The following is a 57,671-nucleotide window of genomic DNA, read 5'->3' on the forward strand; positions in this document are numbered from 1 at the left end:
CACGCTTGATGGTCTTTTTGTCTGCACCGGGCTCAATGCCCAGTACGTCCCAGGGATTGTTTGTCACTTTATTCACCTAACTCTTTTAAAAATTGGGTAATGTCCTGATAGGTTTGCTCAATACGTTGGCTGTCCTGGCTTGCGAGTGCCGCTTCCCAGACGCTGATGAGCTCGGCTACCTGCTCTCGGTACTGAGCACGGCTTTGCTCGTAAATGCGCTCCAGTTTGGCCATCAGCAGGCGGTTATGCTGCTGATCTCTGGGGTGTACTTTGAGCTTTTGCATTTTCTCTTTCAGCTGGGCTTTTTCTTTGTCTGACAGCATCGAAGAAGACTGTTCAAAGGTCTGGCTGATGGTGTGCTGGGTTTGCTCCACCGTAATGTCTACATCCAGCAGGCCGCTGATATCGTAAGTAAAGCGCACGCGCACCATTTTGTCGTCGATGCTGTCGGATTTGGGCAGTGGCACATCGATTTCACCCAGCTTAATGTTGTTTTTCACATAGCGGCTTTCACCCTGATAAATGGTCATCAGCAGGCGTTTTTGCGCTTTATGAATAGGATAAAATAGCTCCTCTTTACTGCACGGCAATACGGTATTGCGCTCAATGATGGGGGTAAAATAGTTGCCAACCTTACCATCGCTGTCGTGCTCATTGTGGGTGCCGGTCCCCAGGCTAAACGCCGAGACGTCGGTCAGTACCACGTCATCCAGAGCTTCATTTTTGTCTACCAGACCCGCCTGTATGCCGGCGCCCATCGCCACCACCCGATCCGGGTCGAGCTGAGTGGTCGGAAAGCATTTGAGTGCTTTGATAAGGCATTGTTTATAGATGTTCATGCGCGATGCACCACCGACCATCACAATGTGATCAATGTCTGAGGGGCTCAGTCCGGCATCATTAAATGCCCGCTCAATGGGCGTGAGTAAGCGGTTGAGCAGTGGCTGGCAGATCTCGCGCATCTTCTCTTCGCTCAGCTCATAGCGCAGAGTTTGCTCGGCCAGCTCTATTTCAAAATGCGGTTGTTTTTCGCCGCTTAAGCGGCATTTGCACTCGTCAATCAGTCGGGTCAGGTTTTGCTGCTGATGCTCATTGAGCTGCTGCGGTTGCAGCTGGTGCTGACGCAGAAAATCCGAGATCAGCAAGCTGGTAAAGTCTTCGCCGCCCAGGTGGTTGTCGCCTGCCGAAGCTTTGACTTCCATCACCCTGTCGAAGTATTCCAAAATGGTCACATCAAACGTCCCGCCGCCCAAATCCAGGATCAGGTAATGGGTGTCGTCTTCTTGTGATTGCAGGCCATAGGCCAGCGCCGCCGCGGTGGGTTCGTTGATCAGGCGCAGCACTTCCAATCCGGCCAGCTCTGCGGCCAGTTTCGTGGCCTTACGCTGATAGTCGTTGAAGTAGGCCGGTACGCTGATCACGGCTTGTGTAACGGGTTGCGCTAGCTGCGCTTCGGCATCCGCTTTAAGCGATTTCAGTACCAGGGAGGATAACTCGGCGGCGCTATAGTGTTGCTTACCCAGAGTCACGGTGCGTTGGGTACCCATATAACGTTTAAACAAGGCGGTGGTGTGTAGTGGATGCGAGATCAGCCGCTCTTTAGCCGCTTTGCCTACTAATACCTCGCCGCTGTTGTCAATCCCAACCACCGACGGGGTCAGAGCGTCGCCCAGCGAATTGGGAATTAACACACTTTGTTCACCATCCCAGTAACTGATTGCGCTATTGGTTGTGCCTAAGTCGATACCTACCGTGATCATCACTACTTCCTGAGTTTGTAAATCCAGCGCATAGTGTATTGGCTTTGGGTAAGTGAGTAAATCACTGCAATAGTTTTTGCGTTTGTTTTCTTTATGAGCGATGGTAGATGAAAAAATATGCCAGGCGCGCGAGCGTCTAGCCTGTGCACCTGCAAAGTTTAGGTGTATGAATGACGCCATCCTGGCCAGACCATGAATGCGCGTGTTATCCGTATTTGTATTAGAGGTATTTCAGTTATGTTTCCACAAGCGCCCGGTGCCGTGGTGATGATCCGGCCACACCACTTTTTGCCCAATGAAGAAACCCGCGCCGACAACAGTTTTCAGTCGCAGGCACAGCAGTTCGATGGCGGGGTTAGCCAGCTGGCCTACGAGCAGGTCACGCGGGCGGCCGAGCAGCTGGAGCAGGCTGGTGTGCGGGTGCACTTGTTCGAAGACTTAGGCACAGATACACCCGACTCGGTGTTTCCAAACAACTGGTTTTCCACCCATGCGGGTGGGCAAATCGCCATCTATCCCATGTATGCGAAAAACCGCCGCCGTGAGCGACGCACAGATATTATTGAGTTGTTAAAGCGCGAGTATCGAGTGCAGGATGTGATTGATTACTCTGGCCTGGAATATGACAACCTGTTCTTGGAAGGTACCGGCGCTATGGTGCTGGATCATATTGAGCGGGTAGCCTACACCGCCCGCTCAAAACGTACAGATTCCCACGTGCTGGAGCGGTTCTGTAGCCATTTTAATTTTGAGCCTATGGTGTTCGAGGCGCTCAGTGAGGGTGGCGTGCCGGTCTATCACACCAATGTGCTGCTGTGTGTGGGCAGTGACTATGCGTTAGGCGGGTTCGATATGATAGTTGACCCGGCGCGGCGCGCAGAAATCAAACACCGCTTGCAGCTGGCTGGTAAAAAACTAATCGCTTTGAGCGAAGCCCAGATCAACGCTTTTTGCGGTAACGCACTGGAACTGAGCGCAAGTGCAGGGCGGGTGCTGGCGTTGTCGCAAACAGCGTATGACGCGCTAACGGCTGAGCAAATCGCGGTGCTGGAGTCCTGTGTCACTTTGCTGCCGCTGGAGGTTTCTGCCATTGAGCTGGCGGGGGGCTCGGTACGTTGTATGCTGGCGGGTGTTCACTTGTCCCGGCGCTAACGCAAGCGGCTGAATAAACATAATAAACATAACAACAATAACAACAATAACAACAGGCAGGTGACTATGATGGCATTTATCGTTGACCCGATTAACAATCTTTTGTGGGGGCAGGGTCAGATCCTCATTTACCTGCTGCTGATCGCCGGATGCTGGTTTTCCTGGCGACTGAAATGGGTGCAGTTTCGTCATTTTGGTCATATGTTCAGTGTGATGAAAGGCAGCATGAGCGGCGACAGCTCGGGGATCAGCTCTTTTGCCGCATTATGCACCGGCCTGTCAGCGCGAGTCGGCACAGGTAACCTGGCGGGGGTGGCGATGGCCATTTCGCTGGGTGGCAGCGGTGCGGTGTTCTGGATGTGGGTGATTGCTCTGCTGGGTATGGCAACCGGCTTTGCCGAGAGTGTGCTCGGTCAGCTCTATAAAGTGCGCGATGAACATCGCGAATTTCGCGGCGGCCCGGCGTATTATATCCGCGCGGGGCTTGGCAAACCTAAACTGGCCGTGGTGTTTGCACTGTGTTTATTCCTCGGTTACGGCTTTAGTTTCAGTGCCATGCAGGCCAATACCATTGCCGAAGCGCTGAATAATACCTTTGCCATAAATCCGCTCTACACAGGCCTGGTGGTCGCCGTGCTGGCAGGCTCAATAGTGTATGGCGGCCTGCGCAGTATTGCGCGTTTTGCCGAGCTGATCGTGCCCTTTATGGGCCTGGCGTTTGTGGCAACCGCACTGTTGATTCTGGTTCTCAATATTACCCAGGTGCCAGCCATGTTGCTGGATATTTTCCAGTCCGCATTTGGCCTCACAGAAGCCGGTGCCGGCGCTTTGGGGGCCGCCATTAAAAATGGCATTCAGCGCGGTTTGTATTCCAACGAAGCGGGTGCGGGCAGCGTGCCCCATGCGGCAGCCGGCGCAACGCCGGTGCCCAATCACCCGGTGGCGCAGGGTTATGTGCAAATGCTGGGAGTTTTTATCGATACCCTGGTGCTGTGCAGTTGTACCGCCGTGGTAGTACTGCTGTCCGGGCTACCAGTCAGCGGTGAAATGGCCGGTATCAGCCTGACCCAGAATGCCATGCAGGCACATTTTGGTGAAGCGGGCGACTATCTGATAGCCGCCGCCATCACCTTGTTTGCTTTTACCTCTGTGGTTGCCAACTACGCGTATGCAGAAAGCAACCTGCACTTATTCAAGCTGGACAACCAAGCCGGACGCCTCGGCTACACGGCTGTTTATCTGGCCATGGTGTTATGGGGCGCCAGCGCCACCTTGCAGCAAGTCTGGAGCCTGGCCGACATGGCCCTGGGCCTGATGACCCTGGTGAACATCTACGCCATCATCCAACTCACCCCGACAATTATGAACCTGACAAAAGACTATCAGCGCCAGCAAAAATCAGCGAAAAAAATCCATTTCGACCCAAGCAAAGTCAACTATCAAGGCTACTTACACAAAGATGTTTGGGTGAGCCAAAAAAGAGATTAATTATCTCTTTTTTGGCGAACGCGAGACATGGACGTCGAGTCGGAGGCCCCCCACAAGGATGTGTGTCCACTCGTACCATAATAAAGACCGAAGCTACGCTTCGCAGCTTGCTGAACGCTCACCCATGGACGGGTGAGCCGGAAGCCCTCCACAAGGAGGTGTGTCCACTCGTACCAGAGATTAAGTATCTCTTTTTTGGCGAACTGTGGTGTAAAGTCAAGCTTTAGCTTGGTCTTTGCGCAAGGTGAAATGAGTCATTTTAGAGATCCAGGCTCTGATCACTTTGGTCACCGGAAGCCCCCACATGGATGTGTGCCCACTCGTAGCATAATAAAGACCGAAGCAACGCTTCGCAGTTATCGTGTAAAGTCAAGCTTTAGCTTGGTCTTTGCGCAAGGTGAAATGAGTCATTTTAGAGATCCAGGCTCTGGTCACTTTGGTCACCGGAAGCCCCCCACAAGGATGTGTGCTCACTCGTAGCTTAGTCAAGACCGAAGCAACGCTTCGCAGCTATCGTGTAAAGTCAAGCTTTAGCTTGGTCTTTACGCAAGGTGAAAAAGTATTACCGGCACTGGGCCGGTATCTCCGTTATACAGCAGTTTAGCCTGGCGTTTGGTTGCAGTAGCCGAGCTTATGCGGCCACGGCCACGCTTTGGAACTACTGTGCAGTGCGTTTCTCAGTCATATTAAAACTGATACTCTACTGAAACGGAAGCCACATCCAAATCCGGTTCAATGTTGTTTTCCAGCTCATAGCGCACGTATTCCAGACGCAGGTTGACGTTGTCGCTGACATGAAACGCTGCACCAGCACCATATAGCCAGTCGCCTCCTTCGAGCTCAGAGGTTACTCGGCCAATGGCTGGGATGTCGGTATAGAGTTCAGCATCCCACTCCAGCCAGCCACCTTTGGCGTACACAGAAAAGTATTCATTAACAGGAGCCGATAAGAGGGTAGACAAAGAGACGCCGTCTATTTCTGCGCTGCTGTCTATGTCACTGGCTTCATCAAAGTTTTCGTATGCCAGTTCAAAGCTCCAGTATGGATTGATTTTCGTACCTACATAGGCTTTGAGCATGGAGGCATCTTCGTCAAACGACGTGTCATTTTCTCTGTCTTCCCACTGAAAAGAGTATTGGCCATAACCCAGGCCGGTGTAGATCCTGTAGCTGTCCGGATCGAATGTGGTCTCTGCTTGTGCCATCGTTGCAGTCATACCACACAGTGCAAGTAACGTCGTTGCAATAGAAAAGCGTTTCATAATTGCTCCTTCTTTAGTCAATCTGTTTGTTCAATAGCGTTAAAGCGGGTTGATCTGCAAAGACTGTTACGCGTCTTTATCCAGCGTCAGGTGAGACTGGACCGATTTTACATCGTCGGCATTTTTGGCAATTTGCACAGCAAGCTGGCGCTCGGCGTCGGTATCTACATCCCCTGAGAGGGTCACGACACCGCGCTCGACATCAACGTCAATATCGGTGCCATCGATGTCAGAGTCAAATAAAAAGCGTGACTTGATCACTGTGGCAATTTTGGCATCGGTAAAGGTGCTGGTTTCTGCCTGGTGTTGGCTTGACGTCTTATCATCAGACATATCGACAACCGTTAGTTCATTCTCTACGTTTTTAACTCCGTCGATGCCCAGCACCAGCTCTTGAGCAAGTTTTTTGTCAACGGCATGTTCAACTTCACCGGTCAAAATAACCGTGCCATTTTTCACATCTGTGTTGATGTCGAAGTTGTTTAGCTCACCGTTAAATAACAGGGTGGCTTCTGCTTTTCCGTCAATCCAGGCATCACTGGCTTCTTTTTCCCAGTTATTGTCAGCGGCAATAGCAGAACTGGCCATTAAAGAGGTGGTTAGCAAAGAGATAAACAGTGTCTTTTTCATATTTCGACTCCTTAAAAATTAGATTCGATATAGATAGAGCAATATGTTTGCCAATTTTAAGATGTTGATTTTTATGGGTTATATTTTTTGGGCTATAAAAGAGTGAAAAATTTTTATGTAAGATATCAATGACTTTGTAATTTTTACTCTCTTCTATAGAAAAAGTCCGAAACTTCAAGGTTCATCACCAGATACACAGCAACCCACTAAACCACCCGGCTTTTTGCCTCGTACTGTTACAGAGTAAAAACGCAAGATAAGAGTACATAATGCAGTTAACGAGTGATGAGCAGTCGAGAGTCATTGAGATGGCCTGGGAAGACAGGACGCCGTTTGAAGCCATTGAGCAGCAATTTGGATTAAACGAATCAGCGCTTGTCCGACTAATGCGTACTCACCTGAAGCGTGCCTGCTTTCGATTGTGGCGCAAGCGGGTGAGTGGTCGGGCAACCAAGCACGGTAAGTTAAGACCGGCTGAAATTTCGAGGGGTTATTGCCCGACACAATATAAGCATCGCTAAGCAGAGCGCATAATTTAAGCGGGCTGGCTATCAGGAGTGGCAACCGGGCGTCTGCGAATATAAAAGGCACTCAGGATGCTCAGTAGTAGCAACACAGCCGTTAAAACGATTGCCCACGGAATGTCCGTGTGCGGTGAACTTTGCACCTGATAGCTGGCATTAAAGCTCAGGCCCAAAGGCGCCTGGGCAGTGTAAGTGTATTTTTCGCCATTTCGGGTGCCAAACTCTGCAACCTGAATAGACAGCTTGGTCTCACTGGTATTGGCTGGTGCACTGAAGTACAGCCGGGCAAGGCGCCCGCTACCGGCAGCACTTTGTGCCGGTGCGACCTGGCTTGCAATATACTGGATCTGGCCTGTTTGCGGATCCGCCTGGTTACGCAGGGTGTACAGAAGTTTTTCATCGAGAAAATTACCCTGTTCCAGTTGTGTGCCCTTGGTTTTAGCATCCTGATCAATAAAGGTTACAGACTTGGCGTCGTAGTTTAGGGTCAGCTGTACGCCGTACACTTCAGGCAGGTTGTCCACTATCACATCCACATAAAATTCGCTGCCGGTTTTGATTTTCGGGTTTGAGGTCTCAAGGTAAATACGCCCTTGCTCTGCAAAGGCACTCAGGCTGAACAGCAACGCGGTGATACACACTATGTAATTCATTTTTTACTCCATAAACTTAATGGCAGGGGTCAGGGAAAAACCCTGACCCCTGTATAGTTCGTTACCAGCTTTGTGGTCCCTGTTTACCAAAGTTAGCGCCCAGTAAGGTGAGGTCTTGCAGATTGATTGCGCCGTCGCGGTTAAAGTCGGCGGCCATCACGTAGCCGTTTTGTTCGCCTTCTACGGAGCGATACGCGCCCAGCAGTAAGGTCAGGTCGGCAATGTCGATACGGTTATCGTTGTTACTATCACCGCCAATCAGATTAATCTGACCAAAGTCGATGTCAGCCTGACCCGAGGTCAGATCCACGCGCTTTTCGGCAGTCAGGTAACCCGGTGCACTTAGGGTCATAGTGACTTCTCCCAGGCCAACGCGAACCGAAAAACTGCCATCCGGATTGATAGTGACGAGCTGCCCGTTAATATAAAGCGTGATATGCGCAAAGTCGCCTGAAATCCCCAGGCTGGCGATATTGCCAGTCAAGGTGACCGATTCTTCGATGGTGAACGCATAATTGGTATTGCCTTGCAGTAAGTAATTACCCTGCTGGTCAGTCATTTGGGCTTGCAGAGTAAGATTGACGGTACCAGGTTGCTCAGTGATCAGGGTGACAGCAGCAAATTCGCCTTCACCCGATTTGGCTGTGGCCGGGGCCATCAGCGCCAGTGCGCCATCCCACTGGTTATTGTTAATGCCCATGGGTACAGACAAGCGCTCGTCCGAAGGCAGGAATTCGCCATATTCCCCCCCGGAGACTCGGGCTTTGGAGGTGTTATTTAGACTGACAATGGCATCCAGGCCGTAAATGCCTGCGCCACTGACCGTTAGTGGTAAGGTCACCGTGTCACCTTCCAGAACTGTGGTTTGTGGAAGTGACAGCGTCATAGTATTGGTTGGGGCAGTGGCGATTGTATGCTCAAACTTTTGAGCATACACATTGTAGTCACCTGTCGCGCTGGAGCCTGCCCAGCTGATAACAAACTCATTTGCATTGGTGTGTTTTATAGATGGATTGCGCTGTTCGTATTCGGTATTTGTATTGACTAAAAACTCTTCGCCATTGGGACTGTCGTCACTGTTAAAAGCCTGCGCATAAATACCGGTGCCGCTTCCATCTTGATTACGACTTTGCCATGTCACTACATAACTGCCATTTTCGCCCGCACTGATAGCAGGAGCTGTCTGGTTTCCACCGCTAAAAGTACTCACTTTAAAAGGCGCTCCGGCAATTAAGCCATTAATATCTAGTCTGCGAGCGTAAATACCATTGTTGCTCCAGGTGACTATTATCTCGCCATTGCTGAGCCGACTTATGGCCGGGGATGTGTGTGTTGTGCCATTTTCATCATTGATAAAGTACTTGTTACCTATTTTGGTTCCGTTGGCGCTATACCGTCGGGCATCAATATTGTTACTGCCGTCAGACGCCACAATAACAAAGCCGCCGTTTGCCAATTCCGTAATATCGGCACCTGAATACCCTACCTTCATTTTTGGGCTGAGCGCCGTCCCGCTGGTGTCAAAAACTTGAGATACAGTGGCGTAACTTGGAATATTGTAGTCATGCTCGGTCCAGCTCAATGCAAAGCCACCATTGTTAACAGGTGTAATTGAATTGATGCCTAAATTGGCGCTCTCACTGTTGTTGCTATACAGAGTAATCTCACCTCCCATTAATCTGCCATTGCGGTCGAAGCGTTGCGCCCGCAGGGTGTGACTTTTAGGAGAGTCAGTTTGTTTCACCCATGTAATGATGAAGCTACCATCATTTAAAGTTGTTGCCCCCGGGCTATGCCGATTTCCAGTGTAGCCTTCGTGGGCGCGATACTCTGTGTCAATGGGGGTGCCGGATGCCGTAAATCGTCGCAAATAGACATTGCCCTCACCAGCCTCGTTGTAAGTGACATAGGTTACAAAGAATTGGCCATCGCTCAGTTGGTTAACTGAACTTGAACGTTGGGATAAGGCCGTATAAGCGTTGACTAAAAATTCATTTCCTGCCTTTACTGGGGTTTGAGCAAAACTGAGTGCTGGCAAGCTGCACAGTGCGATAGAAAGCGCCGTACGGGCAAAGCGCTTACTTCGTTTGAGTGCTGTAATGTTGGCCTTTGAGCGCGCGAAAGAGCGCTGTAATACAGTTATCATCGTCGTGTCCTTGAATTGAGTAAGTATTATCTTGATTTCACATCTCATAGAAATGCGCTCATACGGTATAGAAACGATGATCTGGATAGAATAGGGGATTTACCCTATATCGGCACTTTTGCACATGTTGTGTTTGCCGAATTACAGTGATATGCCTTCCTCAATCGCAAACCGCACGAGCTGGGCAGTTTTATTGAATCCGAGCTTCTTCATAACCCGGGTGCGGTGTGCATCGACGGTTTTAGCTGAAATGTACAGGGCTTCGCCTATTTGCTTATTGGTCTGGCCTAAGGCTATATGGCGGATTATTTCCTTTTCTCGATTGGTTAAGTCGAAGTCAGTTTTGTTGTTACGATAGCTTTGTAGCTCAGATTGATTATCAGCGCTGATATATTGCCTGCCAGCGTGTACAGTTTGAATGGCCTTGATAAGCGAATTAAACGCATCACTTTTGAGTAAATAGCCCTGTGCCCCGGCTTCGAATGCAGTGTCTATGACTTTAATGTTGTTGTGCATCGTCAGTAAAATCACCCGGGTTTTAAGGCTACGTGCTTTGATGCGATGGCACACGCTAAGCCCGCATATTTCGCCCATGGTGATATCGAGTATAGCAATATCTGGCTCATAGCTGAGAATGTGCTGCCAGGCCTGTTCACCGGAGTCAACATCGGCAATGATGGTGCCAACGTTAGCTGCCTGGATCAGGGCAAGCAGTCCCTGCCTGACGATATGATGGTCATCCGCGATGAGGAGATTCATGGTTACTTTTTGTTTTAGGTTATTTCTTATATTTCAACATATTAGTTCTTCATTTTGAAACTTTATCGGTAATTGTTGAGTTTGATGGCAAAAATCAGTGGTAATAAAAAGCCGCCCAATGGCGGCTTTTTAACTGTGGGTGTTCGTAAATACTTAGAAATCCATCTGAAGCGTTAACGACACCTGACGAGATTTGCCAAGGTACATCTGGCCGTAACTGGTGAATGGGTTACCCTGGTTATCGGCATCTTTAAAGTAAGTGCTGATATAGTCTTTATCGAACAGATTCTTCACATCCAGGCGTACGGTGTAGTTATCCCAGTTGTAGCCCAGCTGAGTATTCACAATCGTATGTTGATCATTGATTGGATCTGAATTAACGGCATACTTTTCTTTTGTTAAAGATGCAGCCGGGTCCAGGTAGGCAATACTTGAGTCGGTATACTTTGCGTTGACATTCACATAGAAGCCGTTGTCAAAGGTGTAATTAGTCGCCAGGTTCGCCGTTAGCTCAGGCGCATCTTCAAATGCACGTCCAGTCAGGTGGCCGAAGTCGGTAAATTCGGATTCTGCCAGTCCCACGCCTGCGGTCACAGACCAGTTATTACTTGGGTAGTAGAAGACTTCGGTCTCAAACCCTTTCACTTCCGATTCTGCGGCATTGATGGTTTCTGTGTCATAAGGTGATGATGAGTAACGTTTAATAACTTGTTGATCTTGCCATTTCAGTAAGAACGCATTGGCATTCACCACCAATTTGCCATCCAGCCATACAGAGCGTAAAGACAACTCATAGTTGTTGGTATATTCAGGGTCATAGCTGAAAATATTTGAGCGTGCGACGTTAAATCCTACACCACCAGAGCGATAGCCTTTTTGGTAGATAAAGCTGGTCGACATATTCTGGCTAAAGTGATACGTCGCGCCTAATTTAGGTAACCAGGCACTGAAGTCTTCTTTGGTTGCCGGCTCTACTCCGGAAGCGGCTTCTGCAAAGCCGTGCAGATAGGCATTGATGCCACTAATAACTGGTGCGATTTGTGCTGGAGCCTGAGTCGGATCTGGCATTGGGTTATTGATCTTGTAGGCATTGTTGGCGCTATTGGTTTGTTCTTCGGTGTCGTAGCGCAGCCCGGCCAGCAGGTCAATTTGGTCTGTGACAGACCAGGTCAGGTCGCCATAAATCGCTGCGGTTTTGATCTTTTGAGTCAGGCCATAATTGAGCTCAAGATTAATCGGGTCAATATCAGGGTAGAACGGGGCGACTGCTGCCGCTGTTTGTGCCGCCATCTCAGCAGGCAGGCCTTGTTGCATCAACAGACCTGTTACCGCTGTAACCAGATCGGGTGCTCTGACTGCTTGCTGCAGAGTCATCAGGCGCTGACCTTGTGCTTTGTCATCTACGTCAACTTGTGAAGCATAGACTCCAAATGCGGCCTGAATTGTATCAGACTCGTAGGTTACTCTGAATTCCTGACTGAAGGTCTCATCGATACGGTGGTCATAGTTGTCTTTGACAAGCTGAGTGGGCTGCATATCGCCATCCCAGTTGTAGCGATAGTCCGATTCGTTGTAGGTCGTCACTGAGTGTAGCGACGTTGTGTCGTTAAGATCCCAGCTTACTTCCAGGTTATAAATATCGGTTTTAGTTTCTTCCCAGATGGGAGAATTGAAATCAACCTGACGGTCAAAAGGGGTGCCGCCGAAGTCATACAGGGCGAACTGAGCACCGAAACGGTTATCGTTGTGGGTATAGGTAAACAAAACGTCGACATCATCGTTTGGCTCAAATAACAGCTTTGCGCGCAATGTTTCGCTGTTTTCAAAATTGGCTGTATCACCCCGGGTGAGGTTATCTATGTCACCATCAGTCTGTTTGTCTTCGTAACTGACTCTGAACGCCAGCATGTCTTCTACCAGCCCCATACCACCGGCAAAGGCATACTCTTGCTGACCATGTTGACCTACCGTTGCTTTTAGTTTTGCACTTGGCTCATAAGTTGGGTCTTGTGATCGCATCATGATGGCACCTGCCAGCGCATTACGCCCTTGCAGGGTGGATTGGGGACCACGGAATACTTCAACCTGTGCCAGATCCCAGACGGACAAACCGCCACTTTTTACCATACGAAACGGTAATGGTGCACCATCGAGGTACATACTAGTTAAGAAGCTATTCCCCCCACCGGAAACCGAAAATGAATCGACGCCACGGATGCTGAAACCCTGGTTAAAGTCACCGGCTACGTTAGGCATCATTGCAAAGACATCGTTGATATTCTGCAAGTTATTCTTTTCCATATCTTTGCTGGTAACAACGGCAACACTGGTTGGGGTTTCCTGCAAAGTACGATCAATCTTCTGACCTTGTACCAGAATAACATCCAGTTCTTTTGCTTCATCTGCAATGGCTGAAGTTGCTGCTGTAGCGGCAGAGATCAGCGCCAATCCGACAGATTTAGCCAATATATTCAGTTTCATACGTCATGTTTCCAGAGAGTAAGAGAGTTATAAATAATTTTTCCTGGGAATAATACTGGATTATTCTAAAAATACAAATGATATCCACTATCATTTGCGTGTGTGGACCCAAATAGCCATTTTTGTTTATCTGGTCGATATCTCATCGATTGACGTGATATCCCGATGGGGTATAGGCTCAGTAAACACCTACAATGAGGAGCGTATATGTTTCCACTTGATGTTTTCCTGACTTATACCCTGGCTTGTCTGCTATTGGTGATCTCTCCGGGGCCAGACAATTTACTGGCGATAGCACGTGGTCTGAGTCAGGGGCAGTTCGCGGCAATTGTGTCCGGGCTATCTTCAGGTGCCGGGATCCTGTTTCATGTGCTGACTGCAACCTTTGGTCTGACTTTACTGATCCAAACCTCGGAGATTGCCTTTTATGCGGTTAAGTTGGTTGGGGCGGCGTACCTTATCTGGTTGGGTGTGAAAGTACTCAGAACCCGTCAGTTGTTTTCACTGACTAATACGCGGCCACAGCCTTTGTCCCGTATTTTCTCCACCGGCTTTTTATCTGCCGCGCTCAACCCTAAGCCGGGCATTTTTGTCCTGGCGTTTGTACCGCAGTTTGTGAACCCTGAGTTGGGATCCGTAACGGTTCAGATGCTGGGCTATGGTTTCTGGTTTGCCTTGCTAACTGCATCAGGATTCGCGTTGATGGGCATTTTCTCATCTCATTTATCGACGTGGTTACAACATAAGCCTCGTTTTGTGCTGGGCCTGAATGTGGGGGCCGGTGCAACATTCATTGCCTCGGGTCTGGCTGTGGCGCTGATGAAGCAAAGGCAGCCCACAGGGATTTAGGGTGCTATCTTAGCGTGTGCCTTTATTAGGGTTGCGTGGCACGTAACCTGAGGGCACCCCGCCTGAACCACCGACAAACTTTATGTGCTGGACTCGTAAATCACTCAGGGGATCGGTACTGAACGATTGCACAGTGCGTTGCGTTATTGTCATGTACATTGTGGCTGCTGGGTTTGGTTAACAGTAAATCACGAAAATGTTCGCATCAGATGGCTTTATGCCAGACAGGGCTTAGCCTGTCTGGCGAGACTGGCCTCGAGCCGGGCGGTGAGCGGCATCAGAACTACATCCCCTTAAAAACAGTCTTTCTCTAAATAAATCATAACCATAAAGTAACATGAGACGTATGAGTCTGGTGCGCATATTTGCTACTTTAGTTTTTTGTCGCATTTTATTTGAGCGCCAACGCACACTTATTGCACCAACCAGGGAAGTAACATACGGTTAATAAGTTTTTCGAAGTGTTATGTTGTAACACTCTGGGTAATCCAAAAATAAAAATAGGGAAAATATATGCATCAACTAAAACTTGGCCGCACTATGCGTATCGCATTGTTTGGTGCTGCCACTGTGCTCTGCAGCTTGCCTGGGCTGGCTGCCAAAGGTGATGAAGGGGTACTCTCTGCTGCCACATTTAAGGGGTTAGAGCTGAGAAATATAGGTCCCGGCTTTATGTCTGGCCGTATCGCAGATATCGCCATCGACCCCAGAGACACGAGTGTCTGGTATGTAGGGGTGGGCTCCGGCGGGGTATGGAAAACCAACAATGCCGGTGTCACCTGGCAACCCATTTTTGATGATCAGCCGGTTTATTCAATCGGTGCCGTAGTGCTGGATCCAAATAACAGCAATACCGTTTGGGTGGGCACGGGTGAAAACGTCGGCGGTCGTCACGTCAGCTTTGGTGATGGCATTTATGTCAGTCATGATGGCGGAGCAAACTGGACCAATATGGGCCTGAAGAACTCTGGCCATATCTCCGAGATCATTGTTCACCCAACCGACTCAAACACGCTGTGGGTGGCAGCTCAAGGCCCTTTATGGAGTAAAGGCGGTCAGCGTGGTCTGTACAAAACCACCGATGGCGGTAAAACCTGGGACAAGGTGCTGGGCGATAACGACTGGACTGGTGTGACCGACGTGGCCATCGATCCGCGCGATCCGAATGTATTGTATGCGGCGACCTGGCAGCGCCATCGTACCGTGGCCGCGTATTATGGCGGTGGTTCGGGTTCAGGTCTGCATAAATCGACCGACGGTGGTAAAACCTGGCAAAAGCTGGTGCAAGGGTTACCCCCGGGGGAAATGGGCAAGATTGGCCTGGAAGTTTCGCCAATCAATCCGGATGTGGTGTATGCCGCAATCGAACTCAACCGCCGCACAGGCGCGGTATATCGCTCGGCGGACCGCGGCGCATCCTGGGTGAAAGGGGCCGATGCTGTTGCTGGTGGTACCGGACCGCATTACTATCAGGAGCTCTACGCCAGCCCTCACCACTTTGACCATATCTATCTGGCCGGTGTGCGATTGCATGAGTCTAAAGATGGTGGCAAGTCTTTCAAAAGAATGGAAGAAAAAGACAAACATGGCGATAACCATGCGATGGAGTTTATCGCCGGTGATAAGAATTACATGATGGTCGGCTCTGATGGTGGCTTATACGAGAGTTTCGACAGTGGTGTGCACTGGCGCTATCACGAAAACTTGCCGGTCACTCAGTATTACAAGCTGGCACTGGATGACGACAAGCCGTTCTACAATATTTACGGTGGTACGCAGGATAATAATACTCAGGGTGGCCCGTCTCGCACGCTAAACAGCCATGGCATTCTGAACACCGACTGGAAAGTGGTGTTGTTTGGTGATGGTCACCAGCCAGCCACTGAGCCAGGTAATCCGGATATTGTGTATGCGCAGTGGCAACAGGGCAATCTGACCCGTTACGATCGCACCACAGGTGAAATCGTCTACATTAAGCCGCAGCCGGGCAAAGGCGAAAAGCCAGAGCGCTTTAACTGGGACGCGCCCATTCTGGTCAGCCCGCACAAACCGTCGCGCTTGTATTTTGCCTCGCACCGGGTGTGGCAGTCACAAGACCGTGGCGACAGCTGGACGCCAATTTCGGGCGATCTGACCAAAAACCGTGAGCGTATTCACCAGCCCATTATGGGGGGTAAACAAGGCTGGGACGGCGCCTGGGACATGTTCGCAATGTCACAATACAGCACCATTACTTCTTTATCGGAATCGCCACTGGTTGAGGGTTTGCTGTATGCCGGCACCGACGATGGCCATATTCAGATCACCGAAAATGGCGGTAAGTCCTGGCGTAAAGTGGATGTCAAACGCTTACCTAAAGTGCCGGATACGGCATTTATCAACGACATAAAAGCCGACTTGTTCGATCCTGATACCGTGTATATCGCGCTGGATAACCACAAATTCGGTGACTATAAGCCTTACTTACTGAAAAGTACCAACCGCGGTAAATCCTGGAAGTCGATCGCCAGCAACCTGCCGGACAAGCACTTGGTATGGCGTGTGGTACAAGATCATGTCGACCCGGATCTGTTATTCGCGGGTACTGAGTTTGGTCTGTTTTTCACCATTGATGGCGGTAAACGCTGGGTGGAGCTGACGGGTAACGTACCGACCATTTCGTTCCGCGATCTGGCCATTCAGCGCCGTGAAAACGACTTAGTGGGCGCCAGCTTTGGTCGCGGCTTCTTTGTACTGGATGATTATCGGGCGCTGCGTAACCTGTCTGAGGATAAGCTGGCGCAGGAGTCTCTGTTATTCCCAACCCGCGATGCACTGTGGTATATCGAGCGCAGTCCGCTGGGTGGCGGGGAAGTCGGCACGCAGGGTGGCAATAAGTACCGTGCACCGAACCCGGATTTTGGTGCCACTTTTACTTACTACCTTAAAGATGACATTAAGAGCCTGAAGGCGCAGCGTCAGGAAAAAGAAAAAGCCCTGAAAGAAGATGACAAGTCATTTGGTGTTCCATCGTGGGAGTCGCTGGAAGCCGAAGAGCGTCAGCAACAGCCTGTTGTCTGGTTCACTGTGCGTGATGCGCAGGGCAACGTGATCCGCAAATTGCAGGGTAAGGCCAACAAAGGCTTGCATCGCATCAACTGGGATTTGCGTTGGCCAGCACATCAGGCTATCGGCGTACAGGGCAATTACTTCTCGCCTAATCCTCAGGGGCCACTGGTGACACCGGGTACTTACAGTGTCAGCATGAGCAAAGAGGTCGACGGTCAGATAACGCAGTTACAGGCGTCGCAAACTTTTGAGGTGGTGCAGCTGAATCAGCGTAACGCGCTGAAGGAAATTGACGGCGAAAAAGTCGCGGCCTTCTGGAAAGAGCTGGCGGACGTCCAGCGCGTGGCCAGCGCAACTGGCCAGGCCCTGGGCAAAGCCGTGAAGCGTCTGGATATGCTGGAACAGTCACTGGATCGCACCTCCGTCGAACCGGGTGAATTTGACAGTCAGTTTGCGACTATCCGCAGCCAGTTGCTGGCACTGGACAGCCGCCTGAACGGTAATCCTGCTAAAAACCAGGTGGGTGCCTGGAATAACACGGCTACAGTGGGTGACCGTTTGTTCCACGCTTTGATTGGCACCAGCTACTCGACGTATGGCCCGACTCCGGCTATTCGTACCAGTGTGGATCTGGCAACACAAGAACTCAGAGCGATCCGCAATGAACTGCAGATCATTCTAAGCGAGACCATCCCTGCGTTTGAGCAGCAGTTACAAGCTAAAGGCGCCCCCTGGCTACCCGGTCAGTCATTGCCGCAGATCTAATCTGCCATTGATTATCATGGACTGAAAAAGGGCTCAATGGAGCCCTTTGTTTTAGCGAATAGGTGAATACCGCGGTATACAGGCGTTAATCGAATACGTTAAATTAATCTTTGCCAAAGTGATTGATGAAATGACGCAACCGTCAACTTAGTATAGTAAGAAGGGCTTACGGTTTTGGCCGGGCCAGGAAAGTCACTGACTGAATTTAAAGTAAGGACAAGGTGTAACAATGACCACTATTCGACTGGCAACGCTGCAGGATTTACCCGGTATGGTTAAGTTGTATGAGGAACTGCGTAGACACGACCCGAAAATGAGTGCGCAAACACTCGCCGCGACATGGACTGAGCTGCTGAATCATCCGGGAGTCAGTATTGTGGTTGCTGAAGTAGACGGGCAGCTTGCCTCGACTTGTCAACTGGGAGTTGTGCCAACTCTCACCAACGGGTGTCGACCATTTGGCATCATTGAACATGTGATCACCGCAGAGCGATTTCGTCGCAGGGGGCTCAGTCAGCGAGTGCTTGAGGAGGCGTTGTCACGTGCCTGGGCACAACACTGTTATAAAGTGATGCTGCTGTCTGGCGCGACCAGAGCTGGTGCGCATAAGTTGTATGAAACAGTTGGGTTTAACTCAGATGTAGAAAACGGCTTTGTGATTAAATGTCCGGCGCAGGCGAGTTGATGGCTGTGAGCACCTGGCAGGTTTTGGAGAGAGGTAATACCAATTTTACAGAATACCTGTTCAATTTGAAGGAGCAAATATGACGCTGCCGTGTTAAAGGTTGCTCATATAGAACCTTTACCTAAGGTATGAGTTCGCAAAATTTTGCCTGGTTAGGGGCGATATTTTCTCGCCTCGAAATAGAGCACTTAATTGAGCAACCTGGTATAAATTTGTACGCTGCACTTTCGTCTCTGATTTCGTTATCTGCGACAGGTATAAGTTGATTCTATGAACATCGAAAATTTGTGGTCCACTGGACTCGAACAGGATAAGCCCCGAGGAATGGGGCGTGTGCTGGCTGAATATCACAACCCCTACATAAACAAGCGCTTTTCGCTCAAACTGATTGAGCGCGCTGATCTGGCGCGTTTTTGCCGCTGGATGAACGATCCCAGAGTTGAGCAGTTCTGGCAGCAGGCCTGGAGTGAAGAAAAGCAATGGCAGTATCTCAGTGATAAACTCGCGGATGCACATACTTTGCCTTTGGTAGGCTATTTAAATGACCAGCCGTTTGCCTATCTGGAAGTGTACTGGGCGGCGAAAGACAGGCTGGCTGCACACTATGACGCTGCGCCTTATGACCGTGGGATCCATCTGCTGGTGGGGGAACAAAGTTGTCGTGGAGCGGAGAATTTTCGTGGCTGGATGACCAGTCTGAGCCACCTTATCTATCAAAGTCAGCCGCAGACCCAGCGCATCGTACTGGAACCCAGAGCCGATAACACACGGCTGATGACACGCATGGCGGAGCTGGGCTATCACCGCCAATTTGAGTTTGATTTTCCGCATAAACGCGCCGCGCTATTGATGGGCACTCGGGCACATTTTTATGAGCAAATCTTTACTGCTTTTGGTGAGAGTAAATTGCCCTCTGGCCACTTGGCCTGACCCGCGCTAACCTGTATGGTGCATGTATAATAATGGCAAAGGAATTCATCATGGACCATACTCAGGCGCAGGCTTACTTGCTCAATAAGCCCTTTTCTTCCGTCGGCCAGCCCTTTGGCGAGGGCGTTGATGTGTTTAAAGTCAAAGACAAAATGTTTGCGACGCTGGCACCGGGTAAATACAGCGAAGGGGAACCCCGGCACTGGTGGCTGAATCTGAAATGCGACCCGGATGAGGCGCAGGCGCTGCGGGATATCTTTACAGCAGTGATCCCCGGTTATCATATGAACAAGCGGCTGTGGAATACGGTGATCCTCGATGGCACAGTACCCCACAAAGAAATAGAGCGTATGATAGATAACTCTTATTTGCTGGTGGTCGCCAAAATGACCAAGAAGCAGCGAGACGCTGTACTGGTGCACCTTTAGTGTTTCAGTGGTAATTGAGTTATGCTAAGTGGTGAGTGAAATAACAAGAATTATATACCCCCATGCGTTACCGGTTTGATGACTTTGAGTTCGACAGCAATGACCTGATTTTGCATCGTGCGGGCACTGCAATTGCGATCCGTCACAATGAGGCGAAACTACTGGCGCTGTTGCTGGCAAATACCCACCGAGTGCTCAGTAAGGACGAGATCCTGGATGAGGTCTGGCAGGGCAAAGTGGTCTCTGATCAGGCCGTGTTTCAGAATATCAGTCATCTGCGCAGTCTGTTCGGCAATCAAGCCATCAAAACTTATGCGAAGCGGGGTTATCAGTGGCAACGGCCTGTAACCTGTCAGGATGCCAGGGAGGTTAGTGCTATCGCTATCGGCCCCCTTGCCGCGGCACCGTTCTGGCGTAACCACAATATGCGCTGGCTGGGGGCATGCCTGCTGTCTGCAGTGGTGATATTTACACTGATGTGGACCACTTTTTTAGATAAACCACAGCCTGATAGTCTCGCCGTAACCTATCTGCCATTTGACGGCGCTGAACCGGATGAGTGGCAATTACAAGATACTGCGCAGCTTGATTTTACAGCGCTGACGACCTTATCTGGTGCGCATTTCAGAACTTCTCAGGCGCTGCTTTATCCTGAGTTAGCGAAGCAGCATCCGCTTATTCTCACCGCTAATGTACGCTATGTCGACGCCTGGTGGTATTTGACTTTTTGGCTGAAAGGGTCATCGGGACAATGGCAGGGTGTATTACAGGGTAAAACGCCTGCAGAGATCCGGTTACAACTTACCGAGCATCTCAGTCAGAACGTGATCCCCACCATATTACAGACGCCGCATTCGCCTGATCTAAAGCTGGCGATGCTGACGCAGGCGCACCAGGGGGCACCTGCTGACTTGATCTTGTTGGGCGCTCTGGTAAATGCGTACATAGAAGTTCGCGAGCTGGAAAAGGCCATGGCGATGGCTGAAAAATTGGCGGTGCTGGCGACAGAGCAAGACAATGCTCTGCAATTGGGTCGAGCGTTGAAGTATCAGGGTGAGATCCTATTGCGTAAAAGCCTGGTCGATCTCAGCCAGGTTCGACTGGAGGCAGCATTGCGGGTACTGGAGAGCAGTCAGGACCTGAGAGCTCAGGCGGATGTCTGGCACAGTCGTTCGTGGTTGTATCATTTACAAGGGGACTATGAGCAGGTTAAAGCCAGTTTGCTGCGCTCGGCACAACTGGCACACCAGGCGCGGGATATTGCCAGAGAGCTGGATGCACTGACTTACTTGTCTATTATGGCCAGTAAAAACAGCCAGGATGATGACAAGTATCTTTATTTGCGCCAGGCCGAAGAGAAAATGCGCCGTTATGATCTGCCAGTTTATCATTTTGCCAAAGTGCCTTTTCATTACGCCATTTTTGCCGACAACCCAGCCGATAAAGAGCCGCATTTTCGACGGGTTCTGGAGTACACCGCGATGACGCCTAACCACTGGGTGGCTCAGGCCAGTCGTAAATCTCTGGTTCGCTATTACCTCAATGAAGGGCGATTAGACGAGGCGCGAACACTGGTGAGCGAGGTCAGTCAGGATAATGCAGAAAATGTTTATCTGGCTGTGATGTATGCGCAGGCTGCACAATCTCAGGCTGAGCTGTTGCCACTGGCGCTGCGTGCCTTTGAGTTGGCACAATTGTCGGGGGCACGCCGAATAGGTCTTGATGTGGCCTTGCTATTGTGTCAGATGCCCATCGAGTCGGGTGTAAACAATGACTTTTATGCGCAGTATATCAGTGAGTATGGGACGAGTGATTGGCGAGCCCGCAATGAAGCTCAGTTGCTGGCACTAAATCTATAATGTTGTGTCGTCGCGCGTCGAGGCTGGGGTTAGGTACCGGATTCAACAGGCATAACCTGTAAAACCGGGTGCCTGACTTGCAGTACCGGCCCGGTAACGAGTGAACAAGCTGCTGGCTCTGCACTTATTACTGCATTACAGACGGATATTCTCCGCATTGGCACGTAGCCGCTGGCTATTGGATCTTATGATAAACGCCATAAAACAGGGTTTGCCAGGACTTGCCATCGTTGGCTGAAGACTGCCAGTGCTGGTGCACTGTGTCATCCTTTTTTGGCTGCCAGGTAATGCGGTGCAAAACGAGATTACCTTCGCTATCTCGGCCCGGGCCCTGCAATACCATGCCGTTATTGTCCCGATTGCCACTCAGTTGCAGTAGCAATCCGGCATTGTCGGTCCAGCTCTGGTGCCAGTGTTGCTGCTGTCTGTCGAAGATATTCAGGCTTTTTCCTCGATAGCCCGAAACTGCCTGGTATTCCTCAAAAATCACGCAGCCATTGAGTATTTTAGTGATTTTACTATTGCCGGCAAACTGACCTTTTGACATGACCCGCCATTCACCGACCCAAAAATCAAAGGCATGATACTGAGGGCTGTCACAAAGCGAGCGTGCCTGGAGTGTGAATGAGCAGCTGGCGATGAGCAGTATACTTAAGGTCTTTATGAGCATCAGGTAATGCATTCCGTATTGACGACCATCTGAAAGATAAGTCGGATCCGCAACTCTTAATAAAAATAGTCACTTTTACAATAATTAGGCAAGGTGGGGAAACCAGGTTTCCCCGATTTCCTTTACTCACTATCCAGCGCCAGCCAGTTTAGTTTCCAGTTGGTGTCGAGAGAGTGGAGTGTCAGTGTATGCCGACCGGCGCTCAGGAAAATGCGGGCTCCCTGTTGCGTTTGCCACTGGTGGTATCCACCGGTACCTTTCACTGAGTGTGTTGAGATAGGTTCGCCATTAAGAGTAACCGTAAAGCCTTTGCTATCTTGCGGTCCGGCAATCCGGTAACTCAGGCGGTAGTGACCGCTTTGGCTAACATTAATCGGGTAATCCAGTTGCGCGCCCTCGGCAATGCCACTGCCACCGGTCAGGTTAAAGCGTCCGTCGATATCCGAAGTGCGGGCGGTATTAGCGCCGGTTATTGCATGGGCATATTCCGCTTCTATCCTGCCAGGAACCGAGAGGGCGTTACCACGAGTTGTAACCCGGTTGCTGTAGTTACTTTGCAGGTTACGGCGCACCGCGACCACCGTATACTCATATACATTGGGAGAGGCATTGGCATCAATAAATCGAGTATCTATGACATTGTCAGCCATCAGTGCAAACATAGAGCCTGCACTTTGATTTCGATAAATACGATAACCGGCGATGTCTTTTTCTGGGCTGGGATCCCAGCTGAGCACAGTATTGCCATGGCTTTGCGACAGGGTGAGGCCAGTTACGGGCATAGGGTAAGCAAACTGCTGGTCGCGCCGACTTTGTTCCTGCTGCTGCGCGAAGGCGAGCTGTTTTTTAAATTGTTGCGTGGTTTTGCTGGCTTTAGGAGCCTGGCCATCTAATGCGACGCGAAAGCCCTCTGCAGCCCCGGCAAAGTTTTCGGGCTGACTACCGCGGCGGGTGACAGGCCAGATATTCCAGTGCCAGCTGCTGCCACGCACGGCGCGCCTGTCACACTGCTCGGACGATAAGGCTTTGCCATCGGAGCGGGCGTTTTGATAGTCGTCCTCAAAGCAGTTACCCATCAATTCGGCTACGTTGCTGAGCATGTCGTGCAAACCATAGGGGTTGGGCTGGTACATGCCAACAACACTGGCATACGTAGCATGATCAACACAATCGGCAAACCCATCAACAAAGTTTACATAGGTACTGCTGGTGGTACGCTGTAATGTATTTTCACCACTGAGATCTGCCGTGTTTTCATATTGGCAGACTGAGGGATGTTTGGGATCATTGCCAAAGTAAAAGCGCGTCTGAACCGCTCCTTTTGCCGCATATTCCCACTCCGCCTCACTGGGCAGCCGGTAGGGTTTGCCCGTCGTTTTTGCCAGCCAGTCTACATAGGCTTTCGCGCCCGCCCAGCTCACACAGATAGCGGGCTGGAACTCATTGTCTGTCAGGCTGTTGTTATCCCAGCTACCCGGTGTGCTGCCAATAAACCAGCTATCAAGCTGGTGATAGCATTCCTGTGGTGCCACAAAACCGGTCGCTTCTACAAAGCGTCGGTACTCTCTGACCGTGACTTCATATTTGCCCAGGCTAAACTCTGGCAGCGTTACAGTATGAACCGGCTGGCTGTTTTTATTGTCTGTTGTACCCATAGTAAAGCTGCCTGCCGGGAGCGTGATCATAATGGGTTCAATGGGTGAAGGGGTTTTACCTGCGAGTGCAGGTGCACAGATGGTCAGCAGCAAAAGCGTCGAATGAGGAAGTGTGAATTTCATGATTATTTTTCCTGTAAAAAAGACGCCTTCACCATGCCTAAGCAGAGGGGGTAAAATCCTAGCGAATTTTTACAAAGTGAGAAAAATAGAAATATTTTAGCTGGAGTGTAGTCATGGGGTTTTTATTAAGCTGTTGATAAAGCTGCTTATTTAAACTTTTTGAAATAAAGTTATGCGAGGAAAATAACAAGCTTGTGGGGTGGGTAATTCTGGCCGCAGGGCGCGGCCAGAAAGTCAGATTTACTGCTCAGCGGCCTGTTTTGCCAGGTATTCGTCGTAAGTCCCCTGGAAATCAATGATCTGACCGTCTTTGATTTCCCAGATGCGAGTCGCCAAAGAGGAGACGAACTGGCGGTCGTGCGATACGAAGAACAAGGTGCCTTCGTATTGTTCCAGTGCCATATTCAGTGATTCGATAGATTCCATGTCCATGTGATTGGTTGGTTCATCCATCAACAGAATATTCGGTTTGTGCATCATCAGCTTGCCGAACAGCATGCGGCCCTGCTCACCCCCTGAGATGACTTTCACTGACTTTTTGATGTCATTTTGCGAGAACAGCATCCGACCCAGGAAGCCACGTACCACCTGCTCATCATCGCCTTCCTGTTGCCATTGCTCCATCCACTGAAACAGGTCCAAATCTTTTTCGAACTCGTCAGCGTGATCCTGAGCATAATAACCAATGTTGGCATTCTCAGACCATTTAAACTCACCCGACTTAGGTGCCATACGGCCAGCCAGCGTGTTGAGCAGGGTAGTCTTACCCACGCCATTTTCACCGATGATAGCGACTTTTTCGCCTACTTCTACCAAGCCATTGAGGTCACCGAACAGCACATCTTCATAGCCTTGCGACAGGGTTTCCAGTTCCAGGGCATTACGGAACAGCTGTTTGGACTGTTCGAAACGAATAAACGGATTCTGACGGCTCGAGGCTTTTACCTCTTGCAGCTGGATCTTGTCAATTTGCTTGGCACGAGAGGTGGCCTGCTTCGCTTTTGAAGCGTTTGCCGAGAAGCGTGATACGAACTGTTGAAGCTCAGTGATCTGGGCTTTTTTCTTGGCGTTGTCAGCCAGCAGACGTTCACGCGCCTGAGTCGCCGCAAGCATATATTCGTCGTAGTTACCCGGGTAAATGCGTAGTTCGCCGTAGTCGATATCGGCCATATGTGTACAGACCGAGTTCAGGAAGTGGCGGTCGTGCGAGATGATGATCATGGTACAGTCACGCTGGTTCAGTACATCTTCCAGCCACTTGATAGTATAAATGTCCAGGTTGTTGGTCGGTTCGTCGAGCAGCATGATGTCCGGCTCGGCAAACAGTACCTGCGCCAGCAGCACTCGTAGCTTCCAGCCCGGTGCCACTTCTGACATAGGTCCGTAGTGTTGCTCGGTCGGAATACCCACGCCTAACAACAGTTCGCCGGCTTTGGCTTCCGCAGCATATCCGTCCATTTCGGCAAATTGGGTCTCCAGATCGGCCACTTTCATACCGTCTTCTTCGCTCATTTCGGGCAGCGAGTAGATGCGGTCGCGTTCTTGCTTCACTTCCCATAGTTCTTTGTGGCCCATAATCACGGTATCGACTACCGAGAATGTCTCGTAGGCAAACTGATCCTGATTTAGTTTCGCGATGCGCTCGTTGGGATCGTAAGAAACGTTACCCGCGCTGGCCTCAAGCTCTTTGCTGAGGATTTTCATAAAGGTCGATTTACCACAGCCATTGGCGCCGATCAGACCGTAGCGGTTACCGTCGCCAAATTTGACTGAGATATTTTCAAACAGCGGCTTGGCGCCAAACTGCATGGTGATGTTGTTACAAGACAGCATAAGGGGTGCTCATTAGATTCAATTGCCGCGATTTTAGCATTAAATCGCGGCCGGGGGTGAGCAAGGAGCGGGTTTATGCGCAAAGTTTAACGGCTAACTGACGCAGGGTCGATGCCACGGTTTCTTGTGTCAGCTGAACATAGTCACAATTTGGTGCTATCTGCTCACCGACAACATAGGCCTGATAGGCGGCTTCCAGCATCGCAATATCATTGACATCGTTACCAAAACACACGGTTTGTTGCATATTAAGGCCAAGCTCCAAAAGCGCCGTGAGCTTATTGCTGCGTGCCGGCACCAGATCAAAGCAATGATGGCCGTTGTGGTGATAGATTTCAAAGCTGCTTAACGTTTGTTCACATACTTGTTTGACCTGTTCGTGATGCTCATCTTCCAGTACCAGCAATTTCACGATCGGCTCATATCTTAGGACCTGGTTGCAGCCCGGCGGAATGCCCAGCTCGGCCACATGCTGATGAAAATGGTGAGGCTTGTTTGAGATGGCATACTGCCAGTGACCGTCAAACAAATACGCAATTTCGTGATCGTCCAGCCAAGTAAGCAAAGAGGTAATTTGCTTTGGCTCGAAACTATGGGCACTGACTACCGCTTTGTGCTCGCTGAACATAGCGCCGTTGCAGCCAATGATAGGGTGGTGCCAGAAGCATTCGGGTAACACCGGCAGGGTATCTCTCAGAGGTCGAGCGGTGGCAAAGTACAGCTTACCACCATGACTTTGCAGTGCTAACAGGCCATCTTTGATGTCATCATGCATGCGCCGGGCATGGAAAACGGTCGTGCCATCTAAATCAAAAACAAAATTCATTATAACTTCCGGGTACAAAATAGAGCATTTACTTTGCCAAATTCACCAATTAGTATTTTGGCTATCGGCTCATTTTTTATAATTATTGGCTCAAAGTGACCATTAATACAGGAAAACCTGCTCCCGTCCGCTTTGCACTGAATCAATCTGTGCAAGTTAAGTACATTGAAAAACAGAAGGTCCTGTTCGAGTGGCATCAGCATGATTGCTTTGAGCTGATCCTGACAATAGGCGCACAGGGCTGCGGATTTATCGGCAGTACCATTCATGCGTTTGCTGACATTGACCTGGCTCTGATTGCACCGGGTGTGCCTCATACCTGGGACAGCCAGCCCCCCTATGACACTGCTGAGTTGGTTGTGGTGGTGTTGTGGCCAAAGGCATTATTGGCTTGCGCTATTCCGGAACTGGCAGACTTACAGAGCTGGCTTGATAGTATTGCAAGTGGGCTGGTCTTTAGCCGGGATACCGCAGAGCTGGTGCGTGAACAGTGCCTGGCACTTAACACGGCAAGCCCGCTTAATCGGCTGACTTTGCTGTGTGAGATACTGGCTGAGCTGCGTGTTCGCCCAGCCAAAGGTATCAGGCTGGATCACTCGCGTAATTCAGAGCGGTTGGCCCGGGTTCAGGCCTGGATCGCAAGTCGGGTTGACACGCCGCCCAGCCTGGCTCAGTGTGCAGCACATATCAATGTCAGCACAGCGACCTTAAAACGTTGGTTTGCGCATGAGCTTGGCTGTTCGTTTTCTCAGTATTGTGCTCAGCTGCGCTGTCAGCGTGCCCAGCATTTACTGGCAACGGAACGTCGGCCCATTGGGGTAGTGGCGCAGCAATGCGGATTTACCGGCGCAGCCTATTTTAGTCAGTTTTTCAAAGCACATACGGGCATGACACCCGGTGCCTACCGGCGTCGGTTTAGCTGGCGTAAACGCTAACTTTTAGGGTCTCCAGGGGGAGTTGGATAAAGTGTCAAGTCCTCCAGTATCACCAGCTGTTCACTGTGCTCATCCAGCGTAAAGCTCAGCTGGCAAGGGTCACAGTTGAGCGCTTTTTGTGCCAGATAGTGTGGGGAAACCTCAAGACGGTATTTTCCCTGCTTTAATTTATCAAAAAAGAAAAAACCATCGGGTTCTGTGTAGATGGTGGTTTGTTCACCACTGGTTTCCCGGGTGAGTTGCAGTGCCACCCGGCCACTGAGATCCGCAAGCGCTCCGGAATCTTTAAGCAGGGAAATCACGCCTTCTGCTTCGAATTGAAGTTGAAACGGCACGTCAATGATAGGCTGAGAACCTGGGTGCAGATCGGCTTCTATGAGCCCAAACTGGGGCTGTAAGTATAAGGCGTCGGGTTCGTTGTGCTCTATCTCCAATGTCACGGGGCGGTTCGAGGGCAGGTGAAGCAATGTTTGAGCTTGTGCTTGAGTTAAAGTGTCAACCTGGCTGCCGTTCATCATCACAGTAATACCAGGTAAATACTGCTCTTGTTCATCAAAGCGCTGATTATTATTGCGGTCGTAAAAAGCACGTAGTTTTACAGAGCTGCTTTGCCGACCGCTTTGGCTGCTAAGGGTACTAAGCGGTCTTGGTCCGTAAAATGAAAATGAACAAGATAAGCCAAATTGCCAGCCATTACTTTCGTGGTAGGTGGCACTGGCATTGACCGCCACAGCATCGAAAGTTTTTGATAACGTGAAGGATGTTGTATTTCGGTGATGGGTGAAGGAGCGGCGTAGCTGCAAAGAGCCGTAATAGCCGTCGAACTGATTGGCATAACTCAGCGCCAGCGAATGTTGTTCAAACAGTCCTGTTGATTTGTTCCAGTTAAACCTGGCTCTGCCCCAGTTGCCAAACAGGCTGCCAATCATGGCATATTGTTGCTCATGTGCGTCGTCGCCTCTAATTTGGCTGAAATTTGTGCTTATACTGCCGGAGTCGGCCTGAAAGCTGAGATAGCCATCCACAGATTTATAACGAGATTGATTTATCTGGCTGAGACCTAAAGTTGAGCTGATCTGCCAGCTATCGAGTGTGTGCTCATAATTCAGCGTGTTGATGTTTTCCTTGCCAAACTGACCATACCCGCGTTGTGAGGCGAGGCTTAAAGCTTGTGAGGTACTCAGCGGGGTCAGCCATTTCAGGTCATAATACAGCTGCTCATGCCCGCCTGCTTTGAGGCTCCATTTGGCATCAGTGGGTTCACCAGAATGCTCCCAGCCAAGATACCATAAAGCGTCTTTTTGGCGGGTGTTTTCCAGCCATTCTCCGCCGACGTTAATTTCGTCGCGGGTACTGACGACATAGTTTAATTGTGGATTGAGGTATTTTTCCTGTGGGTTAAAGCGGCTTTTTTTTAATATTGACTCTTTGGTTGTGTAGGCTGCCAGGTTGGTATACCACTGTCCGGGTTCATAGCCCGATTGTGCCTGATGCATCACAGCCCGGCGAAGGCGTTTTCCGTCTGGTGACTGGATCATCAAGTGGTAGCTGTGGTTCGAGTTAAAAATCTGGATTGGCCTGAAACGATACTGACCATTGTCTGTGACACGTACCAGATCAAATAGTACATCATTGCGATAGAGTTCGACGTCGCTGCCGGGTTCTGCATAGCCCTGGATGATAAGCGGCTTGCTGGCGCTGCTGTGCGTTGCGCCATATTGCACGCCCAGCCCGCTTCCGCCGGTTTGCAGCAATGCGCCTGTGATACCCTGCAAGTCGCCAAATTGATATTCGCTCAGCTCTCCCAGACTGCGGGAAAGCTGGAAACGTCCGTTGCGTTTGTCGTTATCTGAGTCGGTTAATATGACTTGCGCCTGATGGTGTGCCAAGTCCTGATTGAGGGCAACATAGGCTGAGGCACTGGAGTTGTGCTTACTGTCTGATGCTGACAGCTGCACGTCGATATAAGGTGCTGTATACCATTGATATTGGTCGTTTAACACAAGCTGATTGGCGCGTTTTCGTTGCATTGCCTCAAGGATATCCTTGCGTGCCTCGCGCTTCTTTTCCTGTGAGCTGGGGTGCCTTTGTTGGGTATCAAAAACCAGCACCTGAGTGCGTGGATTAAACTCTGATTCAATGCCAAGTGCCAACAGCACATCAAGCCGGATATGGGGCTCTTCATCGAGCGTTACCCATTGATCTTCTTCCAATTTAATCTCGACCTGTTCACCCCAGATTGCACCATGTAAACGCTTATCTGCCAAATCAATGGTGAGGTCACTGACAAGCAGAGCATTGAGGTTATCCTGGGATAAAAAATAATGTTCGTAGTCGTGTGTGAGTAACTCACTCCCTTCGGGAAAGTTCTGCTGGTCGACGTACAGATCGGCAAATACAAAGTCGGCAGTATCGCCTACTTCCCGGGCTGAAGTGTGCGTGCAGTGAAGCGATAATAAAAGAAGTAAAACGTATAGATACTGCATGGTAAAGGCCCGGCATGGGCCAGGCCTTTAAGGGATGATGGCTATGTTACTGGTAAGCTGCAACAAAGTCATAGGTAAATGTTTTGGTGCCTGGGGCATTGATTGCAACGTCTTTGTCGTCCAGTATAATGCTCGCTGCGAACCCGATGTCAACTGAGCCGCTCGCATTCAGCTGAGCACCAGCTGTTCTGCCAGCCAGGGTAAAACGAAGCCCGTCTTGTGTCTGATCCGGTGCAGAATATGTGTAGACAACTTGTGCGTGAGGCGTGCCCGATACAGTAAATTTTGCTGGGTTGCCGCCTACATTGGCATCGTTACACAGGGCTGAGGAAATTGGGTTTGGTAATGGCGTCTCGGTTGAGTAGCATGCATCACCATTTTTTGATGCTTCGTTTACCAGAAGCTCAGGAAAGCTCATCGCAGTTGCTTGTGCAATTTGTAGTGGTGTGCGCTCAACCACCAAGTTAACATCAACCTGATAAGTCGCTGCGGCTGAACCAAAACTCATAACTAATAGTGCAAGTGTGCTGGAGGTTTTTTTTAGCATTGTTTATTTCCTTAATTGTTATTGGTATAGCGCAGTAACGGTGTAGCTGAAAGCGTACTCCCCGCTGCCTGTTTCATGGGCGTTACTGAGCGTTACAATACCTCCTGCACTAAACGTGCCAACTCCATTTTTTTTTATTCTTACGCGCTTGCTAAAGCCGCCTGATTTATTCTGAACGGTAAAGGTAAGGCCCTGTTTACTTTCACTGCCAAACACTTGTACATCTACGTAACTTCTGGGCTCGCCGGTAATTTCAAACTCTGCTTTATAGCCTCTTAAGCCCGGGCAAAGTGATTTTTTTACGGCTTTTTTATTTTTTTTACCATTGGCCTTACATAAGGCCCCCTCCCATGTTGCGGGTGTTTGTTTTAGCTGCGGAAATGCCATTGGCGCCAATAAATTGATACTGACCCCATTAAATTGACTGGCATGACGTTGCTGCTGTTTCAGATATGTCAAAGTATCGGCACTCTGAGCAGACGCAACCAACCATAAACCCGTCAATAAGCCGACAGACATTACTTCAGCAGGTCCTCTGTGATGGTGACGTCCAGTGTTTTGAGTGCTTCTTTTGATTCCACATCTTCCAGCTGAATCGTTAATTTCTTGGTAGCAACCCCTTTATATTCAATCGGTAGCGTCATATCTCGTTGACTGAGTTCTGGGTATAGGCTGAACTGGTTCACCCTAAACAGTTCTTCTTCTGCCTCTTTGACTACCAGGTTTGCACTGGTGTGACCCGGGCCTTGCTTGTTTAGTCTGACTATCAGGTTGCTGGCATCTTTACTGAATTTAACATGACCAATCGACAGCTCAGTGACTGAGGATGTGTTTTTTATAAAAACGGGGATGACAACCTTATAATTGGCTTTGACCTGTACAGCGCCACTTTGCTCTGTGGGGTCATCAGCACTGAGCGCTTCGACCATGAGGTGTGCGCGAAACTCTCCTTCCGGGATTTTGCCTTTTTTCATCAGCCGAACTTTTTGAAATTGCTTTGGCAAAACATCTTTGGCAACACGTGGTCCGACTCGCAAGTAAGGCTTGGCAGAAAACTCATACTGCTCTGCAAATTTCAAAATGCCTTGTTCATCCATTTGCATGTCGATAAGCGATATCCGGTAGCTTTGCAGGGTGTCTGAAGTGTTATAAATGCGCAACTCGCCGCGGCGCATATCCTGATCCAGGACGACCCTGTGCCTGTCGAGTTTAAAGGTTGTAGCCCACGCCTGGGGAACAAATACTGTTAATAACAGTACCAATGTGAGTATTTTTTTGGTCATACAACATGCTCTTCGAGTTATTAGTGTAATGAGCTTGGCTAAGTTTTCGGTATCATATCCTAATTAGATTTGGCTGCAACCTTTAGGCTGTGAGGCAGATAAACAAATAATGCACTCGTCGCTGGAAAGCAACGGGTGCACTTTGTACTCACTTTCAAGATTAAGGGCTTGCACTGCCGGCGGGGCCCGTCACTGCGGGGCTAGATTGCTCTGTGGCCGGGTGCATCCGACCAAAATAGGTCAGTTTTCCCAGATAATCGGGTACTTCACGTTCACTGTTAAATTCGCGGATGGCCACAATTTGTCTATTGTGGAAGGCCTGTAAGAGCGGGCTGAGTGCTTGCTCTGTCCAGCTTTGCAGGGCATCTGAACGAATAAACTGTTCCTCGAACTGTTCGGCATCAGCGAGTAGTTGCGTCCAGAGTTGTCGCTGTATTTGCGGCGGGGTATCAGCCACATGCGCCAATGCGTCGTTGATCCAGCCCAGCCCGTATTCATCATACGCGGTGAGAATGTCTGAATAGAGGCGCCTGCGATCAGATTCACTGGGAGGTTGATCCTGTTGCACCACCATTTCGTTTTTCTCTGTCTGGTAATACTGGCGGTGTGCTGACAGGTCAACTTGCTGACTCAGGTAGGCAAACACATTCGTTGCACTGTCTTTATCTGCGGCGTCCAGCATCTCCAGCATACTGCGCTTTTCGAACGGTTTAATGACGGTGGCCATATCGAGTATGCCGCGACTTTGTGAAAAGTCGCTTTGTTGCAGATGGGTATTCAGGGTACTCAGATCGTCTCCCTTAAATTTACCGCTGATCAACAAGTCACTGTAAGCGTGCATCAACTCGAGTGTTTTGGGCGCTTGGGCGAGCTTGTATTTCCAGTGTTTGTCCTGATCATAAGAAACAAGCATGATGCGCTCGTGGCCATGTTCATCAACGCCTGCTGGGGAGCGGGGAGCGCGATAGCTTTCGCCTTGTTCACGGAGACTGGCAAGGGTCTGGATGGTATCTCCAAGCACGTCATCTGACAAAGAGGCAAGTACATCAATGAGTTGTTCTGGTACCTCATGACGTCTTTGCTCTGTAAAAATAGGTGTGCTCCCTGCGTCTATCAAGATATCTGCTAGCCGGGATAGTGCTTCGTCATCCAGGCGCTCTGCAATGGCGAGTAGAGATTTACTGGGCTTGATGTGCTCCAGCTTATTTCTCTGCTCGGGTGGCAGGCGGTCAAGTTGAGCCAGAAATGCGTTGATATCATCCGTATCGGTTAGATCGCCATATGCATAATGTGTGCTGAGCTGGCTGTGCTCAGTCTCGCCGTTTTGCTGGCTGACAATATGGTAGCGCTTAAAGCCAATATAGTCAGAGAGCTGTGCACTGGGTCCCGGGTAGATAAAAGGAGGAGATGCACGATGTGGTGAGTCTGGTAGTAACGCTTTGAGGTGAGGATCGGTCAGTGGTGCCCCCTTTTCGACAATGACTGAGTGAGCCGGGTCCTGACTATGTGCAGAGCGGGAGAGTGTGACGCGATTGGTTTGGGGTTGATTGCTGTGTTCTGCCAGGCGGAGAGAGCTGTGAAAGTGAAGCTTCATAAATAACCGTATCCTTGTTACTTAAAGTTAGACACATATCGGCAGCAAAATGCGGAACTTTAAAACAGCAAAACTTCAGCGGCAGGCGTTAGCCTGCTCAGGAAGGGAAAGAAAAGCCAGCGGGATAACGATGAAAACCATCAAAGTCTCCTTTACTCAATGGTAGCCCGGCGGCACGTAATATCGCGTAGGCCATGGAAAAGTGGAATAAAAAGTTGGGCCAGGCGTAGAACTGGAAGTATTTTTCGGGCTCCAGAGTGTGGTTGGCGAAACCAGCCACAAACGTGATGCTAGCAGGCATCGATTCCCAGGGATCGCTCCTTAAGTGTTCCAGATAGTCTATGGTGTCGTCCAGCTCTTGTTGCAAATCGCTGATACTGATTGTCGGGCGCTTAAAGTTGCTTACTTCTTTGTTGAATAGCGGGCAGCAGCAGCGGAGCGACAGTGCGGCGGCAGTAGAGATTTGTTGATGCAGAGGAAACATGTCTGGGCACAGCCGCTGCATCAGCAAATCTTCAGTAATCTCGTCGCGCTGCATCATAGCGCGCATCTGGTTCAGATAGTGTATAAATGGCTCAATAATTTGGCTCATGTTTCCCTCGTTCAGATAAATCAATATGTACTTAAAATTATTTGTTCCGTTGCTGGCAGTGAGCGCTTTATTAATATTAACAAACAGCCAGATTCAAAGCGGTGCTTAAGTATTATTTTCAAACACCTACAACAAATGTAGTAGATAAAATCAACGCTACCATTAGTTTAATGGAACGTTTAAAAAACGTGACTTTAAATGGTTTTTTGTGTACCTTCTGGAGTCCGCTGGTAAATTGCGCATGGACTTAATTTTAGACTCAAGCCTGCCTAGCCGCCAGCGTGATGTCCCGCGGACAGGCGCTTTTTGGAAGAGTCTGTCATAGTGAGAAGGACACAGGCTTCCGATTTACAAGAATAAAGACAATTCATAAGGAAATTTTATGCTTAAAATGTCAAAACTAGCGAAGGCTTATTACACGGATACGGTAAAAACCCAAGCGCTGCAACCCTTTGACCTGGAAGTCCAGCAGGGAGAGTTTGTCGCTGTTATTGGTCCGTCTGGCTCTGGCAAAACGACCTTTCTGAATATTACAGGATTGCTGGAAGAGTATTGTGAAGGTCAGTATTTGCTCGATGGTAACGATGTCACTGGGCTGTCAGATAAGCAAAAATCACGCTTACGAAATGAAAAAATCGGATTTATTTTTCAAGGGTTTAATTTGATCCCTGAGCTTAACCTGTTCGATAATGTGGAAATGCCATTGCGTTACCGCAGCTTCAGTGCCGGTGAGCGTAAACAGCGTGTAATGGATGCTTTGCAACAAGTTGGCCTGGCAAGTCGCAAAGATCATTACCCGCAGCAGCTGTCCGGTGGGCAGCAGCAACGCGTTGCCATCGCTCGCGCACTGGCCGGCAGTCCGGCATTTTTGCTGGCGGATGAACCAACCGGTAATCTGGATTCGAAAATGGCAGATGGCATCATGTCTTTGCTCAAAGATATCAACGCGAAAGGCACCAGTATTCTGATGGTGACGCACGATACAGTGCAGGCCAGTCAGGCCCAAAGGATCATAGAAATCAAAGATGGTGTCCTGAGCGAGCGCCACACGCCAGAGCAAGCGATTGCCTAGGAACAAGTATGCTCAGTTATTATTTTAAGCTGGCATGGCTTAGCTTACGCAAAACACCTCTGCTAAGCGTGCTAATGGTGGGCACTATTGCTTTGGGTATTGCCGCAGCTATGGTGACTTACACCGTAAGTTATATGATGACCAAAGATCCTTTACCAGCCAAAAGTGATCGAATTTTTACCGTGCAGTTAAGCGCCTGGGGTCCGCAACAGCCATATAAGGTGGTTGATGGACGAGAAGAGATCCCTGCCATGATCTCCTATCGGGATGCCCAGAACCTCAAAACGACCGCTAAAGCGCAGCAAGAAACAGCCATTGGTTTGTTTAAAAGTATGAGCCGGGCAGAGCAACAAAATCGTCGTGATGCGCAGATGCGGATGGTACGTACCACACATAATGACTTCTTTTCTATGTTTGAAGTGCCTTTTTTGTACGGTAGTGCCTGGTCCGAACAGGATGATAGTGCGGGCAATCAGGTTGTGGTGATCACCAAAGCACTGAACGACGAATTGTTTGACGGGGTGAACTCGGTAGGCCACCACATTGTGTTGGGTGAGTCCTTGCTGCAAATTGTCGGTGTCATGGACGACTGGTTTCCTATTCCAAGATTTTATTACTTGTCGTCACAGGCATATCATGATCCTCATGATCTGTTTGTGCCACTACAATACCAGATAAACCAGGAGATCTTCTCCCGCAGTGATGTCACCTGGGCGTGCTGGCAGGATATTGAAGATGTCGCGTTTAGTGACTTCATCACCTCGGATTGTATCTGGCTGTTTTACTGGGTTGAGCTGGAGTCGGCAAAAGACAGGGCGGACTACATGGATTTCATTAACGCCTATGTAGATGAGCAAAAGTCGGCAGGTCGCTTCGCCAGAGAAAATCTGAGTCGCTTATTTACCATTGATGAATACTTACGCTGGGCAGAGGTACTGAGCAACGAAAATGACATGGCCGTGTGGCTGGCATTTGCCTTTTTATTGGCGTGCTTACTCAACTGTATGAGTCTGATGATGACCAAGTTTTATGGCAAAGGCAGTGAAATAGGATTGCGGCGCGCTGTTGGCGCCAGTCGTCACGACATCTGTTGGCAGTTTCTGTGTGAGGCCTTTTTAATTGGTGTGCTTGGAGGTGTACTTGGACTGATGTTTGCGCAGCTTGGCCTGGTTTTGGTACAGCAAATTTTCTCTCACCTCAACGCCAGTATTATGCAAATGGACCTGCAGATTGTGCTAATGACCATCTTACTGTCCATTGTAACCAGTGTTTTGTTTGGTCTGTGGCCTATTTATCGCGCTGCACAAATCCAGCCATCCAGCCAACTCAAGAGTTTGTAGGGGTAAGTGATGAAGGATTTTATAGTTATTCTTAAGTCCCTTTGGCGTAGTAAGACCTCGCCATTGCTATTGATACTTCAAATTGCAGTGACTTTTACCATATTTGTCAATGCGGTCTATATGGTGACGCAAAAACATCATAAAGTGACAGCCCCCAGTGGTTTGAATGAATCCCAGGTATTCTCTTTGTTTATCAATTTGCAGGAAAAAGAGCTAGCTCAGGTTGCAGAGTTTGAGCAGGTGATCCGAGACATCAAGCAATTGGACAGTGTCGCTAATGCAATACCCGTGACTTCCGTGCCACTGAGTGGCTTTGGTCGCTCGGTTGACATTGGCTATGGGCCCGCAGATGAAGATAAGCTCACCAGTAGCGGTTACTATGGTAGCAACTATGACAGTCTTGATACCCTGGAGCTGGCACTGATCGCCGGACAGTGGTTTGAAAAAAGCGATGTCACACATTCGTTTTTTGGTGCCCCGTCGGGTGGCAAAGTGTTGGTCTCCAAGGCACTTGCACAAACATTACATCCTGACAACTGGCGAGATGTGCTCGGTAAGACACTGTACGTTCAGGGTGAGCCACAGCAAGTGATCGGGGTAATCGACAACCTAAAGGCGGTGTGGAGTTTCTGGCGATTGTTTGATCACGCGGTATTGTCGCCTGTGTTTGAAGTCCGGGACAAAGTGGGCATTATGGTAAAAGCACAGTCGGGCTCGCTTGAAAAGGCCATGCTTGATGTGAAAGAGCGACTGCTGATGACGCCCGGCAGACAAATAGATAAGTTAAAACCTTTCAGTCAGACCCGAGAGGAAAGTTACCGGACGGATGTGGCTGAACTGCAAACCCTGCAGCTGGTTTTGATTGGCTTGTTACTGCTGACCATGCTGGCTATTTTTGGCCAGGCTCGGTTTGCGATTCTCAAGCGCCGCAAGCAAATTGGTACCCGACGCGCCCTGGGCGCTAACCAGTTACAGATATTGCGTTACTACCTGCTGGAGAATCTGATAGTGACTCTGACTGGGGTGGTTATCGGTATGGTCTGTGCCGTACTGGTAAATACTCAGTTGGTGAGCTACTTTGGCCTGATGCCGGTTCCTGCGGATTATCTATTAGTAGGTGCACTGGCTATTCTGCTGGCTGGTCAATGTGCGGTAATTCAGCCAGCCTGGCAGGCGGCACGTGTTTCGCCTGCGCTGGCAACACGCAGTGTGTAAAGCTGGGGTCACATGAGGTGACCCCAGAGTAAAGGAAATATATTAAAACAATAAAGGAATAGGTATGCGATTAATTTCAATTCGACCAAACTTGTTTGTACCTTTTTTGGCTCCTCTCTGTGCTATCCGGAGGCGGTGGAAATGTTGATTGGTTACTACTTTAAACTCGCCTGGATCAGTCTTAAAAAGACGCCGCTACTGAGTATTTTGATGATTGGCACGATTGCCATGGGTATCGCGGCCACTATGATCACCTCCACCGTGAGCATTATGATGGCAAAAGACCCCTTACCGGAAAAAAGTGATCGGGTTTTCTCTGTGCGGCTGAATAGCTGGAGCCCGGACAAGGCCTATCAGTTGTCCAGAGGGGAAGAAATGCTCCCTCCGATGATGACCTACATGGATACCATAAACTTGCTGGAGGACGGCAAAGGCCTGCATCAGAGCGCGGTGGTCATGTATAAAAGCATGGTTCGCAGCGAAGAGCAGACCGAAAAAGAAGCCAAAATGCTGCGCTTTAACTCCGTCAACAACGATTTTTTTGAAATTTTCGATGTGCCTTTTTTGTTTGGTTCCCCATGGTCCGACAGCGAAGATAAAAAAGGCGCCGCGCTGGTGATACTGGACAAGCAAACTAACGACCGTCTGTTTGGCGGTGCAAATTCCGTTGGTCGGCATATTTTCGTTGGCCCGCACCTGGTGAGGGTTGTCGGGGTCATTGACAGTTGGGCACCACTCCCGCAGGTTTTTCAGGGGCCAAACCGTGCGCATAATTTGCCGTATCCTTTGTTTACGCCTTTTCAGTTTCAGGTCAACAACAACTTGTTGTCAAAAGGGGAAATGAGCTGGCGATGCTGGACCGCTCTGGATGATGGCACACTGGAAAGCTTCCTGGCTTCAGAGTGTGTCTGGATCCGTTACTGGGTAGAGCTGGAACAAGCGACGCAGCGCGACGATTATACCGACTATATCAACGCCTACGCCCAGGAACAAAAAAAAGGCGGACGCTTTGCCCGGGAAAAACCAAGCGAGCTTTTTGATATCAATGAATCGCTTATCGAAGACCACGTAATCGAGGACGATGATCGGATCGCGGTGTGGCTGGCGTTTGCCTTCTTGATTGCCTGCCTGCTCAACTGTATGGGCCTGATGTTGATTAAGTTTTATGGCAAAGGCGCCGAGGTGGGTTTACGCAGAGCGGTTGGTGCCAGCAAACAGCATATTGCCGTACAGTTTGGCTGCGAGACGGTGCTGATAGGTATTTTGGGTGGTGTCTTAGGGCTGACATTAGCTCAGCTGGGATTGCGCGTAACCGCCGATATTTTTGCACATTTACCCGATGGCTTAATGCAAATGACCACAGCGCTGGCTGTGCTGACTGTGGTACTGGCGGTGTTTAGCAGCATGTTATTTGGGTTATGGCCTATTTATCGGGCTGCGCAGATCCAACCCTCAGCTCAGCTTAAAAGCCAATAGGAGTCACACAATGAAGGATTTAAAGCCCATTCTAAGTACTCTGTGGCGGGCAAAATCGGCCCCTTTGTTACTGATTTTACAAATAGCGGTGACCTTTACCATTTTGGTCAATGCGCTCTACCTGATCATTCAAAAAGAGGCGATGTTAGTTGAGCCAAGTGGTCTGGATGAAGACGTCGTGTTTACGCTTGAGACCAATGTGCAGAGTAATCAGGCGGAGGAAATGATTGCGCTGGTAAAGCAAGATCTGCGTGACATTCGTAACTTACCGAGTGTTGAAAATGTCACTGTGGTGAATGCCTTTCCATTGAGCAACTGGGGCAGTTATGTAGCGACGGGGTTAGGGCCGACCGAAGAAGACATGAACATTTATACCGGCTATTACACCGGCGATGAGCATGCCGTTGCGACGATGGGGCTGGAGCTCATTGCGGGAGAGGGGCCCAGCGAAGGAGAGATCCTGGACTCGATAGATTTTAGTGCTGATCCAACACACGCTGTGGTTTCCAAAGGATTTGCCGAGTTGTATTACCCGGATGACTGGCGCGCAATATTGGGTACAACGGTTTACCTTGATTACAAGCCGGTGCTGGTGAAGGGCATAGTCAAAGAACTGAAGTCGGTATGGCCTGACTGGTATTCGCACCATAATACGGTGTTAGCGCCGCTGCGAAGTATAGGTAACAACTATAAGATACTGGTGCGGGCAATGCCCGGACAGCGCGAGCAGGCCAAATTAGATGTGGCGAAATTTTTACTGAAAACCCCCGGCCGCCAGCTGGACCGACTGCTGGATTATCAACAGATCCGCCAGGAAAAGTTCAAGTCTGAGAGGGCGGCCATTAAAATCTTATACTGGGTGATTGCAGGACTGGTGTTACTGACGCTCCTGGGGATATTTGGCCAGGCTCGTTTTAGTATTGTTAAACGTCGCAAGCAGATCGGTACGCGCAGAGCCTTAGGTGCCAGCAGAGCAGACATCTTACGTTACTGTATGACGGAGAACGCTATAGTCACCTTTATCGGTATAACGCTGGGCGTGCTGTGCGCGCTGCTCGCCAATGTGCAGCTGGTGAATCACTTTGATATGGCGCCGGTCCCGGTAATGTATTTGCTTCAGGTAGGGGGGGTGATCCTCATCGTGGGTCAGCTGGCTGTGTGTCAGCCTGCCTGGATGGCGGCCAGGGTGTCACCGGCCCTGGCAACACGCAGCGTTTGAGGCCTACGGTCATTAGATTATATTTTCCCCAAAAGGGTATTTCGGACACTTTTGGGGATTATTCATGTCAATTTATAGTCATTTTGTAATTTTGTTCTAACATTATATGAAACTAATGTTATCAGGAACGAGATTATGCATCAGCCAGGCTTGCTACCAGTCGCAGATATCTTCACTGAATCAATAAATAACAATGGCTGTTACGGTGTTGTTAAGTATACCAGCGGAGAGCAAAGTGTTTATGTTAAGCAGGTGTTTATTAACCGGCTCGGCAGTGGAGTAAAGCCTGAACTCAGTGCTGACGACATCGAATTTTTCCGCTATCTGGATTCAATTTTACGCTACTGTTACGTACTGGTGTATGTCAGAAACGCCAGCACGGGGGATTATGACAGTGCTATTTTTCTTGATGATTATGAGGCCATTCAGGGGATCAGCAAAGAGGAAGCCCAGCAACGCCTGGTCGATTTACATACTGTGGTGGGCTATCTAAAAACCGCCATGCAGTAACTGTTCTCTTTTAATGATGCCCACAAACGATAAGGCGCTGGTCACACTGCTTAGGGTCAGCAAAGAGGAAGCCCAGCAACGTCTGGTCGATTTACACACCGTGGTGGGTTATCTAAAAACCGCCATGCAGTCACTGGTTTCAGTTAAGGGGCACCACGATATGTTGTTACTTAAGGGTGCACCACGATATGCTGCTGGTCACACTGCTGTGCAACACACGCCGTGATGACCACCTTGCCCTGATACTCAGACAGTGCCAGAGTTGTTGAATTATGCGGTGCATGGTTGACATACCAGCGCACCGCTTCTGCGTGCTCACTGCCAACACCCGATACGCTCAGGGGGATCGCCGAAACCTGTTGCCGGTAATAATGCTGACCGCTGCGCGGTGCAGCGATGCGGATCTGCATGTGGTCCGGTTGTTTCACGGGCGCATTGTTTAGGGCCTGCCAGTTTGCAAGCTCAGCAGGCCAGCCAGGTTCAGTGATAAAACTCCCCTGACTGTGCATGGTTGGCGGTGTCATGCCATTGAGGGTGTAGGCTGAGAGTTGCGTGTGACAGGCGTCATCAGGCGTATCCAGACGTGCCAGCCCACCCGGCCAGCAGATCTGTACGGGCTCAACTTGCGCGGGCCTTGTCAGGCTGCGGGTATCCGCAGGCAGTAAATCAAACACATCAAACATTAAAGGGGCGGCGCGTGTGGCCCCCAAATACCCGACCACCGGGCTGGCATCGGGTCGGCCGACCCAGACAGCCACGGTGTAGTCAGCGCTGACACCGACCGACCAGAAATCCCGATAGCCATAACTGGTTCCGGTTTTCCAGGCAATCTTGCGGCGGTTGCTGGGGACCACCCGATCCGGTGCCGACAGCTGGCTTAGCATCTCAAACGTGATCCAGCTGGCAGCAGGAGACAGCAAAGAAAATGCCGGGCTCGGATAGCGAGGGTCGTTTTCAACAAGCGATAAATCCTGCACCTGGCCCTGGCTGGCCAGGGCGCGGTAGAGCCGTGCCAGCTCGATTAACTCGATCCCGGTGCCACCCAGTCCGACCGCCAGGTTGGCATCCTGATGATGCAGTGCCACTTTGGCATGACTGAGCTGCTGCTCAAAGCGCGCGGCACCGATGCGATGCAGTAATTGAATAGCCGGTACATTGAGGGAGTGTTGCAGTGCTTTGGTGACACTTACCGCACCGCTAAAGCGGCCGTTGAGATTTTGCGGCTTGTATCCGTCAAAGTCGCTCGGAATATCGCTCATCAGGCTCTGACTGTGGATCAAGCCCAGATCCAGCCCCAGCCCGTAAATAAAGGGTTTCAGTGTTGAACCCGGTGAGCGTACAGCCCGGATCATATCAACATGTGCGAAGCGACTGTCATCGCTAAAATCAACCGACCCCTGATAGGCCAGTACTTCGGCATGCTGATTATGTACGATCAGCACCGCGGCCGAACTTTTGCCCGTTAATCTTTGCTTAGTATTGGCCAGCAGCTGGCTGAGACGCTGTTGTAAGTCATGGTCCAAAGTCGTGCGGATCACATGCGAAGTGGGGTACTGACGCTTTAAGCGACGGCTTAACAGGGGCGCCAGAGGGGGCTGTGAAGGTGCTGATAAACGCACCGGCTCCTGGCTCAGAAGCACCAGTTGTTCAGTATTGACCAGCTGGCTGTCGGCCAGGCGTCTGAGTACCTTATTGCGCATTGCCCGGGCGCGCTCGGGATAGCGGTCCGGGCGGTTGTGCGAAGGTTTTTGTGGCAGTACAACCAGCAAAGCAGACTGGTTAATAGACAAGGACTTTGCAGGCTTATTGAAGTAACGTCGTGAGGCCGCCTCGACGCCTTCTATATTGCCGCCAAAGGGGGCGAGGTTGAGATACAAAGTGAGGATCTCAGATTTGCTGTAGTGCCATTCCAGTTGGACGGCCCTGAAAATTTGCTTCAGCTTGCCGGGTATGGAACGTTCGTGCGGGTCAAGCAGCCGTGCAACCTGCATGCTGAGGGTAGAGCCACCGGAAATGACCCGACCATGCGCCAGCCATTGCCATAAGGCTCTGCACAGCGCCAGCGGATTAACGCCGGGATGGTAGTAAAACCAGCGATCTTCGTAATCGAGTAAGGCCTTCAGATAAAACGGATCGACGTCTGCCAGCGTTATCTGATAGCGGTGGACCCCCTGATCATCACTGAAGGCGCGCAGTTGTTGTCCGTCGCGGGCCGTGACCACAGTGGCGGGCCCATCCGGATAGGGCTGTGGCAGTGGATATCGCCAATCCAGCCACAGCAGTAACAGGAGCAATCCCACCAGCGCCGCAGCAAAGTGCGTTATGCGACCAAGGCGCTGCGGCCGCAGCGCGTTAATCACATACATAGTTTAGTTTGCCAGACATCTCAGCGCACGACCTCCAGCTGATAGGGATATTGCCAGTAAATCACATGTTTATGAGGCCGGTACATGGATTCAAGATAACTCGGCGGCACCTGATAAACGCCGGGCACTTCGGCGCGCAGGACATAAGCAAACTGGTATTTGCGGGTGCTAAGCCCCAGTGCCGCCACAAAACGGTCATTGCGATATTCTGTGTGCTCTGTGGTTGCCAGCGTGACATGCTCGGGGAGCAATTGCGACACTGGAAAGCCTTGCATCAGCGCCGGGTTCTCCAGAACAAACCCGGCCGGAATGCGTTCAATTAGCAGGGCATCTGGTACCGGCTCTTTGGTTTGGACATCCAGCACAACCACCACGCGTTCTCCAACTTCGAAGCGGGATTTATCCAGCGGTTGTCCGTTCAAGTCAAACAAGCGTCTGAGCATACGCTTGGTATCCAGCGTGTTGAATGGGCTAATTTCGTTGGCAATACTGGCGTCCAGTTTGAGGCGGCCTTTGGCCATCAGTTGCACATACACCGGCTCATCAGTTGGGTTTTTGATGGCCATCGATTGCGCAAGTGCATGGCTTATCACCTGCGGATGTTGCTGCTGCGCGCCATTGATCTCCAGTTGTACCGGACGGCTTGGGTTAGCCTGGCTCACCTCAACCGCGATGCGCAGTAGTGCGGCGCGCTCCTGGGTGCTCAGCCAGGTTTTAAGTGCCTGATCGGGCAACTTTTCGAGTAAGCTGGTTTGCAATGCACGGGATTGTGAGCGCAACGCGCGGTGTTTTGCCAGCCTGGCCAGTACCTGGGCAGACTGGGCATCATCACGCAGCGCCGAACCATAGTCGGCAAAATAGTCTTCGCTGCGGCTTGTCGTACTGGCTTGTCTGAGCAGCGCCGCAGCCTGTTGAGTTGCCCCCACATCGGCCAGTGCCGACGCCATATGGAGCAGGCTTAACCGCGACGGGTACTCGGTTATCCGCAGCGACTCCAGATCGCTGTAACTGATCTGGCCACGCTGGCTGGCAAGATAAGCGGCAAAGCTTTTTGCCGCCGTTGCCTCATAGGCATCCTGACTGAGGTCATCGACTGTGTTATCGCGCGTGTATCTGAGCATACGGTAGTGGGCGCGATTCAGCATACTTTGCGGTACAGTGCCCGGGAAGGCGGCATGTGCCTGGGTCAAAAACTCGGTGACATAGGCGCTTAGCCAGGGTTGCTCTGCACCCTGGCTATCCCACAGCGCAAAACCGCCACTGGGTTTTTGCATGGTCTTTAGTCGTTGTACTGCCTGGCTTACTAAGGTACGCGGGTCGTCAAATTGTTGTGTCTCGCCGGGGCGCGCTTGCAGTGCCTGCTGCAACAAGCCGTCAAGTTGCGGGTGTTTGAGCAAAAACGGCCAGGCTTTACTGGTGGTTTGCTCCGCACAGCCATACGGATAGGCACGTAATGCGGTGGCATATTCTTTAACTGGTAATCTGGGCGTATGACTGGCATACAAAGTCCCCGCATCCGCTGCATCGACGTGTAACCCTTGCCAGAGCGCCGGTGTTAACTGATACGTTTGCCCGGGGGCGAGCATCATGCTGCTCGCCTGCACCAGCTGCGGCTCAATGGCTTTGACGGGCACCGACCAGCTGCGCGACTGTGTTATCTCTGTGCCTTGCAGCGCAATGTGGACGCTTGCGGTTTGCGACAAGGGGGAATCTGCAACCATCAGGCGCATGGTCTGGCTCCAGTGCGCCTGGTCTTCCAGAGTCAGTGTAAAGGTACTGTCTTGCGTAAACTGCACGGGGCCAGTGGGCGTGAGTGTGACCGACAGCGCCTGCGCCTGACCGCTGACGTTATGCAAATCCAGCGTGACGGCGGTTTCGTCACCCGGGACCAAAAAGCGTGGCACGCTGAGCTCTGCGATAACAGGCGCGCTGACCGGGCGGGTAGCAACTTTATGGCCCACCTGAGTGGGGTTGAAAGCGGTCGCGACAATTTGTACTTCGCCATTATAATCAGGCATGTCGACTGTAATACTGGCTTTACCGTCAATCAGCTGCACCGGTCGGGTCATCAGGATCACGGTTTTACTTTCGACCAGATTGTCATTGCGGTTATCGCTGCGTGCATTGCTGTCACTGCCAAAGCGGGACTGTGCAAACGGATCGGGACGGTTATCATAACGACGTGAATATAAGTCGATCACATCGCCGCCATAACGGCGCTGATTAAACAGGTAATGATGCGGGTCGACCGGGTAATAGCGGCTCAGATTGAGGATCCCTTTATCCACAACAGACAGGGTAACCCAGCTCTGATCTGCCTGCGCCTGGGCCACACCATCGGTCTGGATCTCGACCGTGAGTGGTTTGAGGGGCGCTATTTTATCTGGCAGGGTCAGGCTAAGTGCCAGCTCGCGGTCTTCGCGCGCCAGAGTGACCGGCACTATGCCAAAGTGGCGTTGCAAAGTGCTGGATTGACCACTGAGTAAGGTGGCACTGAGATACAGGTCATGACGGGCCAGTGTTTTGTCTAAAGGCACACGCAGCGTGGTTTTCCCTTTGCGCACCGACTGGCTTTGTGTCCACAGCATTTTGTCGCTTTCCAGCGCCAGCTGTAGCTGACCATCTGCAGGAGCGTCCAGCTCGACGGCGAGCACCTCACCGGCCCGGTAACTGCTTTTATCAAGTACGATTGACAGGTGTTGAGGCTTGGCCTTGAGCTGCTGGTAACCGCGATACCAGCCGGCATAAAAGTCATAAACGGTTTTTATCTGGCTGCTGACATCTGTTACCGTCAGGCGGTAGTTCCCCCAGTCGACCGGGAAGCGCACGGTATGGGTGTTTTGGTTCACGCTCACGGTCTGTTTAGCTTCACTGCGCCACTGCGGCTGAGACTGGCGACGCCAGCCTATGCCTTCCTCGTAAAACCAGAAGTAACGGCCCTGATCGTAACTGAGCTCTACCTCCAGCTCACCACTTGTTAATTGCTGGCCATCCGGGCTCAGCAGGGCCAGTTCAAACTCAGCGTCGGTGGCGTATTTAAATTCCGTTTGTGCGGGCTTCACCGCGGGCAGCGCTCTGGGTTTCCAGCTGGTATAGCTAAGCTGACGTTGCACGGCCGCGCCGCCGGACTCCAGCAAGCTTAAATTTACCTGGGTTTTTACCGGGCTTTTTAGCGTGTCGGCAGACACGGTTGGCAGGCTCAGCGCCAGTGTGCCCTGCTCAGACAATTGCTGATCAGGCAGTGTCTGAAAGCGGTTGCTCAGGTAAAAGTCTTCACCGACAAAAAATGCGGCGTAGGGACCGGGATAATGTCGCACGCTATGGTGGACCAGGCTTGCCTTTAAGGTGTTGCCAGCCGCCGGGCTGCCAAACAGGTAACGCCCTTGTACCGACAAGGGCATGGAGGTGCCCGCAGCGACAAAAGGCTGTTGTCCGCTGAAGGTTAAGTCCATGCGCTCAGGCACAAATTCTTCCAGCTGAAATTCAAAGTGGCCGATTGCAGACTGGGCGGTCGGGTCGAGCATCACCGCGACTTTGTAGCGCCCGGTTGGCCAGCTGCTGCCGGTATGCAGGCGTTTGCTATAAAAGCCGCCGACACTTGGGGTTAGCTGCTCGCGAAGTATCTCCTCCTGTAAGGGATTGGTGACGGTCAGCGTAACGGGTTGATCTTCAATCGCGACGCCATCGGCATCGCGTAACAGCAGGTTCAGGGGCAAGGTTTCGCCCGGTTTGACCAAATCCCGGTTACTGTAAATGTAGACTTCTCGCTCCTGATAGGGGCGGCCGCCAATGGGGTGATCCGACAGATCCAGTGGCACTTCTTTAATCGGCAGCAGCGCCAGCTCTGCCTCATCCTGCTCGCCGTACTGAGCGACAATGATGTCGTCGCGCTTCAGGGTGATATCAAAATGCACCGCGCCTTGTTTATCGGTTTTGGCTTCGCGCAGTAATTCATGCTTACGGTAGGCTTTGACCTTAGCACCTGTGACGGGCAAGCCGTCAGACAAGCGATTTACCTGGAAACTGGCATGTTGCTTAAACACCTTTGCCTGGATGCCCAAGTCGGTCAGCAAGAGGTGTTTTGCCTGCAAATCGTCAAACATGCCCGGCGCTTTCAGGACGATGATGTACCAACCGCTTGGCAGCGATTTCGGGATAGGTAAGCGGGCCGATTGGATGCCTGTTTTAGACGCGGACGGCAGGGTAAAACGGTCGGCAAAGACACTGTCGTAGGTGTATTGCAGTCTGTCCAGTGAACTGGGATAGAGCTTGTCCGTCAGGTAATAGCGACTGAGAAAATCATGGGGGCTATTGAGGCGCAGTAACTCTACATCCACCGCATCAATGTGTTCATAGGTGATAGGAATGGACTGACTGGCACCCTTTGCCACCAGCGGCCCCGAGCCAACAATGGCCAGTTTCGGTTGCTGCATCACTTTGGCCTGAGCCTGAATAATCGCTTGCAGCATAAGCGCAAAAAACAACACAAACAGGGTAATGGGGTGAAAGGGGATCTTGCCCGACATGTTAAAGCTCCTTCGACCTGCACGTGGTGCAGCTGGGTTGTGGGTATTTCCTTGGGCGCCATTGCTGCCATCGCCAGTAATGGCATCGCACTATCATATCATACATTTGGGTTGCTATCCGAAGGCCAATACTGCGATAAAATAGTGTAGTACATGAGCGTGAATCGTAGGTGAAGCGTCAGCCATTGCCCCACTGGATGTTCTGCGGGTAAAATGGCGGATTGGTTTGGCTTAATACCAATTTCACTTAATACCTGTTCAATTTGAAGGAGCAAATATGACGCTAACGGCGTTAAAAATTTCTTATTTAGAATAACTAAATAGCAAAATTTTTGCCTTGTTATCGACCATATTTTCTCGCCTCAAAATAGAACACTTAATTAAGCAAATTGGTATAACAGGGGCACGAAAGGTGTCAGGGGCAGAGTAAAAATGATATTACCGGTTATTTTGTGTGGTGGATCCGGAACCCGATTGTGGCCCATGTCGCGTGAATGTTACCCCAAACAGTTTTTACAGCTGGGATCCGAATATACCCTGCTGCAGGAAACACTACTGCGGCTGGAACCAGACAGTCATCAGCCTGCGCTATTGATCTGTAACGAGGCGCACCGGTTTATTTGTGCGGAGCAAATGCGCACCATCGGCTATCAGGCTGGTGGGATCATACTTGAACCTGAGGGGCGCAACACCGCACCCGCAATAGCACTGGCAGCACTCCAGGCGCGCAAAAATGGCGAAGATCCGATTTTGCTGGTACTGGCGTCTGATCACTTTATTGGCGATGTTACGGCATTTCGACACAGTATTAAACAGGGACTGGCGCTGGCGAACAGGGGTAATCTGGTGACCTTTGGTATCACCCCTGACTGCGCACACACAGGCTACGGATACATACAGTGCGGCTCACCGATTGGGCATGACCCGGGACATACTCTGGGCGCCGAGGTGGCGGCGTTTATTGAAAAGCCTGATGCCGAGGTCGCCGAGCGTTACCTGGCGGCAGGCAATTACCTCTGGAACAGCGGCTTATTTTTATTTAAAGCCAGTGATTATCTTAACGAGCTGGCCAAGTACCGGCCCGATATTGTGCAAGCCTGTGAACAGGCGATGGCCGCACCGCAGCCGGATCTGGATTTTATTCGCGTCAATCGGGAGGCCTTCCTGGCTGCGCCGTCTGAGTCAATCGATTATGCCGTGATGGAACATACCCGGCATGCCGCCGTGGTGCCGATGAATGCGAACTGGAATGACATTGGCAGTTTTGAGGCCCTGTGGCAGACTCTGGACAAAGACACCCACAATAACGCCCACATAGGAAATGTCACAGCGCTCAATACACGGGATAACTTAGTGCTGGCGCAGGAGCGGCTGGTGGCAACGGTCGGCGTGCAGGATCTGGTGGTAGTAGATACCAAAGATGCGCTGCTGGTGGCCCATCGCAGTCAGAGCCAGACGATTAAAACGCTGGTGGATGAGCTGAAAAGCCGTGCGCTGAGTGAGGTGACTGAGCATCGGGAAGTGTATCGGCCCTGGGGTAAGTATGACATTGTTGATCGGGGCGAGCGGTTTTTGGTCAAGCGGATCACTGTGCGGCCCGGACACAGTTTATCGCGTCAGCTGCATTATCATCGGGCTGAGCACTGGGTGGTGGTGTCTGGTACGGCACACATTGAAATTGGCGACGAGCGTCGTTTACTGAGTGAAGATCAGTCGGTGTTCATCCCCGCAACGGTGGTACACCGACTCAGCAATCCGGGCAAAGTCGATTTACAGCTGATAGAAGTACAGTCGGGCAGCTATCTGGGTGAGGATGACATAATCCGCTTTGAGGATGATTATACCCGGGGGACGCATGACGTCCGCTAATTGTGCGCAGTTGATTGCTCAAAGTGGTATTCAGTTTGGCACCAGTGGTGCCAGAGGACTAAATAGCCAGTTTAGCGCCGAAGTATGTCAGGCTTTTATGCTCGCAATGACCGGGCAACTGCAAGCGCGCTACGGATTCGGTGAAGTGGTGTTAGGCATGGACAATCGCCCCTCCAGCCCCCAGATTGCACAATATTGTGTCAGTGCGTTAAGTGCACTGGGCATCAAAGTGCACTTTGCCGGGGTGTTACCAACGCCCGCACTGGCCCTGTACGCGCAGCGACATGGGATGGCTGCGGTGATGGTGACCGGCAGTCACATCCCCCATGATCGCAACGGACTCAAGTTTTATCACCCCCAGGGTGAAATAGACAAAACCGATGAAGCGGCCATACTGGCTGCCCACGCTGTCCCGCAATCGTTTGAGATACAACCACTGCCCACGCCCGACGACACTATCCGCTTACCTTATGTGGCGCGTATGCTGGATGCGTTCCCGGCTGATTTGTGTGCGGGGCTGACCATAGGCGTGTATCAGCACACCAGTGCCGGGCGCGATATATATGTCTCAGTGTTACAAGCACTGGGTGCTCAGGTCCAGTGTCTGGGGCGCAGCGATACGTTTGTCCCGGTTGATACAGAGGCGCTCAGCGAGCAGGACAAAGTACAGGCCCGGCACTGGTGCGCGGAGCATCAGTTGGATCTGCTCTTTAGCACCGATGGCGACGGAGACCGACCTATGATAGCGGATCACTCGGGACGCTGGCTCAGAGGGGATATTCTGGGTTTGCTGTGCGCCAAAGCTTTGGGCATTGAGGCGCTGAGTGTGCCACTGAACTGTAATTCTTCACTGGAACACTGTGGTGAGTTTAAGGCGGTGCAGCGCACACGGATAGGGTCGCCCTATGTCATTGAGCAACTCTCTACACTGACAGAGCAATACCGCGCGGTCGCCGGATTTGAAGCCAATGGCGGCTTTTTACTGGGCTCAGACATCAGTATCCATGGCAAAGTCATTGAACGTCTGCCGACCCGGGATGCATTACTGCCACTGCTGGCCATTCTGTCACTGCTCAAACAGTGCGATATTACGCTGGCTCAGCTGTGCTGCCAATATGAACGGTGTTTTACCGCCAGTGATCGCTTACAGGGGGTGGAAAAAGCCAGTTCAGCAGGGCTTCTGTTGGCATTGTCTGAGCAGCCGCAGTGGCTGGCTGAAGTGGTATCGTGCAACGCTGTGCCCCGGGTTCTGAGCACGCTGGACGGAGTGCGCTTTGCGCTGGACGCAGAGCGCATCGTACATTTGCGGCAATCGGGCAATGCGCCTGAGCTGCGCTGTTATGCCGAGGCATCCTCGCAGCAGCAGGCGGAAGAACTGGTCAGTACAATGCTAGGTGCGCTGGCGCAGCGTTTGTCTATGCCTTTACCAGGCAGTTAATTCGAGTCAGCAAGTCTTGTGGCGCTGTGTCCCGGGTATCATTCAGATATTCCTCAAACGGCGGAAAGTCGACCAGTTCCAGGCCGCTTTGCGGCAACCATTGGCCAAACAACCAGTTATAGGGTTGTTCCAGTTCGCTGTAATCGCCCTTAAAGGTCAGTGAGATCAGCTTACCTGGCGGAATGGTGACGGTTTCAAAGGTGTCCTGGTCGAATTCAGTGCCAGGTGTTAGCGTAATACATGCCATGGCTCTGAGGTTGGTTTGTTCCACCGTTTGCGGATCATCGTAATAAATGCCAAAGTAGCGGGTTTGCTCATTGATAAGCCCCACACTGCCTGCCATCATCCCAAGTTTTTCAAAGGTTTTGCCGATCTGCATATAATCGCCCTGATGGGCAAGGCCAATCAGTGTCAGTGCGTTTTGTTGCGTTTGTTCTACCTGATACATAATGTTGTACTCCTGTGGTTGAGCCGGATAAAACGCAGCGCTTTGCAGCGACTCGCCTTGTTGTTGCTGGCGAAATTGATTGGGCGTCATACCATAGTGACGGCTGAATGCCCGGTTAAAGGCTTCAACACTGCCATAGTTTACCCGCCTGGCTATCTGCTGCTGCGTCAGCGTGCTGCGAACTAAGTAAGATGCCGCCTTTAACAAACGCATCCGCCTGACTGTGGCGTTAACCGTTTCACCCATAAACTCACGAAAAATACGGTGGAAGTGGTAGCAAGACATACAGGCCACATCGGCCAGCGTGTTCACATCCAGATCCTGGTCAACATGGTCATACATATAGTCAATCACCCGCAGCAGGCGCTGCTGATAGTGGTTGAGTGTGGTAGCACGTGTTGTCATGTTGTTTTTCTCGCTTTGGTTTATAAGTCAGTCTAGCACCCGCCGGTGCAGATTGGCGTTGTTGGCGACGAAACTGAGCTTATGTCAGGGTGGATTGATAATGTTTGCGCACTTGCAACGCGCTATAAAGCGTAGCTCCAGTCATTAAGCTTGATGAGTCATCTGCCCGGGTTGGGCATGGTTTTTGGCGCGTCGTGTCAGCCAGCGCGTCACGGGTTTTTCAACCCCATAGTGGAGCAGTCCGGCGAGCACTATCATTCCGAGTGTGGTGAGTATGACCAGAATGGCAATATTGTGTTCGGTACCAAAACGGTTAAACAGCATGTAACCCAGGTGCTGATGAAGCAGATATAAGGGGTAGGTTAATACACCCAGATAATACCAGGCACGGAACCTGAATGGGTGTCGCCTGACCTGGCTGGTCAGACACAACAGCGCAAAGAACAGGCCATTAATAAAGGCAATGGTGAGTCTATCGAAGGGGACATTGAACCAGCTTTGCATCAGTGCGCCGAACAGCATGGATTGCGTCAGCATATATGCCAGCGATAACAGCAGCAACCCGACACCCTGCCATTCTAATCCGTCACGACGCACTAGATAAAACACACAACCGCAGGCAAAGTAGCCACTCCAGTGCGGAAACATCGCCACAAACATATTGATATTGCTGCTCCAGGGTAAAAACAGCGCAAGTATACTGACCGTCAGGACCAGCGCCAGTATGGCTTTAAGATAGGGCATAAGCCTGCATGCAACAAGCAAGACCATACAGAAGTAAAACTTGAGTTCGATATACAGTGTCCAGTAGGCGCTATCCAGCGATGTAACGGAAAAAGCTTCCTGTACCATGGTCAGATTTGTCAGGTACTGGCCAAGTGTGACGGTAAATACCTCTCCACCCCAGAGCAAAGTGGCCAGTGCAGTCACTGTTAGCGCTGCCCAGTAGGCAGGATAAAGCCGAATAAATCGCGCGCTTAAAAATGCGCTAAGTGTGCGTCCTTGCAGACTCATTAGGATCACAAAACCACTGATAACAAAGAAAAAGTTAATGCCCATGTAGGCATAGCGGGTGACTTCACGGACCGCCTCAAAGTCGGCAATCGGGGCAAACCCTTCCATATGGCCTGTATAGGTGTAATGAAAAATCACCACCCCCAGTGCACAGATAAAACGCAGCAGGTCCAGTTCATATACGCGTTGTGTCATAACTGCACTCCTTATTATTTTTATCGTGGCAGCTATGATGAAAGAGAGGTGGGCGGGTTGTCTATAAATTAGCCACAAATGCGCATGAAACATTTTCATACTTTTGAGAGGTAGTCGGTATGTAGACAGATACATGGAGCGCGAACGGACGCCAATGCGTGTGGCTATGAATTCACAGAAATAGGGTGTCCAGGACGCCTTGCCAGCGGCACGACATAAAATATCGCCGTGCTGCTGGCAAGGGTAATGTGTTGTCATCAGCGGCTAACTTGCGCCAGTAAAGATTGCCACCAGGCTTGATTTAAATAGGCCTGGTTGATGGTGATGACTTCTCCGGGCGTTGGTGTGTTGAGCACCACACCTTGTTGCTGTGCGGCGCTGAGTACACGCTCCAGCGGGTCATACCAGCTGTGAAATGCCAGATCAAAGGTGCCGTTGTGGATCGGGACCATGATTTTGCCGCGCAGGTCCAGGTGTGCCTGCACACTTTGCTCGGGCGTCATATGAATGTCGGCCCAGTCGGCATCATAGGCCCCTGTTTCAACCAGGGTGTAGTCAAATGGCCCATAACGCTCGCCAATGTCCTTAAAACCGGAGAAATAGCCAGAGTCACCGCTAAAATATAGACTTTCGTGGGCGGTTTTAATGACCCAGGATCCCCACAGTGTGCGATTTGCGTCACTCAGGCCGCGGCCTGAAAAGTGCTGAGTGGGCGTAAACGCTATCATCACATCCTGATCAACCTGTTCCTGCCACCAGTCAAACGAGCGAATTTTTTCAGCTGCTATGCCCCATCGGGTTAGATCACCCTCAACCCCCAGTGGTACCAGAAACTCACGTGTTTTTGCATTGAGCCGTTTGACCGCCTCTTTATCGAGGTGATCATAATGGTTATGAGAGATCAGCACCTTGTCTATGGCAGGCAGCTCATCAAGCGAAATAGGCGGCTGATGGAAGCGACTGGGCCCTATAAACGAAAAGGGCGAGGCGCGCTCGGAGAACACTGGGTCTAACAACCAGTACGCACCATTCACCTTGAGTAATACCGAAGAGTGGCCCAGTTTAATGATGTGCACGCCGACATCTGGTAAAGCATCCAGCTCAGCACAGGTTAAGGTTGTAACCGGCAGGGCCTGCTTAGGCTCTGCGGCGACTTTGCTTTCGGTAAAAAACCGCCAGGTGATCGCTAAAGTTTTACGCAGGCTGGCAGGCTCGGTTGGGTGCAGATTTTGAAACCGACCTGCCTGAAAATGCTCAGACTGATAATCCTGAGCAGGCACGTGTGCATTAAGGTTAGAGATCATAGAACAGCCCCCTGTAACAGCGCCAAACACGATGGCAAAAATAACAAACCACTTTTTCATTATGCGAACCAAAAAGTAAACTACACTGTGTAGTTTACTTTTATTCTGGTGTAAAAGTAAACGATAAAGTGTCATTTTTTTGGGCTCAGCGAGCAGGCTGCCTGGAACTGCCTACTCCAGATGCCGTGGGGGAGTGAACAGCTGACGAAGTTTCTCTTTGAATCCCGGCGCTTTTTTCAGCTTATTGAGCAACACTCGGCATTCATGGAAATTAACGGACAGCAGGGTATCTTGAGGTGCACTGCCGACAATCCCGTAGCGGATCTGCTCCGATGGCCGTGCATCTGTGTAGGTGCCAAACAGCTTGTCCCAGATGATTAATACGCCGGCAAAGTTTTTGTCCAGATAGCAGGGATTACTGGCATGGTGAATACGGTGGTGTGTCGGGGTATTAAACACCCGCTCAAGCCAGCCCAGCTGACCGACAATCTGGGTATGAACAAAGAACTGAAAGGCGAGGTTGATTGCTACTATGGCTAATACCAGCTCAGGTGCAAAGCCCAGCACTATCATAGGTGTCCAGAACAGCCACATACCCACTAACGGGTAAAGCAGACTCTGACGAAAGGCGGTAGAAAAGTTCATGTGCCGGGAGCTGTGATGCACCACATGTGCCAGCCACAGCCAGTGGATATGGTGAGAAGCCCGGTGAAACCAGTAATACAGAAAGTCCTGAAGTAAAAATGCCCCAAACAGCGTGGCAGCAGTGAGCGGAATGTCAAACAAGGCAAAGCCATGCAACCAGTAAAACAGCGGCATCAGTAACAGCAAAGCCAGCATATCACTGCCCTGGTGTAGCAAAGCAAGCGCCACATTGTGCAGACTGTCTTTGAGGTGATAGTGCTTGTGGGCTGCACGATATTCTAAGGCAATGACGATGAGAAACACTGGACTAAGCAGCAGTAAAATGAGTTCAACAGGCACCATACAGGGCCTCCAGACGAGTCAATGCGAGGTTGATGTCTCGTGTTATCAGGCGACGCAGGACAAAGCCTGGTAGATACCCAGGCCTAGCGAAGCGTACATGATAATCAATGCGCGTGGACTGTTTATCTGTGTTGCGGCGAAGACGGATCTCCCCAAGATGCTTTTTCACCGGGAAGTCTCCTACGATCTGATAGCGTATCGTGCTTTGGTCGGCGTGCAGGATCTGCTCATAGAAACGGATCCCCAGCATGCGTACTTCACGAATACAGCCACTGCCGCCACGAATGGTAGGGTGTACTGCACTTTGCACGACTTTAAATTGGGCATTAAAAAAACGGTTCAGTCGCGGGTGGTCGAGCAGGGTTTCCAGGATCTGAGCCGGTTCAGCGGCGACTTCTTTGTGACAACGAATATTGACCATGGTGTTTCCTTATTCACAGTTTTATCTAGTGTAAGTAAGGTTTATCTGGCAATCTTGCAAAAACGCGACGTAAATTTGTCCAAATGCGACATGGAAAATACTTTAGACAAAAATTATTTTAACAGTGTGCTGTTGTATCTGGAGCTGCTGGGCGTGCCGCAAGGCGAGATTACCGCTCTGTTACAGTGCACAGAGGCAGAGCCGGGGGCACGAGTAGGGCTTGCTCTGTATGAACAGGTTTTGCAGTTCGGGGCGCAGCAGACAAGTGACCCGTTATTTGGCTTTCACCTGGGCCAGCAGATCCAGTCCGCAGATTATGGTGTGCTGGGCTATCTGGTAGAAAACTGCGAAAACCTAAACCAGGCACTGATGGCGTTACTGCGTTACGATCAGCTGGTGGCCAGCATAGGACAAGCCAAGTTTCATTATCAGGGGGACTGGGTTGTGCTTGACTGGTTACCCAATGTACAGACGACCCGCCATGTGATTTTACGTAATATGACTGGCTGGGTTGCGCTGGTGCGTGCCTTATTGCCGCAACCCGTTGCGCCTGAGCATGTCTCGCTGACCTGCTCACTAAACGCCAAAGAAGTATCGCAACTGGCCCACTGGTTTGGCTGTCCGGTTGTTGGCAGTCAGCCACACAATCAGATTAAATTTACCCGAACCTATCTGAGTTTGCCATTCAGGCGGGCAAATAGTGCTATGCACGAGGCGCTGCAGCGACTCTCTGATAAGGCACTTGTGCAATTGCAGCAACATCATACGCTGGCAACGCAGATCCGTATTATGCTGGCTGCCAGTGCCGACTTGGGTCAGTGTCAGTTGGATGTGGTAGCAGGCGCGCTAAACAAGTCGGTCCGTCAGGTACAAAGACAGCTAAAGCAATGTAATACCAGCTATTCACAACTCTTGACTGAAGAGCGAGTGAGACGCGCTGAAAACTTGCTGGGTACACTGCCGCTGGCAGAATTGGCAAGAGAATTAGGGTTTAACGAACAGGCGGCATTTAACAAAGCCTTTAAGCGGTGGTTTGGGGTGTCTCCGGGGCAGTATCTGCAACAACGTCATCCGCAATTGCAATAAGGGGAAGCGCCCCCTTATCAGGGTTGTGCTGGTTTGTTATTAAAGAGTTATACCGGCAACACTCGGCGCAATCGTGCGCCGTAAAAGGAAGGCGGTTAGAGTGATTCGCTGTACTCGGTCATGATTTGTTCAATCCAGCTGGCAATGCGTTCATCGCTTTTGTCGTACTGGCTGTCTTCGTCCAGTGCCAGGCCGACAAACTGGCTCTTATCTTCCGTCAGTGCTTTGGAAGCCTCAAACTCATAATCACTGCTGTTGGGCCAGTAGCCGATGAAATCGACACCTTGCGGGGCAATTTTGTCGTGTAACATCCCCAGCGCATCCTGGAACCATTGTCCGTACCCTTGCTGGTCGCCCATGCCGAACAAGGCAATGGTTTTACCGGCCAGATTAACGATATCGATGTCGTCCCAGTGCGATTCCCAGTCTTCCTGTAACTCGCCAAAATCCCAGGTGGAGATACCAAAAATCACAAAGTCGAACTGCTCTGCGTTTTTAAGCGGCTCGTCTTTAATGTTGTGGAGCGACAGAATGTCTTTACCTATGATCTCCTGCATCTTCTCTGCTGCCATTTCTGTGTAGCAGGTAGTTGAACCGTAAAATAACCCGATCTGCATAGTAGTCTTCGCTCAATTGGCTGTTATTATATGGCGCGAAGTCTACCTTATGGTGTAACGAATTGATACAGGCGTCCCGTGACCAATTTAGAAATATCTGACCCAGCCAAGTTCAGCAACAGTGAACTGATCGAATCTTTTCTGGATATGCTCTTTCTGGAGCAAGGCCTCAGCGATAATACCCTGGCTGCCTACCGGGC

Annotated in this window: 47 protein-coding genes (2 of these 47 cut by a window edge); 20 read left to right on the forward strand and 27 right to left on the reverse strand. The window is 50.7% G+C overall.

Annotated elements, in window-relative coordinates:
• Both MHN33_RS06415 and MHN33_RS06420 read right to left on the reverse strand, forming a co-directional pair.
• A protein-coding gene (locus MHN33_RS06415; RefSeq protein WP_239397186.1) for a J domain-containing protein crosses the window boundary here: on the reverse strand, positions 1-76 show its start. It extends 686 nt beyond the left edge of the window; 76 of the gene's 762 nt are visible here — the first part of the coding sequence; the start codon lies at positions 74-76; its stop codon lies beyond the left edge, outside the window.
• Complete coding sequence (locus tag MHN33_RS06420; RefSeq protein WP_239397187.1) at positions 69-1,940, reverse strand: molecular chaperone HscC; 1,872 nt, start codon at positions 1,938-1,940, stop codon at positions 69-71. Before MHN33_RS06420 ends, MHN33_RS06415 begins: the two co-directional genes overlap by 8 nt.
• Before the next feature lie 57 nt (positions 1,941-1,997).
• Here MHN33_RS06420 and MHN33_RS06425 point away from each other — a divergent pair, with 57 nt between their 5' ends.
• Both MHN33_RS06425 and MHN33_RS06430 read left to right on the forward strand, forming a co-directional pair.
• Complete coding sequence (locus MHN33_RS06425; protein WP_239397188.1) at positions 1,998-2,912, forward strand: arginine deiminase-related protein; 915 nt, start codon at positions 1,998-2,000, stop codon at positions 2,910-2,912.
• Positions 2,913-2,978: 66 nt separating this feature from the next.
• Positions 2,979-4,400, forward strand: a complete 1,422-nt coding sequence (locus MHN33_RS06430; protein WP_239397189.1) for an alanine/glycine:cation symporter family protein — start codon at positions 2,979-2,981, stop codon at positions 4,398-4,400.
• Between the two features lie 686 nt (positions 4,401-5,086).
• Here MHN33_RS06430 and MHN33_RS06435 read toward each other — a convergent pair.
• Positions 5,087-5,662 carry an outer membrane beta-barrel protein gene (locus MHN33_RS06435; RefSeq protein ID WP_239397190.1) on the reverse strand — a complete coding sequence of 192 codons (576 nt, stop codon included), beginning with the start codon at positions 5,660-5,662 and terminating at the stop codon, positions 5,087-5,089.
• A gap of 66 nt (positions 5,663-5,728) precedes the next feature.
• Positions 5,729-6,292, reverse strand: a complete 564-nt coding sequence (locus MHN33_RS06440) for a BON domain-containing protein (RefSeq protein ID WP_239397191.1) — start codon at positions 6,290-6,292, stop codon at positions 5,729-5,731.
• A gap of 269 nt (positions 6,293-6,561) precedes the next feature.
• On the opposite strand from MHN33_RS06440, the gene MHN33_RS06445 reads away from it, so the two are divergent.
• On the forward strand, positions 6,562-6,813 hold the full coding sequence (locus tag MHN33_RS06445; RefSeq protein ID WP_275442612.1) for a TIGR03643 family protein: 252 nt from the start codon (positions 6,562-6,564) through the stop codon (positions 6,811-6,813).
• A gap of 14 nt (positions 6,814-6,827) precedes the next feature.
• On the opposite strand, the gene MHN33_RS06450 is transcribed toward MHN33_RS06445, so the two are convergent.
• The 4 genes from MHN33_RS06450 to MHN33_RS06465 all read right to left on the reverse strand — a co-directional run bounded on the left by MHN33_RS06450 (position 6,828) and on the right by MHN33_RS06465 (position 12,855).
• Positions 6,828-7,469, reverse strand: coding sequence for a cohesin domain-containing protein (locus tag MHN33_RS06450; protein WP_239397192.1), 642 nt, complete (start codon positions 7,467-7,469; stop codon positions 6,828-6,830).
• 61 nt (positions 7,470-7,530) lie between these two features.
• Entirely contained in the window at positions 7,531-9,615 is a 2,085-nt protein-coding gene (locus MHN33_RS06455; RefSeq protein ID WP_239397193.1) for a dockerin type I domain-containing protein, read from the reverse strand.
• A gap of 141 nt (positions 9,616-9,756) precedes the next feature.
• On the reverse strand, positions 9,757-10,374 hold the full coding sequence (locus MHN33_RS06460) for a response regulator transcription factor (RefSeq protein ID WP_239397194.1): 618 nt from the start codon (positions 10,372-10,374) through the stop codon (positions 9,757-9,759).
• A 153-nt stretch (positions 10,375-10,527) separates the two neighbouring features.
• The gene (locus MHN33_RS06465; protein WP_239397195.1) at positions 10,528-12,855 is read right to left on the reverse strand and encodes a TonB-dependent receptor; all 2,328 of its coding nucleotides are present in this window, start codon (positions 12,853-12,855) and stop codon (positions 10,528-10,530) included.
• A gap of 207 nt (positions 12,856-13,062) precedes the next feature.
• Between MHN33_RS06465 and MHN33_RS06470 the strand changes: the two genes are divergently transcribed.
• Positions 13,063-13,704 carry a LysE family translocator gene (locus MHN33_RS06470; RefSeq protein ID WP_239397196.1) on the forward strand — a complete coding sequence of 214 codons (642 nt, stop codon included), beginning with the start codon at positions 13,063-13,065 and terminating at the stop codon, positions 13,702-13,704.
• 9 nt (positions 13,705-13,713) lie between these two features.
• Here MHN33_RS06470 and MHN33_RS06475 read toward each other — a convergent pair whose 3' ends face one another.
• Positions 13,714-13,863: a hypothetical protein gene (locus MHN33_RS06475; RefSeq protein ID WP_239397197.1), complete on the reverse strand. Its 150-nt coding sequence runs from the start codon at positions 13,861-13,863 to the stop codon at positions 13,714-13,716.
• Between the two features lie 354 nt (positions 13,864-14,217).
• Between MHN33_RS06475 and MHN33_RS06480 the strand changes: the two genes are divergently transcribed.
• The 5 genes from MHN33_RS06480 to MHN33_RS06500 all read left to right on the forward strand — a co-directional run bounded on the left by MHN33_RS06480 (position 14,218) and on the right by MHN33_RS06500 (position 21,419).
• Complete coding sequence (locus MHN33_RS06480; protein ID WP_239397198.1) at positions 14,218-17,517, forward strand: glycosyl hydrolase; 3,300 nt, start codon at positions 14,218-14,220, stop codon at positions 17,515-17,517.
• Between the two features lie 229 nt (positions 17,518-17,746).
• Entirely contained in the window at positions 17,747-18,202 is a 456-nt protein-coding gene (locus MHN33_RS06485) for a GNAT family N-acetyltransferase (RefSeq protein WP_239397199.1), read from the forward strand.
• Between the two features lie 270 nt (positions 18,203-18,472).
• A complete protein-coding gene (locus tag MHN33_RS06490; RefSeq protein WP_239397200.1) occupies positions 18,473-19,132 on the forward strand; it encodes a GNAT family N-acetyltransferase in 660 nt (219 codons plus the stop codon).
• 50 nt (positions 19,133-19,182) lie between these two features.
• Entirely contained in the window at positions 19,183-19,560 is a 378-nt protein-coding gene (locus tag MHN33_RS06495; RefSeq protein WP_239397201.1) for an MmcQ/YjbR family DNA-binding protein, read from the forward strand.
• A 62-nt stretch (positions 19,561-19,622) separates the two neighbouring features.
• On the forward strand, positions 19,623-21,419 hold the full coding sequence (locus tag MHN33_RS06500) for a winged helix-turn-helix domain-containing protein (protein ID WP_239397202.1): 1,797 nt from the start codon (positions 19,623-19,625) through the stop codon (positions 21,417-21,419).
• 175 nt (positions 21,420-21,594) lie between these two features.
• Here MHN33_RS06500 and MHN33_RS06505 read toward each other — a convergent pair whose 3' ends face one another.
• The 4 genes from MHN33_RS06505 to MHN33_RS06520 all read right to left on the reverse strand — a co-directional run bounded on the left by MHN33_RS06505 (position 21,595) and on the right by MHN33_RS06520 (position 26,526).
• Positions 21,595-22,089: a hypothetical protein gene (locus tag MHN33_RS06505; protein ID WP_239397203.1), complete on the reverse strand. Its 495-nt coding sequence runs from the start codon at positions 22,087-22,089 to the stop codon at positions 21,595-21,597.
• A gap of 122 nt (positions 22,090-22,211) precedes the next feature.
• Positions 22,212-23,867 carry an SUMF1/EgtB/PvdO family nonheme iron enzyme gene (locus MHN33_RS06510; RefSeq protein WP_239397204.1) on the reverse strand — a complete coding sequence of 552 codons (1,656 nt, stop codon included), beginning with the start codon at positions 23,865-23,867 and terminating at the stop codon, positions 22,212-22,214.
• Between the two features lie 240 nt (positions 23,868-24,107).
• Positions 24,108-25,700, reverse strand: a complete 1,593-nt coding sequence (locus MHN33_RS06515; RefSeq protein ID WP_239397205.1) for an ABC-F family ATPase — start codon at positions 25,698-25,700, stop codon at positions 24,108-24,110.
• Between the two features lie 73 nt (positions 25,701-25,773).
• Positions 25,774-26,526 carry an HAD-IIB family hydrolase gene (locus MHN33_RS06520; protein WP_239397206.1) on the reverse strand — a complete coding sequence of 251 codons (753 nt, stop codon included), beginning with the start codon at positions 26,524-26,526 and terminating at the stop codon, positions 25,774-25,776.
• Positions 26,527-26,675: 149 nt separating this feature from the next.
• Between MHN33_RS06520 and MHN33_RS24020 the strand changes: the two genes are divergently transcribed.
• Positions 26,676-27,461: an AraC family transcriptional regulator gene (locus MHN33_RS24020; protein ID WP_239397207.1), complete on the forward strand. Its 786-nt coding sequence runs from the start codon at positions 26,676-26,678 to the stop codon at positions 27,459-27,461.
• Here MHN33_RS24020 and MHN33_RS06530 read toward each other — a convergent pair.
• From MHN33_RS06530 to MHN33_RS06555, 6 genes are all read right to left on the reverse strand, one after another.
• Positions 27,458-29,947 carry a carboxypeptidase-like regulatory domain-containing protein gene (locus MHN33_RS06530; RefSeq protein WP_239397208.1) on the reverse strand — a complete coding sequence of 830 codons (2,490 nt, stop codon included), beginning with the start codon at positions 29,945-29,947 and terminating at the stop codon, positions 27,458-27,460. The two genes, MHN33_RS24020 and MHN33_RS06530, sit on opposite strands and share 4 nt — an antisense overlap.
• A 46-nt stretch (positions 29,948-29,993) precedes the next feature.
• Positions 29,994-30,494 (reverse strand): hypothetical protein, encoded by a 501-nt coding sequence (locus MHN33_RS06535; RefSeq protein WP_239397209.1) that lies wholly within the window; start codon positions 30,492-30,494, stop codon positions 29,994-29,996.
• 18 nt (positions 30,495-30,512) lie between these two features.
• Positions 30,513-31,013 carry a hypothetical protein gene (locus MHN33_RS06540; protein ID WP_239397210.1) on the reverse strand — a complete coding sequence of 167 codons (501 nt, stop codon included), beginning with the start codon at positions 31,011-31,013 and terminating at the stop codon, positions 30,513-30,515.
• Positions 31,013-31,777, reverse strand: coding sequence for a hypothetical protein (locus MHN33_RS06545; protein WP_239397211.1), 765 nt, complete (start codon positions 31,775-31,777; stop codon positions 31,013-31,015). Before MHN33_RS06545 ends, MHN33_RS06540 begins: the two co-directional genes overlap by 1 nt.
• Before the next feature lie 160 nt (positions 31,778-31,937).
• Positions 31,938-33,371 carry a hypothetical protein gene (locus MHN33_RS06550; protein WP_239397212.1) on the reverse strand — a complete coding sequence of 478 codons (1,434 nt, stop codon included), beginning with the start codon at positions 33,369-33,371 and terminating at the stop codon, positions 31,938-31,940.
• 97 nt (positions 33,372-33,468) lie between these two features.
• Positions 33,469-33,963 (reverse strand): DUF1993 family protein, encoded by a 495-nt coding sequence (locus tag MHN33_RS06555; protein WP_239397213.1) that lies wholly within the window; start codon positions 33,961-33,963, stop codon positions 33,469-33,471.
• Between the two features lie 382 nt (positions 33,964-34,345).
• On the opposite strand from MHN33_RS06555, the gene MHN33_RS06560 reads away from it, so the two are divergent.
• From MHN33_RS06560 to MHN33_RS06585, 6 genes are all read left to right on the forward strand, one after another.
• Positions 34,346-35,035 carry an ABC transporter ATP-binding protein gene (locus MHN33_RS06560; protein ID WP_239397214.1) on the forward strand — a complete coding sequence of 230 codons (690 nt, stop codon included), beginning with the start codon at positions 34,346-34,348 and terminating at the stop codon, positions 35,033-35,035.
• An 8-nt stretch (positions 35,036-35,043) separates the two neighbouring features.
• Positions 35,044-36,375, forward strand: coding sequence for an ABC transporter permease (locus MHN33_RS06565; RefSeq protein ID WP_239397215.1), 1,332 nt, complete (start codon positions 35,044-35,046; stop codon positions 36,373-36,375).
• Between the two features lie 9 nt (positions 36,376-36,384).
• Positions 36,385-37,590, forward strand: coding sequence for an FtsX-like permease family protein (locus tag MHN33_RS06570; protein ID WP_239397216.1), 1,206 nt, complete (start codon positions 36,385-36,387; stop codon positions 37,588-37,590).
• Positions 37,591-37,731: 141 nt separating this feature from the next.
• Positions 37,732-39,066, forward strand: coding sequence for an ABC transporter permease (locus tag MHN33_RS06575; RefSeq protein ID WP_239397217.1), 1,335 nt, complete (start codon positions 37,732-37,734; stop codon positions 39,064-39,066).
• Positions 39,067-39,076: 10 nt separating this feature from the next.
• On the forward strand, positions 39,077-40,285 hold the full coding sequence (locus tag MHN33_RS06580; protein ID WP_239397218.1) for an FtsX-like permease family protein: 1,209 nt from the start codon (positions 39,077-39,079) through the stop codon (positions 40,283-40,285).
• Between the two features lie 135 nt (positions 40,286-40,420).
• Positions 40,421-40,795, forward strand: a complete 375-nt coding sequence (locus MHN33_RS06585) for a hypothetical protein (RefSeq protein WP_046003528.1) — start codon at positions 40,421-40,423, stop codon at positions 40,793-40,795.
• Between the two features lie 170 nt (positions 40,796-40,965).
• Here MHN33_RS06585 and pbpC read toward each other — a convergent pair whose 3' ends face one another.
• Positions 40,966-43,161 carry a penicillin-binding protein 1C gene (pbpC, locus tag MHN33_RS06590; protein WP_239397219.1) on the reverse strand — a complete coding sequence of 732 codons (2,196 nt, stop codon included), beginning with the start codon at positions 43,159-43,161 and terminating at the stop codon, positions 40,966-40,968.
• A gap of 20 nt (positions 43,162-43,181) precedes the next feature.
• Positions 43,182-47,687 (reverse strand): MG2 domain-containing protein, encoded by a 4,506-nt coding sequence (locus MHN33_RS06595; protein WP_239397220.1) that lies wholly within the window; start codon positions 47,685-47,687, stop codon positions 43,182-43,184.
• A 432-nt stretch (positions 47,688-48,119) separates the two neighbouring features.
• Between MHN33_RS06595 and MHN33_RS06600 the strand changes: the two genes are divergently transcribed.
• Together MHN33_RS06600 and MHN33_RS06605 are read left to right on the forward strand one after the other, a co-directional pair.
• Positions 48,120-49,556, forward strand: coding sequence for a mannose-1-phosphate guanylyltransferase/mannose-6-phosphate isomerase (locus tag MHN33_RS06600; protein WP_239397221.1), 1,437 nt, complete (start codon positions 48,120-48,122; stop codon positions 49,554-49,556).
• Positions 49,543-50,994 (forward strand): phosphomannomutase, encoded by a 1,452-nt coding sequence (locus MHN33_RS06605; RefSeq protein ID WP_239397222.1) that lies wholly within the window; start codon positions 49,543-49,545, stop codon positions 50,992-50,994. The genes MHN33_RS06600 and MHN33_RS06605 overlap by 14 nt, the downstream gene beginning before the upstream one ends.
• Here the strand turns inward: MHN33_RS06605 and MHN33_RS06610 are convergent.
• The 5 genes from MHN33_RS06610 to MHN33_RS06630 all read right to left on the reverse strand — a co-directional run bounded on the left by MHN33_RS06610 (position 50,972) and on the right by MHN33_RS06630 (position 55,768).
• Complete coding sequence (locus MHN33_RS06610; protein WP_239397223.1) at positions 50,972-51,847, reverse strand: AraC family transcriptional regulator; 876 nt, start codon at positions 51,845-51,847, stop codon at positions 50,972-50,974. The two genes, MHN33_RS06605 and MHN33_RS06610, sit on opposite strands and share 23 nt — an antisense overlap.
• 144 nt (positions 51,848-51,991) lie before the next feature.
• Positions 51,992-53,056, reverse strand: coding sequence for an acyltransferase (locus tag MHN33_RS06615; protein ID WP_239397224.1), 1,065 nt, complete (start codon positions 53,054-53,056; stop codon positions 51,992-51,994).
• 257 nt (positions 53,057-53,313) lie between these two features.
• A complete protein-coding gene (locus MHN33_RS06620) occupies positions 53,314-54,420 on the reverse strand; it encodes an MBL fold metallo-hydrolase (RefSeq protein WP_239397225.1) in 1,107 nt (368 codons plus the stop codon).
• 111 nt (positions 54,421-54,531) lie between these two features.
• A complete protein-coding gene (locus MHN33_RS06625; RefSeq protein WP_239397226.1) occupies positions 54,532-55,347 on the reverse strand; it encodes a sterol desaturase family protein in 816 nt (271 codons plus the stop codon).
• Positions 55,334-55,768, reverse strand: a complete 435-nt coding sequence (locus MHN33_RS06630; protein WP_239397227.1) for an SRPBCC family protein — start codon at positions 55,766-55,768, stop codon at positions 55,334-55,336. Before MHN33_RS06630 ends, MHN33_RS06625 begins: the two co-directional genes overlap by 14 nt.
• 90 nt (positions 55,769-55,858) lie before the next feature.
• On the opposite strand from MHN33_RS06630, the gene MHN33_RS06635 reads away from it, so the two are divergent.
• Entirely contained in the window at positions 55,859-56,854 is a 996-nt protein-coding gene (locus MHN33_RS06635; protein WP_239397228.1) for an AraC family transcriptional regulator, read from the forward strand.
• 95 nt (positions 56,855-56,949) lie between these two features.
• Here the strand turns inward: MHN33_RS06635 and fldB are convergent, their stop codons facing one another.
• Complete coding sequence (fldB, locus tag MHN33_RS06640; protein WP_239397229.1) at positions 56,950-57,471, reverse strand: flavodoxin FldB; 522 nt, start codon at positions 57,469-57,471, stop codon at positions 56,950-56,952.
• A gap of 78 nt (positions 57,472-57,549) precedes the next feature.
• Here fldB and xerD point away from each other — a divergent pair, with 78 nt between their 5' ends.
• A protein-coding gene (gene xerD, locus MHN33_RS06645) for a site-specific tyrosine recombinase XerD (protein WP_343224831.1) crosses the window boundary here: on the forward strand, positions 57,550-57,671 show its 5' end (the start). The gene runs 805 nt beyond the window's last position; only the first 122 of its 927 coding nucleotides appear in the window; the start codon lies at positions 57,550-57,552; its stop codon lies off the right edge, out of view.

Origin of the sequence: Pseudoalteromonas sp. OOF1S-7, from assembly GCF_022347765.1 — a bacterium.
Classification (GTDB): domain Bacteria; phylum Pseudomonadota; class Gammaproteobacteria; order Enterobacterales; family Alteromonadaceae; genus Pseudoalteromonas.

Coding starts and splice junctions, on each gene's coding strand:
- MHN33_RS06420 (WP_239397187.1), bottom strand. CDS start 1,940: ATGGCGTCATTCATACACCTAAACTTTGCAGGTGCACAGGCTAGACGC.
- MHN33_RS06425 (WP_239397188.1), top strand. CDS start 1,998: ATGTTTCCACAAGCGCCCGGTGCCGTGGTGATGATCCGGCCACACCAC.
- MHN33_RS06430 (WP_239397189.1), top strand. CDS start 2,979: ATGATGGCATTTATCGTTGACCCGATTAACAATCTTTTGTGGGGGCAG.
- MHN33_RS06435 (WP_239397190.1), bottom strand. CDS start 5,662: ATGAAACGCTTTTCTATTGCAACGACGTTACTTGCACTGTGTGGTATG.
- MHN33_RS06440 (WP_239397191.1), bottom strand. CDS start 6,292: ATGAAAAAGACACTGTTTATCTCTTTGCTAACCACCTCTTTAATGGCC.
- MHN33_RS06445 (WP_275442612.1), top strand. CDS start 6,562: ATGCAGTTAACGAGTGATGAGCAGTCGAGAGTCATTGAGATGGCCTGG.
- MHN33_RS06450 (WP_239397192.1), bottom strand. CDS start 7,469: ATGAATTACATAGTGTGTATCACCGCGTTGCTGTTCAGCCTGAGTGCC.
- MHN33_RS06455 (WP_239397193.1), bottom strand. CDS start 9,615: ATGATAACTGTATTACAGCGCTCTTTCGCGCGCTCAAAGGCCAACATT.
- MHN33_RS06460 (WP_239397194.1), bottom strand. CDS start 10,374: ATGAATCTCCTCATCGCGGATGACCATCATATCGTCAGGCAGGGACTG.
- MHN33_RS06465 (WP_239397195.1), bottom strand. CDS start 12,855: ATGAAACTGAATATATTGGCTAAATCTGTCGGATTGGCGCTGATCTCT.
- MHN33_RS06470 (WP_239397196.1), top strand. CDS start 13,063: ATGTTTCCACTTGATGTTTTCCTGACTTATACCCTGGCTTGTCTGCTA.
- MHN33_RS06475 (WP_239397197.1), bottom strand. CDS start 13,863: ATGTACATGACAATAACGCAACGCACTGTGCAATCGTTCAGTACCGAT.
- MHN33_RS06480 (WP_239397198.1), top strand. CDS start 14,218: ATGCATCAACTAAAACTTGGCCGCACTATGCGTATCGCATTGTTTGGT.
- MHN33_RS06485 (WP_239397199.1), top strand. CDS start 17,747: ATGACCACTATTCGACTGGCAACGCTGCAGGATTTACCCGGTATGGTT.
- MHN33_RS06490 (WP_239397200.1), top strand. CDS start 18,473: ATGAACATCGAAAATTTGTGGTCCACTGGACTCGAACAGGATAAGCCC.
- MHN33_RS06495 (WP_239397201.1), top strand. CDS start 19,183: ATGGACCATACTCAGGCGCAGGCTTACTTGCTCAATAAGCCCTTTTCT.
- MHN33_RS06500 (WP_239397202.1), top strand. CDS start 19,623: ATGCGTTACCGGTTTGATGACTTTGAGTTCGACAGCAATGACCTGATT.
- MHN33_RS06505 (WP_239397203.1), bottom strand. CDS start 22,089: ATGCTCATAAAGACCTTAAGTATACTGCTCATCGCCAGCTGCTCATTC.
- MHN33_RS06510 (WP_239397204.1), bottom strand. CDS start 23,867: ATGAAATTCACACTTCCTCATTCGACGCTTTTGCTGCTGACCATCTGT.
- MHN33_RS06515 (WP_239397205.1), bottom strand. CDS start 25,700: ATGCTGTCTTGTAACAACATCACCATGCAGTTTGGCGCCAAGCCGCTG.
- MHN33_RS06520 (WP_239397206.1), bottom strand. CDS start 26,526: ATGAATTTTGTTTTTGATTTAGATGGCACGACCGTTTTCCATGCCCGG.
- MHN33_RS06530 (WP_239397208.1), bottom strand. CDS start 29,947: ATGCAGTATCTATACGTTTTACTTCTTTTATTATCGCTTCACTGCACG.
- MHN33_RS06535 (WP_239397209.1), bottom strand. CDS start 30,494: ATGCTAAAAAAAACCTCCAGCACACTTGCACTATTAGTTATGAGTTTT.
- MHN33_RS06540 (WP_239397210.1), bottom strand. CDS start 31,013: ATGTCTGTCGGCTTATTGACGGGTTTATGGTTGGTTGCGTCTGCTCAG.
- MHN33_RS06545 (WP_239397211.1), bottom strand. CDS start 31,777: ATGACCAAAAAAATACTCACATTGGTACTGTTATTAACAGTATTTGTT.
- MHN33_RS06550 (WP_239397212.1), bottom strand. CDS start 33,371: ATGAAGCTTCACTTTCACAGCTCTCTCCGCCTGGCAGAACACAGCAAT.
- MHN33_RS06555 (WP_239397213.1), bottom strand. CDS start 33,963: ATGAGCCAAATTATTGAGCCATTTATACACTATCTGAACCAGATGCGC.
- MHN33_RS06560 (WP_239397214.1), top strand. CDS start 34,346: ATGCTTAAAATGTCAAAACTAGCGAAGGCTTATTACACGGATACGGTA.
- MHN33_RS06565 (WP_239397215.1), top strand. CDS start 35,044: ATGCTCAGTTATTATTTTAAGCTGGCATGGCTTAGCTTACGCAAAACA.
- MHN33_RS06570 (WP_239397216.1), top strand. CDS start 36,385: ATGAAGGATTTTATAGTTATTCTTAAGTCCCTTTGGCGTAGTAAGACC.
- MHN33_RS06575 (WP_239397217.1), top strand. CDS start 37,732: ATGTTGATTGGTTACTACTTTAAACTCGCCTGGATCAGTCTTAAAAAG.
- MHN33_RS06580 (WP_239397218.1), top strand. CDS start 39,077: ATGAAGGATTTAAAGCCCATTCTAAGTACTCTGTGGCGGGCAAAATCG.
- MHN33_RS06585 (WP_046003528.1), top strand. CDS start 40,421: ATGCATCAGCCAGGCTTGCTACCAGTCGCAGATATCTTCACTGAATCA.
- pbpC (WP_239397219.1), bottom strand. CDS start 43,161: ATGTATGTGATTAACGCGCTGCGGCCGCAGCGCCTTGGTCGCATAACG.
- MHN33_RS06595 (WP_239397220.1), bottom strand. CDS start 47,687: ATGTCGGGCAAGATCCCCTTTCACCCCATTACCCTGTTTGTGTTGTTT.
- MHN33_RS06600 (WP_239397221.1), top strand. CDS start 48,120: ATGATATTACCGGTTATTTTGTGTGGTGGATCCGGAACCCGATTGTGG.
- MHN33_RS06605 (WP_239397222.1), top strand. CDS start 49,543: ATGACGTCCGCTAATTGTGCGCAGTTGATTGCTCAAAGTGGTATTCAG.
- MHN33_RS06610 (WP_239397223.1), bottom strand. CDS start 51,847: ATGACAACACGTGCTACCACACTCAACCACTATCAGCAGCGCCTGCTG.
- MHN33_RS06615 (WP_239397224.1), bottom strand. CDS start 53,056: ATGACACAACGCGTATATGAACTGGACCTGCTGCGTTTTATCTGTGCA.
- MHN33_RS06620 (WP_239397225.1), bottom strand. CDS start 54,420: ATGAAAAAGTGGTTTGTTATTTTTGCCATCGTGTTTGGCGCTGTTACA.
- MHN33_RS06625 (WP_239397226.1), bottom strand. CDS start 55,347: ATGGTGCCTGTTGAACTCATTTTACTGCTGCTTAGTCCAGTGTTTCTC.
- MHN33_RS06630 (WP_239397227.1), bottom strand. CDS start 55,768: ATGGTCAATATTCGTTGTCACAAAGAAGTCGCCGCTGAACCGGCTCAG.
- MHN33_RS06635 (WP_239397228.1), top strand. CDS start 55,859: ATGGAAAATACTTTAGACAAAAATTATTTTAACAGTGTGCTGTTGTAT.
- fldB (WP_239397229.1), bottom strand. CDS start 57,471: ATGCAGATCGGGTTATTTTACGGTTCAACTACCTGCTACACAGAAATG.